The organism is Psychrobacter sp. H25, from assembly GCF_059076335.1.
In genome coordinates, this window is the sequence record NZ_JCACRV010000001.1 from 2710563 (window position 1) to 2768233 (window position 57671).

Sequence of the window (57671 nt, forward strand, 5' to 3'; positions counted from 1 at the left end):
TTATTCGGCGCTGAGCGAAATTCAGCTCAATCCATCATCGTTTTTTAGTCGATTTGGTCGTGAACCTGCCAGCCAGACCAATCAATATCTGTATTTATACGCAATCGGCCGAGTCGCTGACAAATCTTATCGCGAGGCGGCGATCCAGTTAGAGTTTGATATTAGACAAGACAATCAGCGCTCAGTCAGACTATTAAACGACGAAACCCGCCGCTATGCGTATCGTACGCTTGGCGTCAAGCGCATGAACCACAATACAGATGATGGCTTTAATGCTGAAGCAGTGGAGTGGTTTCGCAATAGCTTAGACAATGATTTTAACTTTGAAGAAGCAGAAGACTATGCCATGGCGGCAATTCGTTTCGGTCGCTGGGATGACGTCGTAGAAGCCATCTCAAAAATGGATGGAGAGACTCAGAAAGAAAGCCAATGGCAGTATTGGTTGGCTCGTGCTTATGAGCAATCAAGCGATAGTAGCAAGCGCAATACTGCCAAAAAAATGTATCAAAATATCGCAAAAAGTAATGATTACTATGGCCTAATGGCAAAAGATAGAATCGGTCAACGTTTCGATGCTAGCCGTCTCGGTGGTAGTAACCTGCCTAATGTCAGTACCGCTGACCGCGCTCGTGTCATGCAAGATGGCAACTTTGCTCGAGCTTTTGCCTTGTACAATTCTGATGCTAGCCGAGGGTATGCCAACCGCGAATGGAACTGGGCAGTAAAACAAGCACGTGATAAGCGTGATGACAACTTAATCATTGCTGCTGCCCGTCAGGCCTATGATATGGGCTGGCTCGATCGAGCGATCTATGCGGTGGATAATACCGATAGAGTCGATAGCTTAGCGCTTTCGCATCCAATGCCGCATCAGAGTGCAGTGGTACGTTATAGCGAGTCAGCGGGCATTGATCCAGCGTGGGCTTATGGCATCATGCGCCAAGAGAGTCGTTTTGTGACCTCTGCGCGCTCAAACGTTGGCGCTAGTGGCTTGATGCAGGTTATGCCTGATACCGCAAAATACATCGCTCGTAATCTGGGCGAGACTTATAGTGCGAGCCGTGCCAATAGCGGTGACACCAATATCCGTTATGGTACGTGGTACATGGGTGATATTTTAGGCAAGCTCAACTATCAGCCAGTATTGGCAACGGCAGGTTACAATGCCGGTCCCAACAATGCTAAACGCTGGCAGCCACTCTATGGCTCTATCGCTGCAGATCAGTACGTTGAGTCGATTGCATTTCCTGAAACGCGCAACTACGTCAAACACGTGATGGAAAACGCCACTATCTATAGTAGCCTTTTAGGTCGTAGTCAGCCAATCAGTCAGCGTATGGGTACAGTGCCTGCTTCATTTTAGCCAGTGATGTTATAAACAATAAACCACTAATAATTTTTTGTTAGTGGTTTATTTTTGTACACTATATTGTTTGACCAGTGATGAATGACTTTATAGACCGTTATTTTATATGTAGTCGTTTATCAGTTGTTTCATACATAATCATCTGATAAATACCTGTCTGATCAGTACGCAATTCTTGACGAAGGCGACAACGTTTACGTTTTTGCTATAGATTAAAAAAGACGTTTTGTTAACATTACTTTAGTTAGTGTCCATATTTTTTCAGCCTTACTCTGAAGTTGTGCTATGTTTGATGTTTTGGACACGGTGATTCGAGTAGTATTCTATGTTTTACCACTGCTAATTACCTTCAGTCTTATGATCAAAGATTTTTTCAAACTGTCCGTATCATCGAGAGCTAACTATTCATTACCGACTCAAGCGCAGCCGTTATTACATATGAGAACACAACCAAACGCAAAAGTTAAAACATCCAGTTCCTTAGAGCAGTTTCGTACGAATTTGATAGGCAGGCAACACATGAATAACATTAATACGACTGCGAGCTTCGGTGCCTTATTACTTATACAAGGCCTTATGCTGATGCCGGCACATGCTGCTAGCACGAATAAAACAGGTCAGCGCGTATTGATGATCGAGATGACACCTGCATTATGTAGTATGCAGCCGACCAGAGCTCGCATGCGCCAGTGTCTAGAAGGGTACTCATTGACAGTGTCAGGTTTAGACATGGGATACGGTGAGCGTTGTGGCCGCGGTAGTGAACCGCGATTAACGCCTCTACAATTAAAAGTCGTCAACCGTATCATGCCCGATACGACAGTAAGAAGCCAAACGTGGCAGCGTTACGGCGCGTGTAGTCCACTCAGTGCTAGCAGTTACTTTCGCCAAATCACCAACTATGCAGGCGGGCTAAAGCTACCTAATGAGCTAAATACGGGTAACAGCTATACGGTTTCTAAATCACGGTTTATCAGTCAAATGACACGTCTGAACAGTGGCATGTCATCGAGTAGCGTTGATCTTATCTGCCAAGAAGGCAGTCGGCGTCAGTCAATTTTGACTGATATACATGTCTGTTATGAAGGCAGCCGTTTTGACTCTTGTCAAAATGTTGTAGATAATTGCGGCAGCCAATTTATCATTTCAGGGGGCAGATAGGCTTTTTTTGTCCATTTCTGAGATGCATTTTTTAGTCTCATTCCCATTGCTGCTCGATCATGTTTGGCAATATTAAATGTCTGTTTTTGTCGTCATGTTATCTCATTGAGTAATAATAAAATACGCCTTTTATGGCTACAACCCTTTATATATAAGCGCTCAGCCTATATCAGATTCCTTCTGTATAAAATGTAACAATATAGTCCCTGGCGGGTCTATTACTGTATCTAGACGGTTAATAGGCTGAAGTGCTACACTAGCTCTCGGTTTATACATGCTGTTCTACAGCGAACAAGTCGATATCTAAAACGATAATCATCAATTAGAATCATAAGCTACATAATCATTAATTAGGGAGTATTCAATGTCAATGAAACAGCCTTTACGTGTTGCCGTCACTGGTGCCGCTGGTAACATCAGCTACGCGATGCTATTTCGTATTGCATCTGGCGAGATGCTAGGTAAAGATCAGCCAGTTATTTTGCAATTACTTGAAATCACGCCAGCGCTAGACGCCCTAAAAGGTGTGGTTATGGAGCTAGAAGATTGCGCATTCCCACTATTGGCGGGTATTGTTCAGACTGATGATGCGAATGTTGCATTCAAAGATATCGATTATGCTTTGTTAGTTGGCGCACGTCCTCGTGGTCCAGGTATGGAGCGTAAAGATTTGCTAGAAGCCAACGCTGCGATCTTCTCAGCACAAGGTAAAGCATTGAACGAAGTTGCTAGCCGTGACGTAAAAGTATTGGTAGTAGGTAACCCTGCCAACACTAACGCACTTATCGCTCAGCGCAATGCACCAGATCTTGATCCACGTAACTTTACGGCAATGACTCGTCTAGATCACAACCGTGCTATGGCACAGTTGGCTGGTAAGACTGACAGCACGGTTAATGACGTGAAAAAAATGATCATCTGGGGTAACCACTCATCAACTCAGTATCCAGATCTAACGGCTTGTACTGTAAATGGTAAGCCTGCGCTAGATCTTGTTGATCGTGACTGGTACGAAGGTACTTATATCCCAGAAGTACAGCAGCGCGGTGCAGCAATCATTAAAGCTCGCGGTGCATCATCTGCGGCCTCTGCTGCCAATGCTGCTATCGCACACATGCGTACATGGGCACTAGGCACTGATGAGAACGATTGGGTATCTATGGGTGTTTACTCAAATGGCGAATATGGTATCGCTGAAGGCCTTATCTACTCATTCCCTTGTACTTGTACTAACGGCGATTGGTCTATCGTAGACGGTGTTGATGTATCATCAGATTTCTCTAAAGAGAAAATGGCTGCCACTGAGCAAGAGCTTAGCGAAGAGCGTGATGCAGTAGCACATCTACTACCATAAGATGTAGCCTTTATATTGCTAGCTCAAGCTAGGTGATAAGTAGAAAAAACATAAAAAAGCCCTCTTAGATATGAGGGCTTTTTTTGTGCTTGTAATATTAAGCCAAATGGCAATAGGATAAGTGTGGGCAACCTCGTCTACAATTTCAAATGGCCATGTGCTGATTACCGTTAATACAATTGATAACGTTAGATAAACGTGGATTAACAGCTATTAGAACAAAGCTTGCTACAATAAACGTGTTAATTTGAATAATAACTATGATTTTACACGTACCATTTAAGGAGAAAAGTATGTTAGGTGAACCAGAATATAATATGAATGAGCTATTTGCTCAGTTAGGTTTAGAGAGCTCTGATGAAGCAGTTGATAAGTTTATCGAAGATAATCAATTAGCAAAAGAAGAAAAATTAACAGAATCTGATATTTGGAATGACAACCAACGCATGTTTTTGCAAGAAGAATGGAGCAAAGATGCGGTATGGGTAGAGACAATTGATGAATTAAATGTTCGTCTGCACCCTGATGCTTAATAACGCATAGAACCAATATAAAGAACCCCACGATACGGATAGTATTGTGGGGTTTTTTCGTAGCTAAAGTATCATCAAATACTATGTTTGATGGTTACGCCATTCAAGTAGGTCAGCGACATCTTGGTTAATACCATTTTTCAATGCTTCCAAGCCATCGTAGCGACGCTCACCATGCAAAAAGTGCAAAAAGCGCACTTCTACACGCAGTCCGTATAGATCAGCCTGCAACTGTGGAAAATGTACTTCTAGTCGCCAGTCATCGCCTTTATCAACCGAAGGCCTTTTGCCTATATTGGCCGTGCCAAATAAGCTATGTGGACGTAACCCTGCAATACCCGTATTACCGTCAGTAGCAAGAGTAGTGAGACCATCAGGTATGACGCCACCATTGTCATCCAAGCTCACGACATCCACTGCAAAAATACCATGCAGCGCAGGTTTTAGTCGCTGCAAATCGATATTTGCTGTAGGGAAGTCTATCGTTCGACCGATTTGGTCACCACGAACAATCAACCCCGTGATAGCGTAATCACGCCCAAGCAGTCTGTTGGCAGTATGAATATCGCCTGCTAATAATAAATCACGAACACGCGTAGAGCTGATCCGTACATCATCGTTGCTCGTACTATCAATATCGTTGCTACTAGTGCTGCCATGGTCAGTACTGCTATCAGTGACAGTATGCAAGTTAGTCACATCCAAACCATAACCGCGCAGAAACTGACTATCACCAGTACGATCATGTCCAAAACGAAAGTCATCACCCAGCACCAATGCTTTGACGTTCAAACGCTTGGCCAGTATATCTGCAAATGCCTGCGCTGAGAGTGAGCGAAAATCGGTGTCAAACCCTGCCACAATTAAGGTCTCAACCCCATACTCTGCTAGTAGTGCCTGCTTCTCTGCTAGATTGGTCAGACGTGCAGGGGCTTTGGCCGGCGCAAAAAACTCACGCGGTTGCGGCTCAAATATCATGACTGCTGCGGTAAGATTTTTGGTGCTTGCGATATCACGCGTTTGTGCCAGCATCGCTTGATGACCAAGGTGGACGCCATCAAAATTACCGATACTGAGTACACAAGGCGGCAACTCTACTGAGCTATCGCCAGTAGATGCGGCGCTTGATGAGGCAATCAGTTGCTCAAGAAAATAGGTTTTCATAAGTTTTCAGCTATGATAAGGCCAGATAAAAAACGAAAAAACACATCTATACTCAAAATCGATGTGTCTAAAACTAGCCATTATAAAGTAAAATAGCCGCACTAACATCCTATAGTCTATGGATAATGCAAGTATGGCCTACCTAAAACGCCTGTTTTCTATGAGTCTAAAGGACTGCACCTTTTTGTGTTACCCGTGTGACTGTGATGAGTAATGCCAAAAAATATAAATAAATATGGAGATCTTATGTCTGATGTTGCCTTGAACGCTACCACAACTGATTTATCAATACATCAGCTAACCGATCAGTTTGTTGTGCAGCGTGCGAGTAGAGAAGATCTAGGAGAAGTCTTAGCAATCTATAATCAAAGTATCCCTGATAAACAGGCCACGGCAAACTTAGCATTAGTAACGGTCAATGAGCGTACAGCCTGGTTTGATGAGCATTTACAGAGTTGGACAAGACCGATTTATGTAGTAAGGGCATTGCCTGAACAAAATCATCAGGAAGAGAGTACAAAACCACTCATAGTTGCATGGGGTAGCTTTAGTGATTTGTATGCGCGTACTGCGTATCATATCAGCACTGAAATCAGTATTTATCTGAATAAAGACTACCAGGGCAAAGGGTTGGGTAGTCTATTGACGCACTGGATGTTGACGCAAGCGCCAAGTTTGGGGATTAGCAATATCGTTGCGCTTGTCTTCGCTCATAATAAGCCAAGTTTAGGACTGTTCCGTAAACTTGACTTTGAGCAATGGGGGTATATGCCAGAAGTGTGCGATATGGATGGGTTTATCGCTGATGTTGTGATGCTTGGCAAAAAAGTAACCTTAGATGACAATGCGTAAAAAGCCTGAATCACCTTAACCCAAAATTTTCCATTGGCCTTCTATCTTTTGTAGCTGGTAGGTCAATGGCGCAGGTTCGCTCTGTCCTTTTAGCATTAGCTCACCTGTGATAGTAGCACGAGTTTTGTCGTCACTATATTGAGTGTCCGTGATAGTAACGCCTTCAACAGTTTGTTGAAATGCTGATTGAGTATTGGCAAGCTCTTCTTCAAAATTTGCCATATCGACTTGGTAGTATGATACGGCGTCTTTTACCTCACCATAATACAAACTGTTCAATGCTTTTTTGACCGTGTCCTCTGGCGTGCCCGCTTGAGTCGGATTGGTTACTAGGCTTTTTTGTGTGGTTGAAGCAGTAACTGGATTGATATTGTCATTATCGATCGCTGTTTCGTTTTTAGCATCATCTGATACTACTGCCGTATCGCTAGCACTACCCACTGTATCTTCTTGTTCAGACATGGTCTCGTCTGAAGTAACTGAAGTATCTACGTCGGCAGAGTCATTATTACTACAACCGCTCAGCAGTAGTCCAGCGCTCAGCATGCCAGTGGCCAATAAAAGTGGTAAGCGCTGAATAGGCCGTTTTGTTGTCATATTAAACCTCAAGTTTCGTTTATTCATTCATAACCAATTATGACAACTAACCGTCGCACGCATTGTCATTTCTCATGAGAAGCTTGTTTTGGTTTGGTAAGCCAATTATCAACTTCTCTGGAGTTTGGTTTATATGCACGTTGACCTATCCATGTTTTAGCTGGCGAGGGCGGAAGCCTGTTGCCAACAATACCACGCCATAGACGAGCGCTCCCACGACACACATAATTATGAGGGCAATGATACGTTGCCACTGAGCATCATTGGTGGGGAAGTAGGGCAGCATGAGATAAAGGACGCCAATCATAGAGGCAGTCGCAATGGCAAACTGTGTAAACAGTTTTTTCCAATGAGGTCCAAAACGGAAAATATTGCGTTTGTGTAAGAAATAATACAACAAACCAGCGTTTACGAACGCAGCACCAGTCGTAGCTAGCGCTAAGCCACCATGTAATGGTATCTCTAAAAAGTAAAATATCCCGATAAATATTACACTAAAGACCATATTGGCAACGACAGAGATGATGCCGATTTTTACGGGGGTTTTGGTGTCTTGACGTGCAAAGAAAGCGGGCGCAAAGATTTTGATTAACATGAATCCTAAAATACCGCCTGCCATGCTACGTAGGGCGAGCGAGCTCATCTGCGCATCACGTAAGGTAAACTCACCGCGTAAGAATAACGCCTGCATCAATACGTCTGCGAGTACAAATAGTGCAGCCGAAGCTGGGATACCCACCAAGATGATTAGGCGAGCTGCCCAGTCGATGGTCTTTTTAAAATTGACATCGTCTTTTTGGGCTTCGCTTTTGGATAGACTCGGTAATATAACCGTACCAATTGCTACGCCAATCAATCCCAGTGGTAGCTCGCTCATACGCTCAGCGGCGTAAAGCCAAGAGACCGAACCTCCAATCATCAATGATGCAAAAACCGTATTTAACAATAAGTTAATTTGGGTGACCGACACACCAAAGATGGCAGGAAGCATCAATTTCAAAATACGGCGAACCCCTTCGTGCTGAAAGTCAATCTTGGGCGCGACCAGTAGTTTTTGTTGCCAGAGCTGCGGCAGTTGTATCAAGAATTGTAGTAAACCTGCGATTGCCACGGCATAACCAAGCGCCATAATGGGGGTATCAAACATGGGCGCAAAAATGAGCGCAGCACCGATCATACATAAGTTCAACAGCACAGGGGCAAAGGCAGGAGCCGCGAAACGGCCGTAGCTCTGCAAAATACCACTCGCAAAAGCCGTCATAGAGATGAATAGCAAATAGGGAAAGGTGAGGCGGAGTAATTCAGCGGTGATAGCAAACTTGTCAGGCTGATCCGCAAATCCAGGGGCAAACAATGTGACCACCCAAGGCGCGATCAAGATGACCACCACTGTCAGCATCGACAACACCATCAGTAGTGCGCCTGAAGTGCGACTGACTAAAATCTGTACCTGTTGTAAGCTGTATTTTTCTTTGTACTCAGACAGTACAGGGACAAACGCTTGGCTAAAAGCCCCCTCGGCAAACAGTCGTCGCAAAAAGTTTGGGATTTTGAAGGCGACCAAAAAGGCATCCATCAACCCACCAGCCCCAAAAACGCCTAACAATACAATATCGCGTACCAAACCCAAAATACGAGACAACATGGTCATGCTACTGACCACCATGGTTGAACGAAATAACCGACTTTTTGCCATGAGAACCTATCTTGCCAATGTGTTTATAGGGTTGTGTACGAGGTTGTATACTGATTTGCTACTGCAAAAACTGACGAATTATAGCACTTTCATCACTGAGATAAATGGATTGGGTATGGAAATCATTCTTATCACAGGGGGACACTGCTTTAAGGTGATTCGGCAACCAGCTGCCGCAACCTTACCCATTCAAAATAATCACCAGGATCCGTTTTGCGTCCCGGCGCAATATCACTATGACCTGTCAAATGTCGCTGTGTTTTGGGGTAGGCGTTATAGATAGCCGCGACTACCATTGCAAGCGTCTCATATTGAGTAGAAGTGAAGGGCACAAAATCTGACCCTTCAAGCTCGATGCCAATGCTATAATCATTACATTCAGGTCGACCCAAGTAACTCGACCGTCCAGCATGCCACGCACGTTCGTTAAAATTGACAAACTGGGTGATAGCGCCATTACGCTCGATAAACAGGTGTGCTGATACTTCTGCCCCTTTGATCGTCTGAAAGTAAGGGTGCGCATCCCAGTCTAGTTGATTGGTGAACAACGCTTTTACATAATGTAAGTCATTAGAGTCACAACCCCCAAATTCGTTCGGTGGTAAGCTGATGTTGTGAATGATAATCGCATCGACACTGACATCTTTTGGTCGATTATTGTAGTTCGGTGAAGTCAGCCACGTCGCTGCGGATAATAAACCGTCTGTAATGGTCATTGGCGGCGTAGACAATGTGGCGTTTGATACAGTGGGCATGACGCTCTCTTTTTGTAATAGTACTTATAGTAGTGTAATAGATAGTAGTGTGATAGATGACCTATCAAAGTAGCCGTTAGATATCTTTTTATTAACTTGGCTTCAATGATAGTCGGCTGTATATGTTATCGGCGTACCTGAGCCAGTAAATCTTAGGCACGCTAATAACGTGTGAGGGTTTACCTCATATCCATGAAACTAACGTTCGTGTTTGGAGATTGTAATCTGATGAGACTTAACTTGCGAGCACCATTATCCTTGGCAGTAGCAGCGTTACTACTCTCTGCACCCGCACAGGCATTTTTGCCAACGCCTTTATCTGTCATAGAGGAAGATCTACAGTCATCTGAATTACCCACTACTGACTCAAATGCTACTGTACCTATCCAGATGGCATATCCGGATGAGGCTGTGCAGGGTACGCAAAATGATATTGATTCTGGTTCCAGTATAACGACAGAGCAGCTACTTTCAACATGGCGTAAGCAGGTAAAAACTGACAATTTAGCACAGCATACAACATGGCGACGTATGTTGTACTTCTATGATGACCAAAACCGTATTTTTGCAAAAAAGCAAACGAAGAGTATGGTTGATGATCCAAGATTTTTTTTGAGCATGCGCGGTCAGCAAGATGCAGCGGCAGAGCTAGATGCTACGCTCGTAGCTCTTGCAAAAGAAACGACATCTTCCATCAATAGCAACCAAGCAGATACTGAAACTCCCAATCAAGCGAGTAACAATTCAGTCCTGTGCCGTTTTCCAGCGCGAGTGGCATGGCTAAAAGAAGCGTTAGCTATTGATGATGTGCGTCTATCGGCTGAGTGTCCAGAACTGGATGACTGGATGTCTACACTGGCACCTGAGCAGCTATCTATTGTATTTGCTGAAGAGTATTTGGACAACCCACTCTCTGCTTTTGGTCATACGCTACTGCGTATTGATTCAAAGTCGAGCGTAGCAGACCCCAATCAGATCAGTCAGGCGTATGCACTCAACTATACGGTTGATGGTGATCCAGATGATAGCTTTCCAGTTTATGCGACCAAGTCTATGATAGGTCGTTATGACAGTGTTATAGAGATTGATCCTTATCCAGAAAAGCTGGCAAAGTATCTACAAGACGATGAGCGTGATACGTGGACGTATCAATTGAATCTCACGCCTAGTGAAGTACAACAGATCATGCGCCATGTGTGGGAAACCAAAGAGCTAAAAATGCCGTATTACTTTACTACGGACAACTGTTCCTCTGAGATTTTACGACTTATCGACGTGGTTCGCCCGCAGCAGAGTCTGTTGAATGAAATGGCTTATGTTGTCGTTCCCTCCGATGTGGTTCAACTGTTAGGTAAACAGAACCTTTTGGCAAGTACCATGTACACACCTGCCGATAATACCTTGCGACAAGCGCAGATCAACGAGAAAAACTCAAGCCCTAGGCAATTAGGCTATCAAGATAGTACCAAGCAAACACTTGACCAAATAAAGTCTGCAGAGCTCAATGCTATATCGAGTATGTCAGACGACAATCAGGCATTACTCAAGCGTCAAATTGAGCCGTCAGATAACAATCCAGTAGACAGGCATCCACTACAGCTTGGCACTATCGGTATAGGGCAACGCGGTGATGACGACTATGTTGATATTGGGTTTAGGGCTGGGTTTCATGATACGCTTGATCATGCTTCAGGGTATCCGCAGTTTTTTAATTTAGAAGGTTTGGCGGCGACAGTGCGTCTATATGACACCGATGATAACAAGCCCAATCAACCAGAGCGTGTGGTTCTACAAAACGCCACTTTGATTCGAGGACGCTCTTTTAATCCTGTCAATTCTGCCAAAAAAGGCAAAACTTGGGGCGCAAGTATCGAGGCGACACGAGTGAATGATGGGTCGCAAGATGCGGGCACGGATCATTTGATTGGTAGCGTGGGTTATGAGACAGGTTGGTCTTGGGCGTTTGGCTCACCTAGCACAGGTACGGGTGAGATGCCGCCACAGCTATGCTATACGTTTTTGGCGGGTACCGCGCAAGCAGGGCGAGGTCTCAATAAAGGCTTTCGCGTAGGGGCTGGTGTCAATGCAGGCTGTCGTTATCAGATTAACAATCAGTTACGTGCACAAGCTGAATTACAATTACCATATTGGTATCATGGCAACAGCGCTGAGTCTGACGTTCGAGGTCATTACTGGCAGCCGATATCAAGCCTTGGGCTACAATACGATATCGATAAAAAACAAGCCTTACGTATCAATGCCAACTACGACTGGCAGGAGCGCGTCGATGCTAATGATGATATACAACTGTCGTACAGACGGTACTTTTAAACCTTGGGTTAGTTAAGTATTGATATAAAAAAAGTCGATGCTAAGCGCTGTAGTGGTTATATTGGTAAGGGTTACACTAAAAGGAAAACGCTGCATGAGCACGCACAATTTACTAATTATTGGACAGGGTGATATCGGCCTACCAGTCACTAATGCCCTTGCACGAGAAGGTTTGTCTGTGACGGGACTTGCGCGCAGTGAGCGTCAGCATTATGATTTGGTGGATAGCGCTAATTTTTTGCAAGCGGATGCATTGACTTTAACCGCGGAGCAGTTAGACCCATTTACCCACATTGCTATTATTGTCACCCCCGATGAGTACTCAGCTAGCGGCTATCACGATAGCTATTTGGCGATTAACCAGCATCTGGCAACCTTTGCCTCAAAACTAGTCAACCTTGAGCGTGTGGTATTTATTTCCTCTACTGGTGTCTATGGACAGGATGGTGGTGAGTGGATTGATGAGCATACTGTACCCATCACGCCTGCGCGCGATGCATCAAAGGTTATATTGCAAGCAGAGCAAGCACTGCAGCAGGGCTTTGATAATAAGGCGATTATTATCCGTCCAAGTGGTATCTATGGGCGCGCGCGACTTATGCGTCTACGCAAAGCTCGCGAACCACAAAAAGAGCCAGTAGCCGCCGCGCACTGGAGTAACCGTATTATGGACCGTGATTTGGTCACTATTATCTCCAATGTATTGAAGATAGACGCGCCAAAGCCGCTTTATATTGCGACAGACTATCGGCCTGTGACTACCTTTGAGCTTGGCGTTTGGCTGAGTGAGCAAATCGGCAAAACAGCACCTGCTATTGATGATAAAAAGTCATCAGTGACAGGAAAACGCTTGCACAGCAATATTCCGTTAGCTTGGCTTGAGTACGCTGACTGGCAGATAGGGTATCGTGATATTTTGGATCATCAACAGTAAGTTCTTAAGGACATTTGAATGCTTTCAAATGTAATATAGCCGTTTTGTTCACTCGCTCTTACTTGTTTTATATTTTATAGTCTATGGAGATTTCATGACCCAGCCTTCTACTTCTGATAACCGCTTATCTAATGCTAATAGTGCAGCAGAAGGCGGTAAGCTTGCAGAAGGTCACGTCCAAAAAAAGGCTGAGCAATCGTCTCTGCTAGCTGACTCGCAGCAGCCTGCGATTGTCCATCCTAACTTTGATCCCAAACGATCGCCCCTTGATCCTGCTCGCCCCCTAAGTGATATTCCCGAGCCTGCGCGCCGCCTAGATGGTCAGTTGCGTCGACTTTATGGCAACTCGACGCGTTTTTATCAGCCGACTGAGTCCAGCTTATCGAAGTGGACGCTGATAGCATCAGAAGCATTGGCCGAGCACTTGTCACTACTCAATGCAGCACAGCTCATCGAGCTACCTGATAGTTTTTATCAGAATCACAGTGAGCAGCCATTAGTATCACCCTTATCAGGCATGACATTATTAGATATGTCCGATATTCAGCAGGCCATTCGTGCCTATCCAAAACTGAACCGCTATGGGTTTGCATCTGCTGATAATGCCGCAACGACCGATCCAGATAATAGTAGCAACGCTAATGAGCCTTCAGCCTCTCTACGAGCACTAGTAAAGCGTTACAACCCTGATGAGCTGTTGAATAGTATGTATGCAGATGACTGGCAAGTGATTTTGCAGCCGCAGCAGTTTGAGACAGGTGAGGGCAGCTTGGTCACGGATATTATGGCATGTAGCGTCGCTGTCCATGTGCTCAAGCAATGTACTACTCGTAAAAGTATCAATCATAGTTATAGTGCCGCGCAAATCTGCCAATATGTGCGTAGTTATTTGCTCAGTCAAATCGTTTGTGAGCCTGCGCAGCAACATGCGTATCGCCAGATTCGTCTATTTGCAGGACACATCATTGCTGCTGCATATCACTTGGGTTGGGAGATACAAGTACGCGCAGACGGTCAGAGCTACTTTAACCTCTCGTCGCGTAGTGGTTTATTGACTCGCTATGCCAATATGCAAGACTATGAAATCAACGGTTGGTCAAGCTGACCAATAATGCGTACAATAATGCCAGTTTTTCGCCCCTCTTTTTACTGATAGGAATGTAATAATGCCTCACGCACCATACCAGCAAGATACTATGTTTTCATCTCATCAATTTATTCAGTTGGCTTTAGATAACCATGTGCTAAAGTTTGGTGAGTTTGTCCTCAAATCTGGTCGCATCAGCCCGTACTTTTTTAATGCAGGTCTGCTTGCGACTGGCGAGATGTTGTCGCTGCTAGCACGTGGTTACGCAGACGCGCTAGCAGAGCAAGTGCGTGCAGTAGATGACAAAAACGATGAGCAAGAGTTGGTCATCTTTGGTGCGGCTTATAAAGGTATTCCTTTTGTCGCGGCGACCGCGCAAGCGTTGTGGCTACACCATGGTATCAATGCCAAATGGGGTTACAACCGCAAAGAAGCCAAAACCCATGGTGAAGGTGGTAATTTAGTGGGTGCAGATGTGACTGGCAAAGCGGTATGGGTACTCGATGATGTCATTACAGCAGGCACAGCCATGCGTGAAGTGGTCGAGATCTTGGAGCAGGCAGGAGCGAGTGTTGCTGGTATTATTGTTGCGCTTGATCGCAAAGAAAAAGGTCAAGCTGAACACTCTGCTATCCAAGAGCTTGCGGCGACACTAGAAGTGCCTGTACGTGCATTGGTTGATATCGATGACTTGATCAGTTATTTGGCAAGTGATAAAAGCCAGCATAAAGACGCGACCCAATTAGCTAAAATGCAACATTATCGTGAGCAGTACGGCGTATAGTTGAGCACTGAGTTTATTTCATATCAACAATATAACGTAAGTGAGCCTTACTATGAGTCAAACAATGAGCCAACAAAACCAAAAGAAACCGCTAAAGATCCTCGTTATTATGGATCCTATCGAGCGGGTCAATTATAAAAAAGACACCAGTCTCGCTATGATGTGGGCAGCTCAGGACCGTGGACATCAACTTGGTTACTGTCAGATTCATGACTTGTGGTTGGACCGTGGGCAGTTGATGATCGACACGCAGCCGCTTACCGTGAAGCGCGATCCTACAGATTTTTATACATTGGACGATAAAGCAACAGGTCTGGTCAGTGATTACGATGTGATTTTGATGCGCAAAGATCCACCGTTTGACATGCGCTTTATCTACGCCACTTATATGCTTGATCATGCAAAAGCGGCAGGCGTGCTCGTGGTCAATGATCCGCAAGCCATCCGTGATTGTAATGAGAAGTTATTTGCGACATGGTTTAGTGAATATATGAGCCCAACGATTGTGACCAGCAAGCAGGCGCATATTCGTCAGTTTATCGCTGAACAGCAGGATGTCATCGTCAAGCCATTAGACGGTATGGGCGGTACCGGTATCTTTCGTCTAACTGCCGATAGTCCTAATATTGGCGTAACGATTGAGGTGCTAACGGAGCTTGAGACGTTGCCAATTATGGCGCAGCGTTATCTACCTGAGATCAAAGACGGTGACAAGCGTGTGCTAATCGTTGATGGGGTCGTGGTCGATTATAGCTTGGCACGTATTCCAAGCAAAGGCGAGACGCGAGGCAACCTAGCAGCGGGTGGTAGCGGTGTGGCCATGCCATTGACTGATATCGAGCGCCAAGTGGCAGAAGTTGTGGCACCGATTGTCAAAGAAAAAGGTCTGATGTTTGTTGGTTTAGACTTAATTGGTGGGCGCATCACTGAGATTAACGTCACTAGTCCAACATGTGTACGTGAGATCGACGACCAATGCGGTACAGATATCGCAACCGACTTTATCATGGCGATTGAGAATAAATTTACGGTATAGTTGCCCCCAGTTCAAGACGTATTCTGACGATACAACATCTATGTTTTGGCGTGAAATCAGTCATTGCTTCTTGATGGTTCATCAGTAATATATAGTACTCAGTCGTGCAAGCTCACGACTGAGGTTTTTGTTGTTTTTGCTGCACAAAGTACTGTATACAAGCCAATGATTTCCTCTATACTATGCGGGCTTTTGCCATGTCATTATTTTTGATTAGTGGCATCGTAGCAGCAAGATAAACTCTTCATATAAATAAAGCAAAGATAGGCAGGCGTTCATGAAAACACCGCAGATATTGATGATGGCAGCTGGTACTGGCGGGCATGTTTTTCCAGCGCTTGCAGTAAGTGATGAGTTGACCCGTCGCGGCGCGGTGATTCATTGGTTAGGAACCCCAAATGGCATGGAGAATGGTTTGGTTGAACCGACAGGTTATCCTTTTCATGCCATCAATATGCAGGGACTACGCGGTAAAGGCGTTGGCCGACTATTAAAGCTACCTGTCACTCTGCTATCAGCGACGATGGCTGCTGTAAAAATAATTCGCAGTAATCAAATCGACGTGGTTGTTGGGTTCGGTGGTTATGTGAGTGCGCCGGGTGGTCTGGCTGCACGCCTGACCAATACACCGCTGATTATTCATGAACAAAACGCTATTGCTGGTATGAGCAATCGCTACCTGTCTAAGCTGTCTGCAAAGACACTGCAAGCCTTTGAGAATACCTTTGCCAATAGTGAGCAGGATACCAAGCTTGAAACTGTCGGTAACCCTGTGCGCAATGCCATCACTGGGGTTGCAGAACCGGTAGTACGCTACGATGTGACTGATAATGCACCGCTTAAACTATTAGTTGTGGGCGGCTCACTTGGTGCGCAAGTATTAAATGACACGGTACCAAAAGCGCTGGCTTTACTAGATAAGCCCTTCGAAGTCCTTCATCAATGTGGACGCAACAACGAAGCCGCCACGCAGGCGGCTTATAGCGAACAAGATTTAAGCAAGCATCAATTTACTGTACAGCCTTTTATCAATGATATGGCCGCAGCCTACAACTGGGCAGATGTCATCGTTTGCCGTGCTGGTGCATTGACAGTGACCGAAATCCAAAATGTCGGTATTGCCGCTATCTTTGTACCATTGCCGCATGCCGTTGATGACCATCAAACGGCGAATGCTCGCACGTTGACCTCACACGATGCGGCAATCCTATTACCGCAGTCTGAGCTGACCGCGGCGCGTTTGCATGATGAGCTTGCGGTACTCAATCGCGACAACTGCCTAACAATGGCAAAAAAGGGTCATGCCTTAGCCAATCGTAGCGCAAGTCAGCAAGTCGCTGATATTATTTGGCAAGCGCTATAGTTTACGCCTTGCCACTCGTTATTTTTCATTTACCACCTTCTACTGTTCTTTAATTTTTATTATCCTTTAATAAAGAGAAAATTTTATGTCTACCTCTGCCAAAGCCTTACCTAAGCGTTTGATTGAAATACCAGAAATGCGCCGTATTCAGCATTTACATTTTATTGGTATTGGTGGCTCAGGTATGTGCGGTATCGCTGAGGTAATGAACAACCAAGGCTATCAAGTCAGTGGTTCTGATATTGCAGAGAGTCTAGTTACTAAGCGTCTACAGCAGATTGGTATCAAGATATCAATTGGCCATGATTCCAAAAACATCGCCAACGCTGATGTGATTGTCGTGTCATCAGCAATTGATCGCAGTAACCCTGAAGTGAAGGCAGCGCTTGAAGCGCGTCTACCGGTAGTACGCCGCGCCGATATGCTTGGTGAGCTGATGCGTTATCGTCATGGTATTGCTGTTGCAGGCGCTCATGGTAAAACGACAACGACTAGTCTATTGACTACGATGATGGCAGAAGGGCAGTTAGATCCTACTTATGTGATTGGCGGTAAGTTAAATGCGTCTGGTAAGAATGCAGCGTTAGGTAGCAGCCGTTTCTTGGTAGCAGAAGCAGATGAGTCTGATGCGTCATTTTTATCATTGCGCCCGATGGCCGCGATCGTGACTAACATCGACCAAGACCATATGGAAACTTATGAAAACAGCTTTGATAAACTAAAAGCCGCCTATATTCAGTTTTTGCAGAACATGCCATTTTATGGCTTAGCAGTGGTATGTGGTGATGATCCTGAGTTGTATGCAATGATCGATGATATTGGTCGCCCAGTGTTGACCTTTGGACTTGAGCCCTTTAACGACGTACAAGCCATCGATTTGGTAACTGAAGGTACCAAAACACATTTTACTGTATTGCGCCGTGACCGTGAGCCGCTGCGTTTGACGCTGAATATTCCTGGTACGCACAACGTCTACAACGCGCTTGCTGCTATCACGATGGCAACCGATGAAGGGGTAGATGATGCAGCGATTGAGCGTGCGCTACAGAAATTTGAAGGGGTAGGGCGTCGCTTTGAACAGCATGCTTCTGTGGATATCGATGATGGCAATGTCTTATTGATTGATGATTATGGTCATCACCCAAAAGAAGTCGACGCCACTATCAAAGCCGCGCGCCAAAGCTTCCCTGATCGTCGTTTGGTTATGCTGTTCCAGCCACATCGTTATAGCCGTACTCGCGATTGCTACGATGATTTTGTTGATGTGTTATCAAGTGTAGACGAGCTACTACTATTGGATGTTTATTCAGCAGGTGAGAGTCCGATCACAGGCGCTGATACCAAATCATTAGCACGCAGTATTCGTCTGCGCGGTGAAGTTGAGCCAACGATTATTGACAAAGACAATCTAGCTCCTGTTATGCAGCGTTTATTAAAAGCCAATGATATGCTCATCACGCAAGGTGCAGGTAACGTGGGACAGATTGCTGTCGACTTGGCTGCCAATAACCTTTATATCAAGTAAGCTAAAATTTAGGAGCTGTCCTCATGACGACTAATAATAAAGACAATACAAGCAATCAGAACCAAGCCATTACCAATCCAGAGATGGCAATGGCCGCAGCTGCACAAGTAAAACAAGATAACGTTGATACTACGTCAAACAAAACAGACAACGTAACCTCTGTCAGTACGATAACCAGTCATGTAAAAGACGCGAAGCAGTTCGGAAAGGTTGCCGTCGTTTATGGTGGCAGTAGCAATGAGCGTAGTGTGTCTTTGGATAGTGGCGCTGCTGTCTTGCAAGCACTTCAAAATCAAGGCGTCGATGCAACTCACTTTGATCCAAAGCATCAAGATATCACAGAATTACGTGAGTACGATCGCGTGTTCAACGTCTTACATGGTCGCGGCGGTGAAGACGGTTTATTACAAGGTGTACTGCAGTGGTTTGACATACCGCAGACCGGCTCAGGTATTTTGGCATCAGCATTGGGCATGGATAAAGTCCGTACCAAGCAGCTATGGCAAGGTTGCGGTTTATCGACAGCCCCTTTTTCATTATTGACGGCCGATACGGATTGGCAGCAAGTGGTTAACATGCTGGGTCTACCACTTATCATCAAACCCGTTCATGAAGGCTCAAGTATTGGTATGACAAAGGTCAACCATTTAGATGAGTTGCCTGCTGCTTATGCTACCGCAGTACAGTGCGGTGATGCTGTAATGGCTGAACGCTGGATTACAGGTCGTGAATTTACGATTGTGATTATTGATGACGAAGCTTATCCTGTCATCCGCCTTGAGCCTGCCGACATTACCAACTTCTATGATTTTGAAGCAAAGTACAATCGCAATGATACCAGCTACTATATTCCTTGCGGATTGACTGCTGCCGACGAAAAGCATCTACAAGATTTAAGTCTTGCTGCATTTCGTGCAGTGGATGCAAAAGGTTGGGGGCGTATTGATGCCATGCAAGATGAAGCAGGCAATTTCTGGCTACTAGAGATTAACACAGTGCCTGGTATGACTAGCCATAGCTTGGTCCCGATGGCAGCCAAAGCACGCGGCATGGACTTTGATACATTGTGCTGGCACATACTATCGCAGACAGTATAGTTATTCGCTGTTTAATTCATTTGCGGTTCTATAGTTAGTTGTAGTTATATAGTCGTGTTTTTATCCCATACTACTAACCGTTATTAGCGTGTTCAACGTGTTGCTAAAGCTGCTATATCATAGCTTCATGTAAACTTGTGTAAATTCAAGGCTGCTAACGAGTGTTAGGCTATTGTTTGACTATGAAATACGTTAATATTGCAAGAATGGGTTTAGTTTAATAATATTTATCTCTGTGATAGAGATAACTCATAAGTTATTCATAACCTAAGAAAAATGTTACGTTTAAATAAGAATAATTGCAGTGTACGAGTCGTTTTATTGACAGACTTTGATAATATATCGAATGAATAGGCTTCTGCAAAGTGTATGCAGATTTATATCAATAATGAGCATGATCAGTTTTATGCAAATATAGGGACAAAGGTCGTTATGGCTCAAACTGTCAACGAGGTAACTGACTTGATGAGTGATAAAGCCGGTCGCCCAGTATCTAAAATCCAGATACCGAATTCGGTCAAATATCTTTTTATGATATTGGTAATAGGATTGCTAGTACTGATATTGATAATGGGTGGCAAAGCACTGCGTGATGCACCGCCAGCTGAGATTCATGTCAGTAACCAAGGATTGTCTAGCGCCCAATATAACTCGTTGCAAACGGTGATGGATCAGCAAAAGGTCAGTAGTTTTTTTACTTCCGATCTACAAGCGTTGCGAGATATCACGACGGGTTTGGCCTGGGTTGATCAAGTGAGTATCTCTCGTGACTGGCAACGCGGTATTGTTGTTACCGCTTTACCGAAGCAAGCGGTCGCCAACTTTGGTACAGAACGTCTGGTCGATGCAAAGGGCGCTGTTTTTGTTCCCGCTGATAGTAACGATTTGACTCAGGAACGTTTTGCTACCTTACAAGGTGAGATGACTCAAGCACCAGTTATTATGCAACAAATGCAGCAGGTCAACGATTGGTATACACCACTTGATATGCAAGTTGCCGATATTATCTTATCACCAAGAATGACGTGGTTGATTCGTTTTGATAATGGCTTACGCGTTATTGTTGATAATGAAAACACGGCGCAGAAGTTACTGAATCTAAGCCAGCTACTTGGCAATCAGTTAAGCGGACGCCGTGATGAGATACAGTCTGTAGATTTACGTTATAAAAACGGCTTTACCATAGCTTGGGATATGTCAGCATCACCTGTTGAGGAATTAGAACAGCCACAGTAGCACTAAGCAAAGCAGCATAGTCAATGAGTGGTCATGACCTGATTTGAAACTATTTGGCTTAAACGAATAATATATGTACAACATCATAGCGTGTTAATAACGCTTTTTTTAACGATTCAACAGGAGGACATTGTATGTGCTCCTGTCTAGCGATAATTTGTCTGGTACCATGAAAAATAATGAAAATCTGGTTGTTGTCCATTTAAGTGCCACGGCAGTATATGTCGTTATTGGCAATGTTGTCTCTGCAAAAGACATTCGTATTTTGGGCGTGGGGAAAGTTAAGAACAGCGATTTTTATCAAGGGCAAATAAAGCATCGTGAACGTCTACAAGGTGCTATCAAGCAAGCTATCCAAGAAGCTGAAGATACTGCTAACTGCCGCGTGCATAGTGTGTGGTTAACCCTAGCGACTCCCGAACTGTCTAGTAAAAACAGCGCAGGGGAAGTTAGGGTAGAAGATGAAGTCGTGCGAGCCAATGATATGGTACAGGCATTGTCTAATGCCAAATCACGCGATCTACCATCTGATTACTACCTTATGCATTGTTGCCAGCAAGGTATCTACGTCGACGATCAAGATTTTATGGTCGATGACGTCATTGAGATGATGGCACACAACATTACTGTGATGTATCACATGATGATGATGCCAGTCGCTAGCCGCCAAAATATCCAAAAATTATTGCAAAGTTGCGACGTCGGTATCGATCATATTGTGTTCGACGCGGTGACCAGTGCCGAATATAGTTTGATGAGTGAAGAGCGTCAGCAAGGCGTGTGCTTGGTGGATATTGGTGCCAGCACGACCAGTATCTGCGTTTATAAAGAAAATAAATTAATCTTTACCCATTGTATTGCTACTGGCAGTCACGAAGTAACGATGGATATCTCAGCTGATTTTGGCATATCGATGATCGAAGCTGAGCGGTTGAAAAAATCTCACGGAACTGCTGACGCTACCAGCGTTGACCCCAGCGCTTTCTTCTTGTTTAAGCCGCAAGGGTCTAGTGATGAAATCAATATCGGTATCTATAATCTAGCACGCATTATCGAAGCACGTTATGTGCAGATATTTACAGAAGTGGCCCGTCAGTTACATGAAGCGGGTTTGATAGGCTATATAGATAAGGGCATCGTACTAACGGGTGGCGGTAGTACAATCAAAGGCATGATACCTTTTGCCAAAAGACTGCTAAAAATGCCAGTCGTATTGACCAATACTCATCCTGCTATCAGTGCCTATAACCATTTTGATAATGATGAATCATTCAAGCAGCTTAATAGTCAGGTGAACGACCGTGCTTATCAAACGGCTTTTGGTACACTACTATATAGTCAAAGCGAGCAGTTTCGCCGCAGTGAAAAAAGCGAGCCTGATACGATCCAAAAAAATCGAGTCACAGGTGTCTTTCAAAGCGCAGGGCAACGCTTCGCTAACGTGTTGAAAAAAATACTATAGTAGTGTGCTTTGCAGTCCTGTTTTTATGAGTTATTTAATGTCTAAGCAGCCCACAAGACACTAATGAGTAATTTGAGAAAAATTGAAATAATATTGATAACAATACGCTAAGCAAGAAAAGTAATACCTTTAGGTAATGACATATTATTGTCTATGCTGAACTATTTGATCTATAGCCCTGTTTTATTTAAATACATTTATATATAGTATGTCGATAGCGCGCCATATGAGTGCGTCAATACGTATCGACCTATACGCTATCTGCAACTGGAGAATCTTTTTTATGTCAAAATACACCATGCCAGATGATAATCAGCTTCAAAACAACGGCCAAGCGAGCTTCACTGTATTCGGTGTTGGCGGCGGCGGCGGTAATGCAGTTGAACATATGGTACAACAAGGAATTAGAGGTGTAACGTTCGTCTGTGCTAATACAGATAAGCAAGCGCTAGATCGTCTAACTGCACCGCACAAGCTACAGCTTGGTGCCAAAACAAACCGTGGTCTAGGTGCAGGGGCAAATCCAGAAGTGGGTCGTGAAGCTGCCGAAAGTGAAGAAGAATCTATCCGCGCATTGCTCGAACATTCAGATATGGTGTTCATCACCGCTGGTATGGGCGGCGGTACAGGTACAGGTGCAGCGCCCGTTGTTGCACGTATTGCAAAAGAAATGGAAGTGTTGACAGTGGCTGTCGTAACCACACCATTTAAGTTTGAAGGCGGTAAGCGCATCAAAGCTGCTAAAGCAGGTATCGAGCAGCTCACTAATTTCGTTGATTCAATTATCACCATTCCAAATGATAAGTTGATGAGTGTGTACGGTAACATCTCTATGCAAGATGCCTTCAAAAAAGCAGATGATGTGTTGTTGCATGCTGTGCAAGGTATTGCAGAGACGATTGCTAGCGAAGGTATGATTAATATTGACTTTAACGACATTCGCACAGCAATGACTGCTAAAGGTCATGCAATGATGGGTATCGGCCGCGCTAGCGGTGATGATCGTGCCCGTCAAGCCACTGAAAAAGCCATTAGATCACCATTACTTGACGATTTACGTCTAGAAAATGCCAAAGGCCTACTGGTTAACGTCATTTCTTCTGAATCGTTATCATTGGATGAGATGAGCAAAATTAGTATCATCGTTGAAGAAATTACTGACATTGATGACGCTCATATTTTCTATGGTTCTGTGATTGATGAAAAAATGGGTGATGACTTGCATGTCACAGTCATTGCAACAGGTTTGACTCTGGATGAAAATGCAGGTCAAGAGCCAGAAGTGGTTGAGCAGCCGGTACCTTCTGTAAATAGCACACAGCCTGTCGATCCTAATGTGCATACCAGTGCATTGAACAGCCAGAAGCATTCGCAAGCTCAGATGCATCAGGACACTGCTCCGCGTCCAAGTACGCCTCAAGAGCAAACAAAGACAAAGACCAATAGTATCCAAGACTATCTGAAGCGCCAACAAAACAAATAGCCCTAACCCCATACAAAGAAGCCAGCATCTAAATGCTGGCTTTTTTATGTCTATAGATCAGGACTCGTATATAAGGGAACGATAATAAAGGTTGTACTACGATGAAATGTTTCAAACTATAAAAGTATGTCCAAAAACTACTGTCTAAATCCTTAAATTGCACATAAAAGTTATAGGAATAGAGCCACAACAAGGATAGTAATAGGGACGATAAGTGTTATCAATCAAGGAGATAAGGAAATTAACGCTTTTTATTTGTAGCGAATTAGGCGTAGGTAATGGTACACTATGTCAATTGTAACAAAATATGTGAGAAAACAGCCATGAACCAAAGAACCATAAAAACAGCGATAGCCGTTACAGGTACTGGTCTACATAGTGGTCAGCCTGTTGACTTAGAGTTCCATCCACAGCCGGTTGATACTGGTATTGTTTTCGAGCGCTCCGATATTGTAGGTAGCGAGCCTATCCCAGCAAATGCATTTTTGGTACACGATACTATGATGTCCTCGAATCTAGTATTCGGTGGGACGCGAGTAGGTACCGTCGAGCACTTGCTTAGCGCGATTGCTGGACTTGGGGTAGATAATTTACTCGTTCGTGTTTCTGCCTCTGAGATACCTATCATGGATGGCAGTGCAGCGCCTTTTGTTGCTTTATTACTTGATGCAGGGTTTTGTGAGCAAGAAGCTTCAAAGAAGTTTATCAAAATCATCCGTCCAGTCCGCGTAAAAGTAGATGATAAGTGGGCAGAGCTGCGCCCTTATGACGGGTTTGAATTGAATTTTGAGATTGACTTTGATCATCCTGCTATCGATAAAAACTTTCAACACGCACAGCTACAGTTTTCTACACAGAACTTCATTGAGCAATTGAGTGAAGCCCGTACTTTTGGATTTTTGCGTGATATAGAAGCCATGCGCCAAAACAATCTGGCTCTAGGTGGCAGTATGGACAATGCTATCGTCATTGATGACATGAATATTCTTAACGAAGAGGGTCTACGTTTTAACGACGAGTTTGTTCGTCACAAGATTTTAGATGCATTAGGGGACTTATATTTGATTGGTTATCCGATTATAGGACGTTTTAGTGCCTATAAGTCTGGTCATGCATTAAACAATTTGCTAGTACGTGAGATATTATCTGATGAAGATAACTTTGAAATTGTAACTTTTGATGACAATGTAACATGCCCAATAGAGTATTTACCGCTGAATGGTTTAGCGGTTGAAGGATAAATACAGGAATATACACGAAGTATCGAAACATTTACGTAATATTACATAGTGACGTTATGATTACATTAATATAATATGTCATATTTTGAATATATAGTCTAGGTAATTTTTTAGTTTTCTGTCTAAGGCACTGTATACAAAAGCTGTAGGCAAATAAAGAATCATCTGTTGGTTCCATTTTAGATATAAGTGGAACTGGCAGATGATTTTTTTTGTGTAATAGATTACAAAAACCCAGCGTTATCCATGCCATTATGCATTTTTGTTTACATAACTTTACATTGCAATATTTATATTTTTACTCATTTATCAAACGCAAAAGCGCTTTTTTGAGGTTTTTATCAGTGGTGACATGCTCCGCAGCCTGTGATATAGTCCTTCTTGTGTTTTGGCTAAGAGCCTGATTTTCATTGGCTTTACAAGGTTTTGATAAGGTTGCTGATAACACTGATGATTGTTTAGATGAACTATTATCAGTAGATATTTTAGCTACTACAACGCGGATTTGCTTGAGTTGTTTAAATGTAATTGACTGCTCTGTTAACACTTGCAAATAAGCGTTTTGTAAATAGCGAATATGATTGGCCGCTGTCATTGAGCCTACACTGAGTATTAATTGCTCAGAGGTTAAGCCTACGACCCAACAGGTATTGAGGATTTCCTCAGGTAGACAGTCTACCAGCAGCTCTTTTACCTCATTGGTCGCCTCTATATACAGCCGCATGTTATCAGCAAGAGTTTGAGGTAGTGCGCTACCAGCGAAAGCTTGATGATCTATAAGCTGGGCAAGCCGATTAGGCTGTTTTTTTGACATCGTAATGACTCATCTATTAGGTGACAAATTCGATATTCAGAACAGACATGCTAGAAGCAGTATATAGCATAGGGTTTATGAGACAGTTGACTAAGCAAGGTACTGGTATTAGTCACTATAAAAGAACGAGCTGTTGTGATCAGGATTTTATCACGTTTATCTGATAATTATATCCTCTAAATTAATCGATGCTTTGTCACGGATGACGAGCAGACTTGTATTAACAATAGGTAGTAAATTTATGAAACAAGCTTTATTAATTTTGTCAGTATTGGGAATGGGCATAGCACAGACGAGTGGTGCTGCCGAAACAACCTTTCAACCAAATAATACCTTGAGTCATACCATCACAAATATCTCTACTTCTGCGAACTACGGTTCTAGTCGCAACATCTATAGCACTAATAGCGGTGCTCATGTATATAGCAACGATGAGATCAGTCAAGCCATTGACAACCTAAGTGCTCATGCTAAACAGAAAGAATATCAGCTTGCCTCATTGACGAGTCGTTTGTCTTACGAGCAGCGTCAGCAGCAAGCGAGTCGCGTTCCTGATCGCAACTCTGCTCCTGCTATCGCAGCGGCAAATGCTTCACGAGTAGCCCTATCTAGAAGCTCTGGCTATTGTGCTCGCTATGTACGTAAAGCATTACAGTCAGCAGGCTATGAGTTTACGCCGAATCCTTCAGCATATCAGTATGCCTCTCGTGGCACGCTAGCCCAAGCAGGATTTACCAAAATCAGTAATGATATGGCACCTCAAGTTGGCGATGTGGTTGTCTACAACCGTACGTCAAGTCGTCCGCATGGTCATATTCAGATTTTTGATGGTAACGACTGGGTATCTGATTTCCGTCAAAACAGCATCAGCCCATACAGCGGTAATTATAGCTACACGACATGGCGTGATTCGCAGTATGTCGATGACGCATCTAACCGTGGTATCTACCTTGCGATGGCTGATAAATAAATATCGGTTAAACAGATCTAAAGTTTTCTCCAAACTCAGTAATGCTCTTTATGACATTGCTGAGTTTTTTTGTGCTTTAAACAAAGATATTAAGAATAAGGGTATTTGAGTGAGTACAACCCATAGCATCACGTTAAAGCTCAAATGTTGACCAATAGTCATGGTTATGAAAATCAGGTGGAGAGGCGTGCTGAGAGGCAAAATATAAACTGCGCTCACCAAACTGCAAAATAACACAAGGATGTATCTGCTCAACGGTTATATTGGCAACGCTGTATTTATGGTTAGGTAATTCAGTTATAGGAATAGAAAAGCGACGTTCATATTGATAAGACGAATTTACTAGTGATAGCTCGCTCTTTATAGATGTTTCTGGCTGACTGACACTATCAGACCAGTTGATAGCTACGCGTGTGAGTCCGTCAGTATCGTATAGCGGTGTTGGTGGTAAGGTAGCAGGGTTACGATAGCCTTTAAACTTATAGAGTGCATAGCGACCATCAGGACTGGCATTGACTTCAATATAAGGCGCTGTTTGCTGACGTATCGTTGACTCTTTACCACTGATGGTGCGGCCAGTGATAAAACACTCAAGGCAGGTCTCTTCCCATAGATAATCAGTAAATTTTACTCGGGATTGCTGCCAAACTGGCCACGCCAATTGACTCGCTAATACGTGACTTGCTAATACGTGACTGGGTAAGGTGATTTGATAGGTTAACCGTAATTGTAATGCGGGCTGCTTGATAATATCAGCGATTACTTTGATATCGATACGCTGCAGATCATCAGTAGTTACGCCTAGCAGCTGTGCATCTTGCTCTAATGACTCTGTCGCTATACAGAGAGTAAAAGATTGATTCATTGTCTATAAAACTCGATAGTAATTATAAAAGAGTAATGAAAATGACGGCTACTAAGCATTAGTATCAGGTGCCAATTAAGTCTTCAGCTACCAGGCAATATAAAAGCCGCGAGCAAGATGCATCGCGGCTTTTATATTTGCTGTCATTATTTAGAGCGTATTTTGATATTTTCAAAATGAGAACACACCCTAGTTATCAGCTCATCATCTTATTGCGCATGACGTGCTAGGTTAGACAGTTTTGGGTTTGCGTTTGGGTTTTGACGTAGCAGCAGTGCCATACGGCCAATAGAGTGAACCAAAGACGCATTGGCCGCTTTGGCGAGCTGAGCACCAACGACGTCACGTTCTTCTTTGGTACCAGCAGGCAGTTTTACTTTGATAAGTTCATGATCTGATAAAGCGCGATCAATCTCTTCAGTAATGGTCGGTGTGATACCTTTGTTGCCAATCATAACGATAGGCTTTAGCTCGTGACCGATGCCTTTTAAGCGTTTGATAGTAGCGTTATCGAGTTGCATAGAATTCCTAGGTGTTGGTAAAAATAAAAAGGGTACAGTCAGAAACAGTTATTGATCATTATAGATAATCTGAGACCGTCTTGCATGAGATCCGCAGGATTTTGCACGATTTTACGTGACGGAAATGTTAAACTGAATGTTTTGTTATATTATAAACGCTACTGCCCTATAAAACAGTGTTTTAACCAATAGAATTTAGTCAGTTTGTGACCAATCATGAATAAATGGCTTAATCGATGATACATTTAAAATAATCAACGTCTTATTGAGTTTAGATTGCTAGTCATAGCGTAATTGAAAAGAGTATATTTAAGTTTGCCAAGTCATAGGAGCAGGTATTTTGGCCACGCGTATCGAAAACAAAAAACTGTCAAAGAGCAGCAGTGCTTGGATGAAAGAACATATCGACGATCATTATGTACAGAAAGCGCAAAAAGATGGCTACCGTGCCCGTGCAGCTTATAAGTTGTTAGAGATTAATGAAAAAACGAGTTTGATTAAAAAAGGCATGACGGTCGTAGATTTGGGAAGTGCTCCTGGTAGTTGGTCTCAAGTAGCTGGTCAACTGGTCGGAGACAATGGCATTTTGATTGCGTCTGACATTTTACCGATGGATACTTTACCTGATGTCACCTTTATTCAGGGTGATTTCCGTGAAGCTGAAGTATTTGATGCCATTATGGCAGAAGTAGGTGACAGGCAAGTCGATGTGGTGCTGTCTGATATGGCACCCAATACGGCTGGGAACAGTGCTATTGATCAGCCACGTATGATGTATCTGTGCGAGCTGGCAGTTGACTTTGCTTTATCAACCTTACCAGAAGGTGGCGCACTTATTATGAAAGTGTTTCAGGGTCAAGGTACCCAAGAATTACGCAAGCAGATGCAGCAGGATTTTAGTAAGATTCGTAGTATAAAGCCAGGGGCTTCGCGACCGCGATCAAAAGAGATGTTTTGGATAGCGATTAAATAGTTTTAACATCAATAAGTTGCAGATCTTGTAAGCAAGATAATAAGGCACCATAAAGTAGTGCTATCGCAATATTAAAACTGTGACAATCGTTCAACGAATAATCGCAAAACCTGCTTGAATTATGCGGGTTAGCACCATATATCATGGTATATTACCTTTGTTTTTAGCATACGTTTTAGGCAAAGTCGTCTGATGACAAGCGTTTTATAAGCTCATTAACGATATATCTATGTTTTTCTATACTGATTGCTTGCCAAAAAAGCCTTTCTGCTATTTTTGGATCACGCTATTTTGAGCAAGTGTTTTTAGTATTGAAATATTTATCAAAAATGAGTAACACGTTTATAGACGTCACGTGTTTAGTAAACACACCAATAAGTAAGGGATGGGAATAACTAGTGAGCGACATGGTAAAAAATACCTTATTGTGGCTGGTGGTAATCGGCGTTTTGGTACTGGTGTTTAGCGGCTTTGATCAGTCTTCTGAGCCGGATAACCTTAACTACTCTGAGTTTGTGACCGCTGTGTCAGAAAACCAAGTAGCCAGTGTTGAGATCGATGGCGAACAGATCACCGGCGAAAAGAAAAATGGTTCATCTTTTGAGACCATTAGACCAGCTGTGTCAGATGACCAGCTAATGCCAATGCTACGTGAGAACCAAGTCGAAGTTCAAGGAACGGCACCAAAGCGCCAAAGCGTACTGATGCAGCTACTGATAGCCAGTTTCCCAATTTTACTGATTATTGGTCTGTTCTTATTCTTTATGCGTAATATGCAAGGCGGCGCTGGTGGTAAAGGCGGCGGTCCGATGAGCTTTGGTAAGTCAAAAGCGAAAATGCTGACTGAAGATCAAATCAACGTGAACTTCGAAGACGTGGCTGGTTGTGAAGAGGCCAAAGAAGAAGTCGTTGAAGTGGTCGATTTCTTACGCGATCCAGATAAATTTACTAAACTTGGTGCGACGATTCCCCGTGGTATCTTGATGGTAGGTCCGCCGGGTACTGGTAAGACATTGCTAGCTCGCGCCATTGCTGGTGAAGCTAAAGTACCGTTCTTTTCAATCTCAGGGTCTGACTTTGTAGAGATGTTCGTAGGTGTTGGTGCATCACGTGTACGTGACATGTTCGAACAAGCAAAGAAAAGCGCACCTTGTATCATCTTTATCGATGAGATTGATGCAGTTGGTCGTCATCGTGGCTCTGGCATGGGCGGTGGTAACGACGAGCGTGAGCAGACATTGAACCAGCTATTGGTTGAGATGGATGGTTTTGAAGGTAATGAAGGCGTTATCGTTATTGCTGCAACTAACCGTGCTGACGTACTTGATAAAGCGTTATTGCGTCCAGGTCGTTTTGACCGTCAGGTACAAGTAGGCTTGCCAGACATCAAAGGTCGTGAGCAAATCCTAAAAGTACATTTGAAGAAACTACCGAACACTATCAGTGTAGACGCCAGTTCTCTTGCTCGTGGTACACCGGGATTCAGTGGTGCACAGCTTGCCAACCTTGTAAACGAGGCGGCCTTGTTTGCCGCACGTCGTAACAAGACCAGCGTCGACATGAATGACTTTGAAGATGCAAAAGATAAGCTATACATGGGCCCTGAACGCAAATCTATGGTGATACGCGAAGAAGAGCGCCGTGCCACGGCTTATCATGAAGCGGGTCATGCTTTGGTTGCGGAGCTATTGCCAGGTACAGATCCTGTGCATAAAGTTACTATTATGCCGCGTGGTTTTGCCCTTGGTGTGACTTGGCAGCTGCCTGAACATGACCAAACCAGCATGTATAAATCAAAAATGCTAAGTGACATTGCTATTTTATTTGGTGGTCGTATCGCCGAGGAAGTCTTTATCAACCAGATGTCAACGGGCGCTTCAAATGACTTTGAACGTGCAACCAAAATGGCGCGTGCAATGGTAACGAAGTACGGTATGTCTGACGCACTTGGTATCATGGTTTATGAAGATGATGACAATTCACAAGGATACTTTGGTGGCGGTGGCCGTACGATCTCAGAAGCCACGCAGCAAAAGGTTGATGACGAAGTACGCCGTATGCTAGAAGAGCAATATGACATTGCTCGTGAATTGATTGAAGGTAACCAAGATAAAATGCATGCGATGGTTGATGCATTGATGAACTGGGAAACTATTGATCGTGATCAACTGCAGGACATTTTAGCAGGTGAAGATCCACGTCCACCTAGAGTGTATCAGCATAACGAAGTGAACTTGTCGAAGAACGATATCAAAACTACTGGGACTACGCCGCCACCACTACCAGCGATGTAAATGTAAGCTACTCTGTATTTGACAAAAAAGCCCTTTATGATAAAGGGCTTTTTTATTGTCATCATTTTATACAGGTTTTAGGACAGCATAAGATTTACTGGTATCATAAGCATAGACGAAAGCAGCTAAAAAAGATTATTAATTAGAGATCGGTCATGTCATTATTCCAGCCTTTGCCCAGCTATAAAATCACCAGTCGCGACAAAACACTGAATTTGTCGCAGCCTCATATCATGGGTATCCTCAACGTCACACCAGACTCATTTTCAGATGGTGGGCAATTTAACGGTGTAGATAAGGCTGTTGCGCATTGTCAGCAGATGATAGAAGAGGGCGCGACTATTATTGATATCGGCGGTGAGTCTACTCGTCCCCATGCAGACACTGTCGCGACTACTGAGGAGCTACAGCGAGTCGTGCCAGTGGTTCACGCAATTCGGCAGCACTGCGGTGATAGTATCTGGCTATCTATAGATACCAGTAATCCAAAGGTCATGCAGGCAGCCTTTGATGCTGGTGCTGATATTTGGAATGACGTCAGAGCACTAAAACGTACTGGTGCAGCAGAGTTGGCAGCGACTCTTGATATACCTGTTATGCTAATGCATATGCGCGGTGAGCCAACCACGATGAATAATCTGGCACAGTATGACGATGTGATAGGTGAGGTGAGTACAGAATTGACTGCTCGCATTCACGAAGTGATAAGCTCTGGTGTCAACAAAGATAAAATTATTATAGACCCAGGCTTTGGTTTTGCTAAAAATTACGAGCACCACTGTGCATTATTGAGTCAATTAAGCAAACTACAGGCGTTACAGTTACCCATGATGTTTGGCATTTCACGTAAACGCTTCTTAGCAGAAGTGTTGACTAACAGTAGCGCTCAAGCAATGCAAAGTACACAAGCCATAGAGCGAGATGCAATCGGTACGGCTGCTGGGATATTTGCGTTACAACAGGGAGCAAGTATCATCCGTACGCATAATGTAGGAATGATGCAGCAAGCAGTGGCATTGTGGAGTCAACTATCAGAATATCCTCACTAGCGTCACTTGATAAGCCGAGACGATGGATAAGGTGTGCTACTGTGAGAAATATTTATATGCTATATCTAAAATCTATCTCTTACTGACTATTGAACCGATTATTAAAAACCACTTAAAAAATGAGAGTATCTGTATGACCAATATTATCCAACCAGAACCAACCAATGAGCAGCGCCGTATTATCTACCAGGCTCGCCGCGGTTTAAAAGAATTAGATTTTTATATTGATCCTTATGTTAAAGAGCTGTACCTAACAGCAGACGCTACTGAGCAAGAGACCTTCGCTCAGATGCTCACGCATGAAGATCCTGACTTGCTCGATTATTTTACCAATCAGAATCGACCAGAAGAGGATGATATCTGGGCGTTAGTGAATAAAATAAAAACTTGGCGCCATACCAAAGATTTGGTGTAGAAGTAGCGCAACTGATGACTCCAATATTTGACGTTTTACATAGCATACTCATATGACGCTGGTAACCTCACTACGCATTGATACCGCTATTCAAACTGCCAGCCGTTTACGGTGGTTACTTTATGCCAGCCTAATCGTCTTAATGATGGTATTGGCATGGCTGGCATCTTTGGTATTGTGGCAGTATGTACTTATTTTGGTAGTCTCAGTAGCCGTTGCTAGTTATCTCATTATGTTCCGTCCGACACCGTTACGCATCAGCCAGCCGCCGCTAAGGCAACGTCTTGATAAACAGTGGCAGCTGTTGGTTCGCACGGGTCGAGGTGATGAGTTGTGGCATGCTCAATTACTCACTGTACATCGTTACCCATGGGTAATTATTATTAATTTTAAAATAACAGAGCCTTATCAAAAGCCTTTATCGATAACAGTCTTACGTGACCAAGTAAATAGTGAGGACTGGAGGGCGCTCAATGTTCTAGCCAATACCGTTATGGAGTAAACTTCATAGGGCTTTATCAAATTTTTATGTCAACTTGACCCTCATATCCATGAACTTACGAACACCTACATGTCATAACAAAACACCTATCTTGCTGTTCCAAGAGATTTGCTATATTAATAAACAAGCATAAAGCATATAAACCAACCATTCGATGTCGCAGATTTTATACATGTGAAAAGCACGTATCTGTCGGCTTAGGTGGTGGTTTTTTATTATAATTAATATGATAAAGAGGAATAGAAAATGAGTTTATTAGGGAATTTAGTGAGTCAAGTTGCCCGTAGCGCGATGAACCCAGATGACGCTCAGCGTAATCCGGTAAACCAGCGTGTCGAACCACGTCGTACAGGTGGCTTAGGTGATATATTAGGCAGTGTGCTTGGCGGTAGTAGCCAGGCTGGTGGTTATAATCCGCAGCAATATGACCGCAAGCCAGATAATGGTTTTGGTTTAGATGACATTATAGGTGGTTTGGCAGGTGGCAATCAACGTGGTAGTGTGAGCTCAGGCGCTGGTGGGTTAGGCGACATCTTGGGTAGTGTATTAGGTGGTCAACGTAGTAGCAGCGGTTTTGGTGGTAAAGGAATGCTTATCGCTGTTCTTATGCCGATGGTACTAAGCTGGATCAAGCGTAATGGCGGCATCGGCGGTGCACTATCAAAAATCACTGGTATGGGACACGGCGCTCAAGCACGCTCTTGGATGAGTACGAACGAGGCCAATGACAATCTAGACCCAAATGAAATCAATCGCTTGTTTGACGAAAGCGAAATCCAGAAAGTGGCCGCTCATACAGGTGCCAATGAAACAGAAGTACGTCAAGGACTTGCCGAATTATTACCTGAAGTCATGAACCAGCTAACCCCTAATGGCAACCTGGACAATGAAGCGGAAGCAAATGAAGAAATCGATCAAATCATTGGTCAACTGTCTAACCGTCTTGGTACGTTAAAATAATCAATTTGAGTTAAAGTTGTCTACGCTATGAATTTCTAAAGCGGTGGCACTCTTAAATCATGACTATGGGGCACATCTCACGATGTGCTCTTTTTTTGTCTCGTTTAAAGCATATCATTAATATGATAATTGACGATATATTATAAAGAACGAATCAAAAGCGGTTAGCCAAAGTATCCGTTGTGTAGTTGAGCGCTGCGAAACAGACATCGGTATTGAACCCTCTATATTGCAAAAATCGCAGTTGTTTTGCTTTTTCCTTTTGCTCAGTAGGGACGTTGTTACCGTATTTTTTGGTACGTGCGATGACAGCCAGTTTGAGCCAATCTACGCCATCGACTATATTGTCTTCACTGTCCTCTACAAACTCGCTAAACTCATCCGATTCTGCATTTGCCATATCGATCAGCTCATCGATATTACCTGGCATAGCGATTTTCTTGCGGTAGAATTCTTGCTTGATGCGTCCGCGCCCTCGACCTTTGCGGATATTTTCACGTATGAGCATAAGGGTGGTGCGATAATCACTCTGATAGCCTTTTTCTTCAAACTCATCGATGAGTACATCGACCTTTTCTGGATCTTGCTCCTTATCGATTAGTTTTTGCTTGAGTTCAGCTTTGCCATATTCACGGCGCGACAAATAATAAAATGCTAGCCAACGCAATCGGCTTTCGGCTTTGATCGCATCGATTTCGGCTTGTTTTTGTTCAGGTGTACGTAAATAGGCCTTAAGCGCAGCTGGTATATTATCGTTTTGACTGTCCGTTTCGCTGTTGTGGGAAGGGTATAGTTCGTTCTTATCCTCTAAAACGTTTGAGGATAGCTCAACATTACTATCCATAGCAGAATGGTTGCAGGTTTCATCACTATGAACGCTATGTTTAACTTCTGCTAGCATCTCCTTAATCGTTTGCGCTTCAGGCGGTTGATAAGTGGAGGCATCACTTGGCTCAGCAGTAAAATTAGCTGCTGGATGGAAACGCTTTTTACGTTTTTTAGATTTAGAGACTTTGGTTGTACTAGAGGAGGGCGCTTCGAAAAAAGTGCTGTCGATGGTAGAGTCATCGAGAGATGAGCTGTCTATCTTGGAATAGGTAGAGCGCTTGGAATAGGTAGAGCGCTTGCTAGATTTGCTTGGCTTTTTAGGTAAGTTTTTGGCAGTATACTTAATTGGTTTTTTTCGCTTGCTCTCGGTAGAGCCAACTGAGTCGGAGTCCGACTCAGCTAGAATATCAGCCAATGTTTTAATTTTCATAATCAATCATAACTATTTATAGCGGCTACTGATAATGGTTAGAGTATTATTGTACCGGTTCAGGAGCTGGCTCTGCATCCTTTGCTTCACTGCCTTTTTTCTTACCGAGTTTTTCATCACGAATCTTATCTTCGATTTCTTCGGCGATAGCAGGGTTTTCTTTCAAGAACAGTACAGAATTGGCTTTACCTTGACCGATTTTTTCATCGCCGTAGCTATACCATGAGCCTGCTTTGCCAACAGCACCAATCTCGACACCCAAATCAATGACTTCAGCCAAATGATTAGTACCTTCGCCATAAGTAATCTCAAATTCTGCTTGGCGGAACGGCGGTGCCATTTTGTTTTTGATAACTTTGACACGGGTTTGGTTACCGATAATTTCGTCACCGTTTTTGACCGCACCAATACGGCGAATGTCCATACGGACAGAAGCGTAGAACTTAAGGGCATTACCACCAGTCGTGGTTTCTGGACTACCAAACATAACACCAATTTTCATACGAATCTGGTTAATAAATACTACCATGCAATTAGAGCGTTTAGCATTACCCGTAATTTTGCGCAGTGCTTGGCTCATCAGACGCGCTTGTAGACCCATATGTGAGTCGCCCATCTCGCCTTCAATCTCTGCGCGCGGAGTCAAAGCAGCTACTGAGTCAATAACGATCATATCGATCGCCCCTGAACGTACCAGCATATCAGTGATTTCAAGCGCTTGCTCACCATTATCAGGTTGCGATAATAGTAGGTCATCAGTATTTACCCCAAGCTTACGTGCATAGACAGGGTCAAGCGCATGCTCAGCATCGATAAAAGCACAAGTGCCACCTTGTTTTTGACACTCTGCAATAGCCTGTAGGGTCATCGTGGTCTTACCTGAGCTTTCAGGACCATAAATTTCAACGATACGACCTTTTGGTAATCCACCTATACCAAGCGCGATATCTAAACCAAGAGAACCTGTCGATACCACATCAGCATCAAGAATGGCTGATTCATCACCCAGATGCATGATGGTGTTTTTACCAAATTGCTTTTCAATTTGACCTAATGCCGCTTTGAGGGCTTTGGCTTTATTGTCGTCCATATTGGATTCCTTGTTTTCGATAATTGATTTGACGCTATAGATAAAACACTTATAGAGCTGAGCACTATAATCAGTGTGCATTCTATGTCACTAATGATGGGCATACACAGTCATCAGTGTTTTGGTATCTAGCAAAATAAATAGGTTGTCACACGCATGGTATGAGTAGTAATATCGAAGATATCGCTCTACTATACAGTAAAATTAAATAACGAGAGAAGTAAAAATAAGTTTGTAATTACGAGCGCTACAGTAATTTTTAAGCTGTATCTTAGCTATTAGCCATTGTAGAGGACGCTGTAGTGCTGCTGATTTGATAGAGTAATTATAACAAAATTTAAGCAGTATATTGAGGCGTGAGCGATGCTATACGACACTATATGTCGTGTGAGTAGAGATACAGGTTTATAAAAACAGTTCCTGATGTAAAATGATTTTGAACCTGATAAAAGCCATACTTGTCAATAGAACAACGAGTTGTCCACAACAAATAATGCGCTTATTTTTATTAATTGTGAAACATTATAAATAACTAAAATTTTTTTAAAAATATTCAAAATAATTTTTTATGTCTTTATATTTAATTTAAGTTTTTGATTTTAAACAATTTTAAAATTGTACAAAAAGTGAACGATTTTATCTTATCCTTTAAGTTATCTGGCTATAAACTTGTCAAGTGGTGACTTATACACAGGGTTATCCACAGCTTATGGGGAGAACTCTCCAAGCCCTTATAGTATCTATGCTTGCGTGAATAGACAATATTTTAAAAGCGCTCAATCGTGTCTATTAAGAATCAACAAAGACTGTTTTTCAGTAGTAACCTATGTCTTAAGTGATATGTTTCACATAATAATAATTTATCTTTTTTCACGTACTATCATACTATAGGTCTTTAAAGTCAGCGGTGTGACTCGGTAAAGCCGATTAATAAACTATTAAGTATACTTATAGGTATGATGGCAAGCTTATAAACAGACATAAAAAAGCGGCTAAATAACGTAGCCGCTTTTTTGGACATCACTAGATCAGACGATTTGTATTAGTCTTTGATATAGATCAAATCCCAAACACCATGACCGCGCTCGAGACCACGTCGCTCGAATTTGGTCATTGGGCGAAAGTCAGGACGGTCGGTGAAATTACCAACGCCTGCTTTATTGGTTAACCCTGAAAAACCATCTAGCACCTCAACCATCCAAAAGGCATAATGCTCCCAATCAGTTGCCGTATGGAACCAACCGCCTTGCTTTAGACTGCGTGTCAGAATAGTCATGCGCTCAGGACTGACAAAACGGCGTTTGTAATGGCGTTTCTTTTGCCATGGATCTGGGAAGTAAAGCTGAATACGATCAATATGGTTTTCTGGCAGTTGTTTGAGCAGTTGAATAGCATCGCCATTGATGATTTTGACATTGCTCAAGTTTTGTGTGCCTGCCATGTAGGCACATTTACCAATACCAGGCTCATGCACTTCGATACCGACAAAATTGCGAGTAGGTTCTGCTGCCGCCATTTCAATAAATGAATCACCCAAGCCAAAACCAATTTCTAAAGTAAGCGGTGCGTCAGTACCGTTTGGGCTATCAGCGAACAGCGCTCGCAAGTCATCAATACCGGTAAGGTCGCCATCACCAAAACTGTTATTGACCAGATATTTAGAAAATTCTGGTGCAGTCAGAGCCAGCTCGGCATTTTTATTCATGTGCGTGCGACGCTTCATAAATGTATTGACGATACGGATATGTTTGTCAGAAGTAGGCTCTGCCTCTTGGTGAGCACTTGTATCAGTATTGATAGAATCGCTGGTGCTATTTAGAGTGTGCTCATCAGTAGTATCGGTACTATTGATGGTGTCGTTGATATCAGAATGTTGACTCATAGGGTTACTAGGGCTTAATTAGGTGGGTAGTGTCTGCTTATTATAAGTTAAATCTATACAACTGTGAATGTGCAATGCGACTTTAGCGCGTTCACTGTTTGGTTATCCAGTTTTTCTATCTTGTACGTGGGTTTTGGCGTTATTATAGAGCTATCGTTGATAAATAATTTTTTAGAATAAGTAGAGCGTATCATTATGCTATTTATTGAGACGGATTCACCGCCACCGTTTTACCAAGATTCACTGACACCTGCTAAACGTAAGCAGCTAGATAAATGGTACATCGGTAGTCGCACTCAGCGTTATTATCTCAAACGTTTTGAGCAGTTCGATCAGCAAGGATACCTATCACCAAAATGGCATTGGGCTGCGTTCTTTATCACTTTTCCTTGGTTGTTATACCGTAAGCGCTATATGGATGCCATTGTCTATAGCGTGGCAGGGTGGTCGTTCATTCAGCTCAATGTGGCTATTGTGCTCGTCGCATTCGAATTTGTAGCGATGTCTTATGTACCAGATGCTTATCAAATGGTTACCCGAATTGGCATTGCAGCCGTTATCTGGCTGTTCTGGTCTGCAATGGTGGCGCGCTGGACAGATGCATATTATTACCGAATGGCACGGCGTGAGATCGCTGATGCGATTAATGACCATCCGCGAGACGACGATGCACAAAAAGCGCATCTAAAAAAAGAGGGCGGGGTTAGTTTATTTGGCTTAGCATTGGGGTTCGGTTTTTTCGCCTTTGCATTGCTGGTGATAAAAGTACAGTTTTTGCCTATCATTGCCAAACCAAAAGAGAACGAGGTGCTATTTGATGCTTATGATATTGCCAAAACTGCTCAAAACCGCGTGGCACTGATTTATCAGCAGACAGGGCAATGTCCAATAGGTTTGCCGCTAAGTACTGAAGATCAACAAGTGCGCATGAGTGTCGATAATCGGGCTGCTGGTGTGCTGGATACCGACTGTGCAGTGACGGCGACGATTCAAAACGTTAGGTTTCCCATACGTTACCTGAACGAACAGACATTGGTCTTTTATCATATCCCAGACAGCGATAATTGGGGCTGCACCAGTTCACTGAACAAGAAACAAGCCCCCAAAAGCTGTATGTCTGACTAGGAATTGAACATCCTTACTATTTAGAATCAGTTGCGATATCGTCTGATTTATCAACTGGTGTCGCTTGACTCTTTAATGCCTCATAAAAATCTGTCAGATCCATTTTACGCGCCTTGCCAATATCTTCATCAAACAAGCTCTCAAGTTCTGCCATCGCCGATTGTGCTGACTCAATCATACTGGCTTCGTCATCATAGATCGCTTGCTGACGCTCAATCAAGTCATCATCATAATCACGGAACGTTCTTACAGTTTCTCGTGCTTTTTCGGGAGAGATGCCGAGCAGCTGCAGTGATTCACGTGACATGTCAAGAGATGACAGATAAGTCTCACGCCAAATGTGACGCACACCCACTTCGCGTAAGCGGTAGTAGTGCTGACGATCGCGCGCTCTTGCCAATATAATCAACTCAGGGTAGTTCTTGCGTAAATATTGAGCGGTGGTGATAGAGCGCTCCAGATCATCAATCGCCAAAATAAACACACGCGCTTTTTGAATACCTGCGGCTCGTAAAATCTCAGGGTTTTTTGGATCACCATAATAGACCTGGTTACCGAATTTTCGTACAAAATCGACTCGGTTTGCAGAGCGTTCAATGGCGGTAAACTCAATATTGTGCATACGAAGTACGCGACCAATGATCTGACCGACTCGGCCAAAGCCTGCAATAATCACCTGATGCTCATGATCAGGGATGGTGTCGTATTCGCGGCTAGGTTTACTTTTAGCAAATAATGGCTCACCTATTTTTTCTAATAATAAAAACGCCAATGGAGTGAGTGCCATCGAGATGGTTACTACAAGATTTAAGGTATTGGCCAGCTCAGGACGCAAGACATTTTGGGCCGTGGCAACGCTGAATAGCACAAAAGCAAATTCACCGCCTTGGGCGAGAGTCACACCCAGTCTGATACTGGTGGGCCAGCGGTTGCCTGATATTTTTGCGATAGCTGCAATTACGGCAAATTTGATAAACATCAAGGCAAGCGCACAGCCAATGATAAATATGGGCTTGGCCAAAATAAGTTTGACGTCAGTCAACATACCGACCGACATGAAAAATAGACCCAATAGTAGACCTTTGAAAGGCTCGATACTGGCTTCTAACTCGTGACGATATTCAGAGTCAGCCAGCAATACACCTGTCAAAAATGCACCTAATGCCATTGATAGACCAATCTGCCCCATCAAGATAGACACACCCATGACAATAAATAATGCGACCGCGGTGAGTAATTCTGTTGCACCACTTGACGCTACAAATTTAAAGAAAGGTCGAACGACATAGCGACTGGCAAAAATAAGACCCGCAAACACCGCAAATACTTTGCCAAAATAAAGTAAATCGTAGCTCTGCTCACGCACCCCTGATAAAAATGGAATCACTGCCAATAATGGGATAACGGCGATATCTTGGAACAATAGAATAGTAAAGGCTTCTCGACCATGCGTGCTTGATAGCTGCTGTTTTTCGGTCAATATTTGCAGTACAAATGCAGTAGAAGAGAGCGCCAAACCAAAACCAACGATAAAGGCAGTATCTAGCTGTAATGAGAAAAAGTGATGCAACAGTCCCATCAACAACGTACCAGTCAGTCCAACCTGTAGACCACCAAGGACAAATATAGAGCGGCGTAGTGCCCAAAGCCGTGAAGGTTGCAGCTCGAGTCCGATAATGAACAACAGCATGACCACGCCAAACTCTGAAAAATGCAACAAGCTCTCAGCATCACCCGCTACATCCAATCCACTGGGACCCAATATGAGTCCTGTGATGAGGTAACCTAAGACCGTTGCTATACCAAAGCGTTTACCAAGGGGGACAAAGAGCAGCGCTGCTCCTAGGAAGATAGTGGCTTGTAACATTAAGTTTGGTGAGCCGGCGGCGGCAGCGAACATCTGGAATCCTCAGAAATTAGGACAAAATAAGCAATTTAAAACGGGCGTAGTTGGCAATAAGTCGAGAAACACTATCGACACTATTATTTTTTACGGTAAATTTTCCACACACCATTGTCTGCAAGCGGGTTGTTATAAGCATCATTGCGACGTTTACGCGGTGTTTGCCTACTATCGACAATCTTAAAATCAGGCAGAGCATGGACGATAAGACCAGTACGATAAAAACGTACGCGTTCAGGCTCTAACATCTCACCTTTACTGTCGCGGCAAAAAACATAAGCACGCAGATCGATAAATTCACGATGAGCGACTAAACGTGCTTCATCGTCGTTATCTAGCACCGCTGTCATGCGGGCAACTTCATCATCAGTATAGGATCCACACTTATCTGTAAGTGCACCGACTGAGCCAAAGCTTTTGGACTCTTTGGCACGCGTTTTGGTTAAATGAAGGCGCTGAACATGATAAATAAACTGCGGTATCTCAAGGCTGGCTGGTAGCGGTAGATAATCAGGTGGCATATTGGCTGCGGGATAAAAATCCTGGGCGCGTTCAAGTAGGTTTTGCCAGCGCTGCTGATAAGCCTGTACCTCGGCTAAATTACCTTCATAGATAGGCATGTCACGAATCTGCCGCAAAATATCAGGCGGAAACTGCTCATGACGAAAGTTGGCAATGTCTTCTTGCAGCGTCGATAACAAAACTTTGGCGTGTTTTTTGCCGTCTTTTGACGTGGGATCATCGATATAGTCTGGGGCGACAAAGGGTGCTGAGCGTCTAGACATAGTGTTGTATCATCAATTGATCGTGAATAAGGTTTTCAGTCTTAAGTATACAGAATTTATATCAAAAATATGGTTGCAAGACAGAGTTTTTCATCGCTTTTAACATGCCATTACAATCATAGAGTCAAATTTTATAGAAACACCAGCTTAATAGAAGCGTAGGCTGGTTGGAAATTTAAGTGAGATATAATTTTTATTGCTTCATATGTTTTTATTTTTAATATCTTACAAAACGATAAATATTACTACCTAATCAAGCAAATTATCGCGACTGATGTTTATGCGTAAGTACCTAGCAGGCTCGGATATGTCTCCTAAGCGGCGTAATCCATTACATACTATTAGCAAAATATCCATCAGCATCTTTTGCATGGGATTAATACTTTCAGTTAGGTTTTGGTTGCTGATGATGTCAAATATGGGGTCAGGTTATCTACCCAATATCTGTAATGGTTGTCTAGATATTTGGATTAGGATGACGTTGCTAATAGTGGGTATCAGTCTTTGGCTAGTGACAGTGGCAGTATCAGGGACTTGGTTGACTTTACACCTGCAACGCTTTTGTTGTCGCTGGATCAGACGAAACCAGTAGCATAGAGACTAGTAGATTAGAGACCAGACCTAACTTAGTGAATTAGATCTGAATGAAAGTGAATAAGTTATGCTGTTAGTGATTATGACCAATATGACTGTTACCAGTAGGTGATCGTCCCGATATATCGCAGACGAGTGCTTCACTATGTGAGCTGTTTTGTGGATGTGACGAGCTCTCTACTTGAATGGTCGCATGATGAATACCAAGTGTCGACAAGCTTGTCTCAAGACTAGCAATCAAGATGCTCGACTCGTGAATGCTCATTTCTCCATCGACCACGACATGGCAAGATAAAGCATTTAAGCCACTAGTAATGCTCCAGACGTGTAGATCATGTACTTTTTGTACTTGAGGATGTGCGAGTAGTTTTTGTTCGACATCGACTAGTGAGATATTGGCAGGAGTGCCCTCCATCAATATATGTACAGAGTCACGTACGACGCGGTAACCACTAACTAATATAAGGAGAGCGACGATTATGGATGCTGCGGCATCTGCCCACACCCATCCAAAACCCATCATTAGTAGCGCTGCAATAATGGCAGCGACAGAACCTAATAAATCGCTCAATACATGCAGATACGCACTTTGCATATTGAGATTGACTGGTTTTTTATGATCAGCTGGTTTTGCCTTGGTATCTGTAATTTTGGTATCTGTGGCATCTGTAATATTGGCATCATTGCTCTTGTGGCTGTGCCCATGTGACGCTTCACCATGGCTACCGCGATGCATCAGCCATGCAACTAAAATATTAATCAACATCCCTATGGTAGCTATGATCAGCATGCCTTGGGTTGCAATTTCTGGCGGTGAGTTAAAGCGTTTGATTGCCTCGTAAAAAATCATCAAGGCAATAACAACTAGGGTGGCGCCATTAAAGGTAGCGACCAATATCTCAAAACGTTTATAGCCAAAAGTTTTTTGATGGGTGGCTGCTTTTTCACCGATTTTGAATGCTATAAGAGTCGCGCCAAGTGCTATCGCGTCACTCAGCATATGACCTGCATCAGATAGTAGCGCCAAGCTCCCAGTGAGCCAGCCACCAATAGCTTCGATGAACATATAGCCAGTAATGATAACAAAGCTAAACAGTAAGGTGCGTTGATAGCCCTTGGTATCTCGCGGTGTTGGTTTTTGCTCTAAGCGGGCATCATGGTCGTGACGGTGTTGATGGTTGTCATTATTGTCGTGATTTTCATCGTCATTGTGATTATGCACTTCAGGACTATTCTGACTCATAGCAACACTCAAATTAACTAGTATTTAGGTTAAATGAACAGTATCAACTGTAGATCAAGCAGGTGTGGGGTTTCTATCGCAGACCGTCTAATAACTATCATAAATTTAACATAGCTATGTATTGGAATCTGTTACGACGACGTAAACACAGTGGAAAAGGCAGAAAAACAATGTAGATAGAGGGAGGCTCCACGATGCTGCCTGATAGACCGACAACATCCTAATACTTGGGATTACCAGCCGACAGGATCGATATCCAACGTTAATTTAAGGTATTTCACACTCGGTAGCGTCAGTACAGGCTGCCACCACTGGTTCAATACGTGATGCAGCTGCTGTCGGTCCTTGGCCAAGAGCAATAGCTGTGCATGATAGCGACTGTTTTTTTTACTCATTGGCGCATCAATGGGACCAAGAACAACAAGATTATGTGCACTGGGCAGATGCGCAATGGCATCTTTGAGGGCTTGAGTAGTAGCTGCCAGAGTTTTGCCTTCACAGCGTATCAGTGCGGCATGACTGTGAGGAGGTAGCCCCATCATTCTGCGCTCTTGCAATAGCTCACGAGCGAATGATAGATAACCATCTTTTACCAGCTTTAACAAAAGCTCATTGTCAGGTTGCAAGGTCTGAATCAAGACGCGACCAGCTTTGTCACCACGACCAGCACGCCCTGCCACTTGTATCATGAGCTGTGCGGTATGCTCAGGCGAGCGAAAGTCTGCTGATAGAAATCCGCGATCAGCATTCGGTAAGCAAACTAGGGTGACATTGGGAAAATGATGACCTTTGGCGACCATTTGTGTCCCTACCAATATAGCAGGGTTACCTTGGTTTATTTGCTCGTAGATATTCTCCCAGCTGTCTTTGCGCCTTGTGGTATCACGGTCGATTTGGATAATCGGATAGAGCTCTTTACTGGTTTGAGGATTGGCAAAGATGGCATGTAGGTTTTCGCTCAGCCTTGTCGTACCCATACCTTTAGCATCTAGGTTTTGACTGCCGCAATCAGGGCATGTCGTTGGAATATAAGCTTGCCAATCACAGTGGTGGCACTTTAGATAAGAGCTAGCTGCATAGCTACTGTGCTGAGACTGACTATTATAATGGACGGTTAGGTGCGCATCGCAGCGAGGGCAGTCTGCCTGCCAACCACAAGCCTCACATAACAACACAGGAGCATAGCCGCGGCGATTCAAAAATATCAGTACCTGATCGCCCGCTTCTAGCGTTTGCTTGATAGCACCAATCATGGCGTCTGTCAGTCCTGTATCATAGCGCGCACCATCATCTTGGGCTTGCTGATGCGTGCTTTGTAGGCGTGCATCGATCAGTTGCATGGTTGCAGGCTTGGCACTACCAGGACGAGTGAGTAATTGATACTCTGTCAGCTTACCATCATCAACTAATTTCAGATGCTCAAGAGAGGGCGTCGCTGTACCGAGTATGACTGGAATTCTGTTTTGTAGGCCGCGATAGAGGGCAACATCAGCAGCATGATAGCGTAAAGTGTCTTGCTGCTTGTACGAGCCATCATGTGCTTCATCAACAACAATAAGCCCCAGCGCTGCAAATGGATATAGCACCGCTGATCGCGTACCGATAATGATTTGTGCATGACCTGTGCGGCAATCTTGCCAACCTTGGAGACGATGCGTATTGGTCATACCTGAATGTAATAAAACAATATGAGCGGCAAAGCGACTGGCAAACCGTGCACGTGTCTGCGGTGTGAGTCCAATCTCAGGCACCAAAATAAGTACTTGCTTCCCTGCTTCTAATACCGCTTGCATCGCTTGTAGGTAGACTTCAGTTTTGCCGCTACCGGTAATACCGTTCAACAAAAACCCAGTATAAGTCTCAGACTTATGGGCCACAGTAATGGCATCGACGGCAAGTTTTTGCTCGTCATTGAGATCAAGTGGCATCTTGGCTAACTTGACAGGAGAGGGGGGCTTTTTTGGTTGAATATAGCGCTCGATAAGTCCCTTGTCTTCTAGCGTCTTTAAAAATGCCCGCTGCATACCTTCCAATAGCAATACGTCTTCACTTGCCCCATGCTGACCATGTAGCTTGAGCATATCAAACTGCTGTTTTTGTTTTTTTGCATTGGCATGGAAATCATCATTAGTGATATGCGGCAAAATTCGCCAATGGGTAATCAGCAAATCTAGCGGCTTACCTTGACGCACGAGACTTGGCAAAATGACGGCTAAGACGTCACCAAGCGGATAGTGATAGTAGCGTGCAAGCCAATAGGCCAGCTTGAGCATACTAGGATCTAAAATAGACTCCGTATCCAAACACTTATTGATAGCCTTGATTTTGCTAACCGGTACACTGCTTTTGTCCTCAGAGACATGGGCAATGACGATGCCAATCAAGGTCTGACGACCAAATGATACTTCAACGCGGCTACCGATTTGCGGTATCAAACCGTCTGGTGACGCAAGCATATCTGCTGGTAGGCTGTAGTCAAACACCCGATAAAGGGGTACGGGTAGAGCAACTTGGACCAACATAAATGGCTTCGCAATATCGTCAGGTTAATGGGGGATAAAAGGCAGAGACTAATAAGCTTAGCATGATGCTAAGCTTATTATGGAGCGATTTATAGCGTGCTAATTAAATAGAGTCTATATCAGCACTGTTTAATATTGAGTACTGTTTGATATCCAGTATTAGTCAATATATAGGATAGACTCGATTTCGACCACACCACCTTTTGGTAGGGCAGCGACCTGTACAGCAGCGCGGGCAGGGTAAGGCTCGCTTAAGTTGGCAACAAATACGTCATTCAAAACCGCAAAATCACTTAAGTCAGTCAAAGAGACGTTGAATTTAACCACGTCATTTAAACTACCGCCAGCCGCTTCACAGATCGCTTTGATGTTCTCAAATACTTGCTCCGCCTGTGCCTTAAAGCCTTCTCTCAATTCCATAGTTTCAGGGTCAAAACCAAGCTGACCTGAGATATAAACGGTGTTACCGACTTTGACCGCTTGTGAATAAGTACCTACCGCTGCAGGTGCGTTGTCTGTTTGGATGGTTTGACGAGTCATATGATGTCCTTTGAATATTTTATGGGTTCGCTGCTAAAAGCTCAGTAGCATTACGTATGATTATTTTAGAAAATGCTAAAGTCTCAATGTTAGGTTTTTACATCTATCTAAAGAGTATCTAATAAATGGTATCGATAGATAGACATGACTATTATAATTGATATAGGCGCATGATGTTAGGGAAGCCGAGCAATGAGCGCAACTCGCGAATGCCTTGAGCCAAGTGGTTGCGACTGCGTACAATGATATGGACAATGGTATCGCTATTACGTACGTCAACGGTTTCAACACCCATATTCAATTGACGTAAATGATAAATGACTTCACTGATTTGCTCATCACTAAGCGCGATAGAGAGTTTTAGGTAAGCAGGAAAACGGATTTTGCCGCTATTTTGTATATCGTTATCATCCGTATCACCCTGCGTTATAGTGGTGTCATTGCGCCACCGTAGCTGGATAACCTGATAGGGGTTGTCTTTACGAATGTCATCAAGTGAAAAGCACTTGTGTCTATGAACCACCAAACCGTGGCGTGATAAATGCCCAACGATCGGGTCACCATAAATCGGATGGCAGCAGTTAGCAAAATCAAGTTCAACCCCAGATGCATTGGCAATCAACTGCTGTGGCTGAGTCATATCATCGTTGTGCGCTTGAGCTTGCAGGCTGCTCACTTCGTCGCTAAACAGACGAGTAACGACCAGTTGCGGCAGTAGTGTGCCAGAGCTGATTTGTTCAAATAGAGCGTTCTTTTCGGCTAGTCCGCGCCATTCCGTCAAATCTTTCCAGTCATTGTCTGTCAAATCATCGAGTGTTTTTTGATAGGTCTTGAGGGCACGATCTAACGCTTGACGACCGTGGTGCTGTTTGTCAGCGGCAGACAAGTCCTTGAACCAACGTAAAATCTCTTCGCGTGCTTTATTGGTGACCACAAACCCTAGCCACTCTGCTTTTGGTTCAGAATGGCTGTTGACTTCGATTTCAACCGCTTGTCCGTTTTTTACCACCGTACCGAGTTTTGCAGGTTTACCGTCGATGTTTGCACCAACAGCGACGTTACCGATCATAGGCCCGACGGCATAAGCAAAATCAAGTGCGGTTGCACCTTGTGATAGCTCGTAAGCTCGGCCTTTTGGACTATAACAAATGATCTTACTAGAATGTAGATAGTCCATTAAGTCATTGATAGTGGAGACTGCTGCTGAGAAATTGGGACTGTTTTCGTTCAAGCTGTCTTCATCGACCAAGTCTTTCATATTACGTAAAGAAGCTTGGATAACTGACTGGCTGACGTCGGAGGCGTGCTCTGCACCAATAACACCAAGCCTTGCTGCGCTTTGCATTTGCTTGGTCAAGATAGTGACTTTGACGACATCGTTATCGCGCTCATAGATAAGCGTAAGCGATTGATTACCACCCGGTAGCGGCCTACGAATATTATCAGCAATGTGCGTATCATCGATTTGATACTTTTTAATCAAATAATAAGCCAGCTTGTCACAGGCTTCGATATTGTCGAGGACAATCTCAAACGCATAGTGACGCAGTAGGGTATTGATCTCACCGCGGTTGCGGAAAAACTGACGATATATCACCACACGATTGTCCAAAACTTTGACCAGCCCGTTAAGGTCTAAGTTGTTGAGGACGATACTTAAATAGCGGTGAATGGCTTCTCTTTGAAAATTGCGTCCAAGTCCATGCTGTAAGAGCTTATCAGACAGTTTGTTATACATACCAGAATCAAGGTTACGGTAGCACAGCACCTCGATATAGTCGGCAATATCATTAAGACCCATCAATCGTGCAAATGGGACATAAAAGTCCAAGGTTTCTTGTGCGGTTGTGCGCTGCTTTTCAGGGCGTACCGCATCAAGTGTAGACATATTATGTAAGCGATCAGCAAGCTTGATAATCAGTACACGTGGGTCAGCAAGCGTCGCGGTCAAGATTTTGTGAAAAGTGGCCGCTTTATTTTGTTGCTTGTTGTGAGAGGATGATTTGAGCTTGGTCACGCCATCGACCAGTCTCGCTACTATCTTGCCGTAGCGCTGCTCGATCTGCTCATCACTCACGTCAGTATCTTCGACCGTGTCATGCAAGATCGCGGCGATGATGGTATCTCTGTCTAAGCGAAAGCCTGCTAATATCTCAGCCACTGCGATGGGGTGAGTGATATAAGGTTCCCCTGATTTACGCTTGTCTTTGATATGCGCAATATCACCGAACTCACAGGCATCAATAATGTCACGGCGCTCAGCGGCAGTGAGATAACCTACTGAACGTAGCAGGTTATATTGAGCATCATCAACGAGATGATGACTGAGTTTGGGTAGGGTTTGACTCATAAAATAACAATCCTATTTTCCATTACCTACTTATTTGACCATTTCTCGAAGCAAATGATGATGAAATATCGACCTACCGTATGAATCGTAAATAAGAGTAGGTCATTCTTTAATTAATCGCAAATTGCATTCAATGTCAACTGATAAGCGAGTAGGCAAGATAAAAATCCAAAAATTTTTCACTTAGTGGTCTATTTTAGAAGATAAATGGTTACCAAAATCGCGAATACAATAGAGTCACAACCAAAAAACCACAGCCTATGCTGTGGTCTCTATTGCTGATCAAGATATATAGCTGTCTTATTTAGAAGCTACAATCCTAAAAGCTATGATCGCCTGACAACGCTAAATCTAATGAGCTAGTAGCAAAGTTATGCTCTGGCTGATTTAGAATATCACGGGTGATTTTGCCAGCGGCAATTTCACGTAGCGCCAGTACGGTAGGCTTGTCATTGTCAACATCTACCAATGGCTCAGAAATGCCCTTTGCCAATTGACGGGCACGCTTGCTTGCGACCAAAATTAGCTCAAAGCGATTATCAACATTATCCAAACAATCTTCAATCGTTACTCGTGCCATAAATAGCTACCTCGGTTGTTTTTATTAGTCACGGACTTTGACCGCCACTCAATAAAAATAATATCAAATACATAAAGGGGGATAGCTACATATTATAGCATTTTTTGCTAAGCTGCGTAGTTGCTTTTTATATCATCTTATTGGACAAGCAGCTTTAGTCGCTGATGCTAAGTTTACTCCGCTGCGGGCTTGTTTAGCAAGTTGCTAATCGTACGATGATAACGCTGCTGCTGACGAGCAAGCGTTTGTCTATCAGCGATAATAAGCGCTTTTAATTCAGCCAAAGCCACTTCAAAGTTATCATTAATAATCACAAAGTCAGAATTAACGTATTGTGCCATTTCATGAACAGCACCAGCCAGACGTCGTTCTATAACTTCGCTGGTATCCTGTGCGCGAGTTGATAGGCGCTGACGCAAGGTATCAATACTAGGCGGCAAGATAAAAACGGTCGTTGCATCAGGAAATATTTTTTTGACCTGAGTGGCGCCTTGCCAGTCAATCTCCAAAACCACATCGATACCTGCCGCAAGCTGGGAGCGTACGCTCTGCTCTGAGGTGCCATAGTAGTTTCCGAATACTTCTGCATGCTCTAAAAATTTGTTTTCGCCAATAGCTTGTACGAAGCTATCCACATCTGTGAAATGATAGTGATGTCCATCAATCTCACCTGGGCGCGGGCTGCGAGTCGTGTGAGAGATGCTGACGGTTAAGTCGTTAGTGGTCGCCAGTAGTTGTTTCACCAGTGAGGTTTTGCCTGTACCCGAAGCGGCAGTAATAATAAATAATGAACCTGTCATACAATTTGTCCCAATAAAATATGTGTTAACAAATGGAATGTGTTAATAAAATAAAAAAGTGTGCTAATCACAGACTAAAAATATTCCAGTCAGTAGAAAAGGCTGGAAAAAAGAAAAACCGCCATCATGTATGGCGATATAAATCATAATAGTTGTCCCATTATAAACGGCTTTTGTGTGAGTGAAAGCGAGTTTTGCAATATGCAATCAGTATGTCGATATTTATAACTAAAATATTGCAATGAGTGTACTGCTATTTTTGAGGGCAATAAAAGCAAATTATGCTAAAGTAGAGCATTGAAATTGCCCCAACTTTTGAATGAAAGCTTTGATGCATAAGCTTTACATATAAATTATCCAATGATAGGCCTTCTTATGCAAATTTATCTTGCCAATCCTCGTGGGTTTTGTGCTGGTGTAGACCGTGCGATCGCGATTGTTAACGAAGCGTTGACCCGTTTTGAGCCGCCCATCTATGTCCGTCATGAAGTCGTACATAATAAATTTGTCGTATCAGATTTAGCCAATCGGGGCGCAGTATTCGTCGAAGAGCTTCACGAAGTGCCAGATGGTTCGGTGGTTATTTTCTCTGCACATGGGGTCTCTAAAGCGGTGGAAGATGAAGCAGGTCGCCGTGATATCACTGTATTTGACGCGACTTGTCCTTTGGTGACAAAGGTACATATTGAAGTGGCCAAGTTTGCCCAAGATGGCATGGACGCGGTTTTGATAGGACACGCTGGACACCCAGAAGTAGAAGGCACTATGGGTAGGTTTAATGCGAAAAACGGTGGGCAGATTCATCTTGTCGAAGATGAAAGCGACGTTGCGGCTTTAACCGTACAAGATGCCAAACGCTTGGCATTTGTAACTCAAACGACGCTATCGATGGATGACACTGCTCGCGTTATTGATGCGCTGCGTGACAAGTTCCCGAGTATCCAAGGACCCCGAAAAGACGATATATGTTATGCCACTCAAAACCGCCAAGATGCGGTAAAAGATCTTGCCAGTCGCTGCGAAGTGGTCTTGGTTGTGGGTTCGCCAAACTCTTCAAATTCCAATCGTTTACGTGAGCTGGCTGAGCGTATGAATTGCCGTGCTTATTTAATCGATAATGCCAGCGAGATGAATCGCAGTTGGTTAGATGGTGTGCAGAGTATCGGTGTTACTGCTGGTGCGTCAGCGCCAGAGGTGCTCATTCAAGAAGTGCTGCAGCAGCTGCAAGACTGGGGTGGCGATCTTCCTAGTGAGCTATCCGGTATCGAGGAAAACGTAACGTTTAGTTTGCCAAAAGCCTTGCGCATTCCTGTTACCCAAGTTGGTAAATAGTCAGTCGTTAAACAACAAGTATTTGCGTGAAATATTATTGATATGGATAAGGCCGCATGAAAGAACCCAAAGGCAAATTTGTATTGGCAGAAGCCACGCTCGCTGACGTCAATAAGCAATTAAAGCTCAACATGCTCGTGACGGTCGCGGTGGTGTTTGTACTATTCATGAATATTATAAAATTCATGGCAGAAAAGAGCTTTTTTTATGCGGCACTCGCAGTCGTTATGATCTGTTTATTGTTCTTTATACAAAAAGCTCGCGGTATTCTTGTGTTAAGAAAACAAGAGCTTACCCATAAATAAAAGTTTTACAAGAAAGTGTTAAATATAGGATAGCTATGACTGCTTATTACAAATTTATCAAACGTGAACAACAAGAAAATGGTACCAGTGTAGCGCACTATCAGCCAACCGAGCATGCACAAGGTGCCTGGAATGAGCATGAGCAGCACATGGCGCCAGCGACAGGTCTCCTGACTGCTGAGCTTAAAGGTTTTGCACCGCAGCCCAATACTCGCATAGCTCGCGTAAGTCTGGATATATTGGGCTTGATACCGCTTGATGACTTTACCATTACCACTCGCTGTATTCGACCAGGCAAAACCATTGAGCTGATAGAGGCGGTAATGAGCAGTCGTGGTCGTGATGCTATCATCGCACGAGCATGGCGACTCCTGACTCAAGACACCAGTGAGATAGCAGGACTAGAGGATCAAGCTTCAGTGCATCAGCCTGAAGATTTGCCCGTTTGGGACGAGATGAAAGGCTGGCCAGGAGGCTTTATCGAAAGCGTACGCCTAGTAACCACAGAAGATCGTCGTCCCGGACGCGGTATGGTATGGATCACCAATGACGTGCAGATGGTAGAAGATACGCCAACCGATGATGTGGTCCATCTATTGGGTATGGTGGATACTGCGAATGGTGTTGTCCCTAGATTGGGACTGGGGCTGTCCAAACTAGAATGGATGTTCCCCAATACTGACTTGCAAATACACATGCATCGCGAACCCAAAGGACGCTGGTTGGGTATCGAAGCAGTACAGCAGTACGGTGATGATGGTATTGGTCTTACCAGTGCAGTATTACACGACGTGTATGGGCCTTTTGGTCGCAGTGAGCAAATACTCACTATCCGTCCGATACCGCGCTAACCGTTAGATAGTTTTTTAGATAACTGTGTAGTCGGTCTATAAATAAAAACACCAGTACAAGCTCAGCTTTTGTCAAAGATATGGATTATATAATTTGTAAAATGAAACGATAATATACAATCAATTAATTATACAAATAATTGAAAACCCGTTTTAATAGTATCCAAGAAAACGATATTAATCGACAAGGAGGGTGCTATGAACACGCATATTCAGTTTTCAAAAAAACTAACGACGATTTGGGACTTATTGATAGAAGCTTATTCAGAATAGTGACTTGTATCTACACGACCTGTGTCTACATATGGGCACTTGTGTGAGCAGATAGTTCTTAGAAAGCGTTTTGATAAATAAGCAGAACACCGCCTTGATAGATATGGGCGGTGTTTTTTATTGAATAAGACTGTTACGCTTGAATTTTTTTTTGCTGCCCTTATTAGTATAGACAGTCTAACGGTAATGCACACGGTAAGCTGTGAGCATTGTTAGAACAGCTATAGTCAGTTATTTGATAATAGGTCTTTCATAGAATTTAAAGGAGTTTTTATGAGTGAAGCAACCCAAGCTGAAGGTCTGAATCCAGAATTAAAAAAACATACGTTTGAAGCAGAAGTGGCGCAACTACTGCACTTGGTAACGCATTCATTATATTCTAATGCAGATATTTTTGTCCGTGAGCTCGTCTCTAACGCATCGGACGCTTGTGATAAATTGCGTTTTGAAGCGACCAATGATGACAGCCTTTATGAAGATGATGGCGAGCTAAAAATCCGCATTGCTGTTGACGAAGCCGCGAAAACCATTACCTTTACCGATAATGGTATTGGTATGAACGAAACGGATGCTATTGAAAATTTAGGTACGATTGCCAAATCAGGCACCAAGGCATTTTTGGACAAATTGTCTGAATCGCAAAAACAAGACGGTCAACTGATTGGTCAGTTCGGTGTCGGTTTTTATTCAGGGTTTATCGTCGCTGACACTATCAGTGTCGAATCACGCAAAGCAGGCGAGCCTGCGGATAAAGGCGTACGCTGGGTATCTGACGGTACCGGTAGCTTCACTGTTGAGCCTATTACTAAAGATACGCGCGGTACAGCGATTACCTTGCACCTAAAAGAAGAATATAGCGAGGGCGAAGACAACTACCTAGACCGCAGCAAGATTAAGCGTTTGGTCAACAAGTACTCTGACCATATCAGTCTACCGATTCAGATGCGTAAAGAAATCTGGCAAGAAGACGTAAAAGAAGACGAAAACGACAGCTCTGATGATCAGGTACCTGCCGGCGGCGAGATGGTACTTACTGACGAGTGGGAAACCATCAACAAGGCCAGCGCATTATGGACGCGCTCAAGCTCTGAGATCGAAGACGATGAGTATGTCGACTTCTATAAGAACATCTCTTATGACATGACTGATCCACTTGCTTGGACGCATAACCGTGTAGAGGGCCGAGTACAGTATACGCAGCTACTGTATATCCCTGAAAAAGCGCCAGCAGATTTATATACTCGTGAGCAGCAGCATGGTCTCAAGCTCTATGTGAAGCGTGTCTTTATCATGGATGAAGCTGAGCAACTGCTACCAATGTACTTGCGTTTTGTGAAGGGGGTTATCGATTCAGCAGACCTGCCTTTAAATGTGAGCCGTGAGCTACTTCAAGAGTCACGTGATGTGAAATCTATCCGTGATGGTAACGCACGTCGTATCTTGACCTTGCTCGCAAGCCTTGCCAATAGCGAAGACAGTGATAAGCAAGAGAAATTTGCTAAGTTCTATGCAGAGTTCGGTGATGTCATCAAAGAAGGTTTGGGTGAGGACGCAGGTAACCAAGAACGTATCGCCAAGCTATTGCGTTATGCAACCAGCACGCAAGATGGACTCGAGACCAGTTTTGAAGATTACAAAGCTCGCATGAAAGATGGGCAAAAAGCCATCTACTACCTCACCGCTGATAATTTAGCAGCAGCAAAAAACAGCCCGCAACTTGAGCTGTTTAAGAAAAAAGGCATCGAAGTTATCTTGATGACCGGCCGTGTCGACGAATGGGCGATGAACTTCTTGACGTCATTTGACGAGACACCGCTACAAAACATCGCCAAAGGTGCAGTAGATTTGGGTGACTTGCAGGACGAAGCCGAAAAAGCTGAAGCAGAGAAAGCAGAAGAAACGTTAAAGCCTGTTGTTGATAAGCTTAAAACTGCGCTAGGTGAGCGTGCTAAAGACGTCAAAGTATCAACGCGTTTGGTTGATAGCCCAGCATGCTTAGTCGTTGGAGAAGGTGAGCTGTCACCACAAATGATTCAGATGCTACAGCAAATGGGTCAAGACGTACCAGCGAGCAAGCCAACCCTTGAGGTCAACCCCGATCATCCGCTCATTAAGAAGTTAGAGGGCAGCGAGCAGTTTGATGATTTGGCGCAAGTGATCTTTGATCAAGCCTTGTTAGCAGATGGGGGTCAGTTAGAAGATCCAGCTGCTTATCTAAAGCGCGTCAACGAGCTGTTGATGAGATAGTATCTGGTCGTTAATATGAAGGGAGGCCTTGTTAGCAAGGCCTCCTTTTTTTATTAGTATTCATGGTAATGTTTCGGTGATGTCTAAATTTAGGCGAGTTTTACAAATCATGCTTATCGTCTTGACCGACAATCCGTTACAATCGCGATAGATTAGCGAGCTAGACTATTAGGAAGTGCTAGTCGTCTTCTATAAATATTCCATCGTGAATTCAATATAAATCGATGTCTAGAGCCGTAACAGAATCGTAATACGATTGCGTAAGACGGCAGCTACACTAGAATAGTTATCATTGGGTCATTTTATTTTTCTCGGCTGGCTAGAGGTCTACGTCTTTGTCACTTACGTCGTTAAAAACCGTATCGCTCCAGCGTTTTTCGCTCAACTTTGCTGCCAATATTATTGCAACCTTGTGGATGCTAGTGGGCTCGACACGAGCATTTTCTTGGGTCAAGCCTACGTTTATACAGTTTGCTGTATTCGCTATATTGGCACTCAGCAGTAATGTTTTGTTTTCGTGGTTGGCTGCTGAAAGTGGTAGCCTATTTAATGAGCAAGGATTGGTCAGTTATTTGATTTGGCCAATGATTATTTTGCTCAGCGGTATTATTTTAGCAAGGCGCGCGAGCAACCAATCGCTGGTATTTGTACCAGTCGTACTATGGTTGGTTGCTGATACGCTATCCGCTTTATTACAAAGCTTAGTACAGTTTTCTGGTAGCTATGGTTGGTTGCCTGAGTGGAGTTATTCATTTTTACCTGTACTATTTTTGGTATTATTCCTATGGCAGACACTTGCTTTATTATGGATTTTTTCCCGCCGTTTGCGCATACCGTGGTGGGAGCGCATTATCATACTGGTAGGTGCGGTAGCGTTACTGACTATCTGGCAACGTAATGTCGCTGACCAGCCCATTTTTAAGCAGATTCCAGTAGAGCCTGTATTAGAAGAGGCGGCGTTATATGAGCAGCCGCGTCTATTGCAGCAGGCGCTAAACAGTATCGACCCGAGTATCGATGGCAAAACGGACTGGTACTTTATGGGTGTGGCTGGGTTCTCTGGTCAGAACGTCTTTCGTTCTGAAATTAATAAAGTGCGTGAGCTGTTCGATGTGCGTTTTGGTACCAGTGGGCACTCACTGGCCTTGATTAACAATACTTACAGTTGGCTGGACGAGCCAATTGCTACCAGAACCAGTATTGCACGTGGATTAAAGAAAATTGGTCAGCAAATGAACGCTGATGAAGATGTGTTGTTCTTGACACTGTCGTCACATGGCAACGAAGATATTGTTCAATTAGAAAATCCGCCACTCGCGATGGACAATTTAGATGCCACATGGTTACGCGAGACACTGGATGCATCAGGTATTCGCTGGCGAGTGATTGTGATATCTGCGTGCTATTCGGGGTCGTTCATTGACGAGTTGGCATCGCCGACTACCGTAGTGATTACGGCCTCAGCCACTGACAAGGCATCGTTTGGCTGTACCAATACAGCTGAAATGACTTATTTTGGTCAAGCTTTTTTTGCTGAGAGTCTACGTGAAAACAGCAGCTTTGAATCTGCT

The 57671-nt window shown here is 43.6% G+C and carries 48 protein-coding genes (2 of these 48 cut by a window edge); 30 read left to right on the plus strand and 18 right to left on the minus strand.

What is annotated here, in order from left to right; genetic code table 11:
• From AC5JPO_RS11095 to AC5JPO_RS11110, 4 genes are all read left to right on the plus strand, one after another.
• Positions 1-1363, plus strand: the 3' portion of a protein-coding gene (locus AC5JPO_RS11095; RefSeq protein ID WP_443525720.1) for a lytic transglycosylase domain-containing protein. Its footprint begins 770 nt before the window's first position; only the last 1363 of its 2133 coding nucleotides appear in the window; the start codon falls outside the window, past its left edge; its stop codon occupies positions 1361-1363.
• Positions 1364-1885: 522 nt separating this feature from the next.
• Positions 1886-2527 (plus strand): T2 family ribonuclease, encoded by a 642-nt coding sequence (locus AC5JPO_RS11100; RefSeq protein ID WP_319051396.1) that lies wholly within the window; start codon positions 1886-1888, stop codon positions 2525-2527.
• Positions 2528-2891: 364 nt separating this feature from the next.
• Positions 2892-3881: a malate dehydrogenase gene (locus tag AC5JPO_RS11105; RefSeq protein WP_443525722.1), complete on the plus strand. Its 990-nt coding sequence runs from the start codon at positions 2892-2894 to the stop codon at positions 3879-3881.
• Positions 3882-4174: 293 nt separating this feature from the next.
• The gene (locus AC5JPO_RS11110; protein ID WP_443525723.1) at positions 4175-4414 is read left to right on the plus strand and encodes a DUF2789 family protein; all 240 of its coding nucleotides are present in this window, start codon (positions 4175-4177) and stop codon (positions 4412-4414) included.
• An 81-nt stretch (positions 4415-4495) separates the two neighbouring features.
• On the opposite strand, the gene ribF is transcribed toward AC5JPO_RS11110, so the two are convergent.
• Positions 4496-5578, minus strand: coding sequence for a riboflavin biosynthesis protein RibF (gene ribF / locus AC5JPO_RS11115; RefSeq protein ID WP_443525724.1), 1083 nt, complete (start codon positions 5576-5578; stop codon positions 4496-4498).
• Positions 5579-5824: 246 nt separating this feature from the next.
• Between ribF and AC5JPO_RS11120 the strand changes: the two genes are divergently transcribed.
• Positions 5825-6430: a GNAT family N-acetyltransferase gene (locus AC5JPO_RS11120; protein ID WP_443525726.1), complete on the plus strand. Its 606-nt coding sequence runs from the start codon at positions 5825-5827 to the stop codon at positions 6428-6430.
• A 15-nt stretch (positions 6431-6445) separates the two neighbouring features.
• On the opposite strand, the gene AC5JPO_RS11125 is transcribed toward AC5JPO_RS11120, so the two are convergent.
• The 3 genes from AC5JPO_RS11125 to ampD form a co-directional block, all read right to left on the minus strand.
• A complete protein-coding gene (locus AC5JPO_RS11125; RefSeq protein WP_443525728.1) occupies positions 6446-7027 on the minus strand; it encodes a hypothetical protein in 582 nt (193 codons plus the stop codon).
• A gap of 145 nt (positions 7028-7172) precedes the next feature.
• Entirely contained in the window at positions 7173-8723 is a 1551-nt protein-coding gene (gene murJ, locus AC5JPO_RS11130; RefSeq protein ID WP_443525730.1) for a murein biosynthesis integral membrane protein MurJ, read from the minus strand.
• Between the two features lie 149 nt (positions 8724-8872).
• Positions 8873-9478 carry a 1,6-anhydro-N-acetylmuramyl-L-alanine amidase AmpD gene (ampD, locus tag AC5JPO_RS11135; protein WP_493853933.1) on the minus strand — a complete coding sequence of 202 codons (606 nt, stop codon included), beginning with the start codon at positions 9476-9478 and terminating at the stop codon, positions 8873-8875.
• Positions 9479-9706: 228 nt separating this feature from the next.
• On the opposite strand from ampD, the gene AC5JPO_RS11140 reads away from it, so the two are divergent.
• From AC5JPO_RS11140 to lpxC, 12 genes are all read left to right on the plus strand, one after another.
• Positions 9707-11809 (plus strand): Lnb N-terminal periplasmic domain-containing protein, encoded by a 2103-nt coding sequence (locus AC5JPO_RS11140; protein ID WP_443525733.1) that lies wholly within the window; start codon positions 9707-9709, stop codon positions 11807-11809.
• Between the two features lie 94 nt (positions 11810-11903).
• Positions 11904-12743, plus strand: coding sequence for an SDR family oxidoreductase (locus AC5JPO_RS11145; RefSeq protein ID WP_443525735.1), 840 nt, complete (start codon positions 11904-11906; stop codon positions 12741-12743).
• Positions 12744-12837: 94 nt separating this feature from the next.
• A complete protein-coding gene (locus AC5JPO_RS11150; protein ID WP_443525736.1) occupies positions 12838-13848 on the plus strand; it encodes a hypothetical protein in 1011 nt (336 codons plus the stop codon).
• A 61-nt stretch (positions 13849-13909) separates the two neighbouring features.
• Positions 13910-14614 carry an orotate phosphoribosyltransferase gene (gene pyrE, locus AC5JPO_RS11155; RefSeq protein ID WP_443525737.1) on the plus strand — a complete coding sequence of 235 codons (705 nt, stop codon included), beginning with the start codon at positions 13910-13912 and terminating at the stop codon, positions 14612-14614.
• 64 nt (positions 14615-14678) lie between these two features.
• The gene (gshB, locus tag AC5JPO_RS11160) at positions 14679-15650 is read left to right on the plus strand and encodes a glutathione synthase (RefSeq protein WP_443525738.1); all 972 of its coding nucleotides are present in this window, start codon (positions 14679-14681) and stop codon (positions 15648-15650) included.
• Between the two features lie 277 nt (positions 15651-15927).
• Positions 15928-17013: an undecaprenyldiphospho-muramoylpentapeptide beta-N-acetylglucosaminyltransferase gene (gene murG, locus AC5JPO_RS11165; protein WP_443525740.1), complete on the plus strand. Its 1086-nt coding sequence runs from the start codon at positions 15928-15930 to the stop codon at positions 17011-17013.
• Positions 17014-17098: 85 nt separating this feature from the next.
• Positions 17099-18538, plus strand: coding sequence for a UDP-N-acetylmuramate--L-alanine ligase (gene murC / locus AC5JPO_RS11170; RefSeq protein WP_443525741.1), 1440 nt, complete (start codon positions 17099-17101; stop codon positions 18536-18538).
• Positions 18539-18561: 23 nt separating this feature from the next.
• Entirely contained in the window at positions 18562-19635 is a 1074-nt protein-coding gene (locus AC5JPO_RS11175; protein ID WP_443525742.1) for a D-alanine--D-alanine ligase, read from the plus strand.
• Between the two features lie 432 nt (positions 19636-20067).
• Positions 20068-20871: a cell division protein FtsQ/DivIB gene (locus AC5JPO_RS11180; protein WP_443525744.1), complete on the plus strand. Its 804-nt coding sequence runs from the start codon at positions 20068-20070 to the stop codon at positions 20869-20871.
• A gap of 136 nt (positions 20872-21007) precedes the next feature.
• Positions 21008-22333: a cell division protein FtsA gene (gene ftsA, locus AC5JPO_RS11185; protein WP_443525745.1), complete on the plus strand. Its 1326-nt coding sequence runs from the start codon at positions 21008-21010 to the stop codon at positions 22331-22333.
• Between the two features lie 283 nt (positions 22334-22616).
• Positions 22617-23816 carry a cell division protein FtsZ gene (gene ftsZ / locus AC5JPO_RS11190; protein WP_443525746.1) on the plus strand — a complete coding sequence of 400 codons (1200 nt, stop codon included), beginning with the start codon at positions 22617-22619 and terminating at the stop codon, positions 23814-23816.
• A 323-nt stretch (positions 23817-24139) separates the two neighbouring features.
• A complete protein-coding gene (gene lpxC, locus AC5JPO_RS11195) occupies positions 24140-25057 on the plus strand; it encodes a UDP-3-O-acyl-N-acetylglucosamine deacetylase (protein ID WP_443525747.1) in 918 nt (305 codons plus the stop codon).
• 298 nt (positions 25058-25355) lie between these two features.
• Here the strand turns inward: lpxC and AC5JPO_RS11200 are convergent, their stop codons facing one another.
• Positions 25356-25871, minus strand: coding sequence for a hypothetical protein (locus AC5JPO_RS11200; protein ID WP_443525749.1), 516 nt, complete (start codon positions 25869-25871; stop codon positions 25356-25358).
• Positions 25872-26112: 241 nt separating this feature from the next.
• Here AC5JPO_RS11200 and AC5JPO_RS11205 point away from each other — a divergent pair, with 241 nt between their 5' ends.
• On the plus strand, positions 26113-26841 hold the full coding sequence (locus AC5JPO_RS11205; protein ID WP_319051416.1) for a CHAP domain-containing protein: 729 nt from the start codon (positions 26113-26115) through the stop codon (positions 26839-26841).
• A gap of 133 nt (positions 26842-26974) precedes the next feature.
• Here the strand turns inward: AC5JPO_RS11205 and AC5JPO_RS11210 are convergent, their stop codons facing one another.
• Both AC5JPO_RS11210 and AC5JPO_RS11215 read right to left on the minus strand, forming a co-directional pair.
• Positions 26975-27706, minus strand: a complete 732-nt coding sequence (locus AC5JPO_RS11210) for a DOMON domain-containing protein (protein WP_443525750.1) — start codon at positions 27704-27706, stop codon at positions 26975-26977.
• A gap of 209 nt (positions 27707-27915) precedes the next feature.
• Complete coding sequence (locus tag AC5JPO_RS11215) at positions 27916-28227, minus strand: YhbY family RNA-binding protein (protein ID WP_319051418.1); 312 nt, start codon at positions 28225-28227, stop codon at positions 27916-27918.
• A gap of 340 nt (positions 28228-28567) precedes the next feature.
• Between AC5JPO_RS11215 and AC5JPO_RS11220 the strand changes: the two genes are divergently transcribed.
• The 6 genes from AC5JPO_RS11220 (at position 28568) to AC5JPO_RS11245 (ending at position 34420) form a co-directional block, all read left to right on the plus strand.
• Positions 28568-29200 (plus strand): RlmE family RNA methyltransferase, encoded by a 633-nt coding sequence (locus AC5JPO_RS11220; protein WP_319051419.1) that lies wholly within the window; start codon positions 28568-28570, stop codon positions 29198-29200.
• A gap of 398 nt (positions 29201-29598) precedes the next feature.
• Positions 29599-31494: an ATP-dependent zinc metalloprotease FtsH gene (gene ftsH / locus AC5JPO_RS11225; protein ID WP_443525752.1), complete on the plus strand. Its 1896-nt coding sequence runs from the start codon at positions 29599-29601 to the stop codon at positions 31492-31494.
• 155 nt (positions 31495-31649) lie between these two features.
• A complete protein-coding gene (gene folP, locus AC5JPO_RS11230) occupies positions 31650-32543 on the plus strand; it encodes a dihydropteroate synthase (protein WP_443525754.1) in 894 nt (297 codons plus the stop codon).
• A 133-nt stretch (positions 32544-32676) separates the two neighbouring features.
• The gene (locus AC5JPO_RS11235) at positions 32677-32958 is read left to right on the plus strand and encodes an FAD assembly factor SdhE (RefSeq protein ID WP_443525756.1); all 282 of its coding nucleotides are present in this window, start codon (positions 32677-32679) and stop codon (positions 32956-32958) included.
• 52 nt (positions 32959-33010) lie between these two features.
• Entirely contained in the window at positions 33011-33460 is a 450-nt protein-coding gene (locus AC5JPO_RS11240; protein ID WP_443525757.1) for a hypothetical protein, read from the plus strand.
• Positions 33461-33706: 246 nt separating this feature from the next.
• Positions 33707-34420, plus strand: coding sequence for a YidB family protein (locus AC5JPO_RS11245; protein ID WP_443525759.1), 714 nt, complete (start codon positions 33707-33709; stop codon positions 34418-34420).
• A gap of 154 nt (positions 34421-34574) precedes the next feature.
• On the opposite strand, the gene AC5JPO_RS11250 is transcribed toward AC5JPO_RS11245, so the two are convergent.
• From AC5JPO_RS11250 to trmB, 3 genes are all read right to left on the minus strand, one after another.
• Positions 34575-35678, minus strand: a complete 1104-nt coding sequence (locus AC5JPO_RS11250) for a regulatory protein RecX (protein WP_443525761.1) — start codon at positions 35676-35678, stop codon at positions 34575-34577.
• A 46-nt stretch (positions 35679-35724) separates the two neighbouring features.
• A complete protein-coding gene (gene recA, locus AC5JPO_RS11255; protein WP_443525762.1) occupies positions 35725-36768 on the minus strand; it encodes a recombinase RecA in 1044 nt (347 codons plus the stop codon).
• A 1042-nt stretch (positions 36769-37810) separates the two neighbouring features.
• A complete protein-coding gene (gene trmB / locus AC5JPO_RS11260) occupies positions 37811-38650 on the minus strand; it encodes a tRNA (guanosine(46)-N7)-methyltransferase TrmB (RefSeq protein ID WP_443525764.1) in 840 nt (279 codons plus the stop codon).
• Between the two features lie 195 nt (positions 38651-38845).
• Between trmB and AC5JPO_RS11265 the strand changes: the two genes are divergently transcribed.
• Complete coding sequence (locus AC5JPO_RS11265; protein WP_443525766.1) at positions 38846-39775, plus strand: DUF2628 domain-containing protein; 930 nt, start codon at positions 38846-38848, stop codon at positions 39773-39775.
• 16 nt (positions 39776-39791) lie between these two features.
• Here AC5JPO_RS11265 and AC5JPO_RS11270 read toward each other — a convergent pair whose 3' ends face one another.
• The 8 genes from AC5JPO_RS11270 to gmk all read right to left on the minus strand — a co-directional run bounded on the left by AC5JPO_RS11270 (position 39792) and on the right by gmk (position 51092).
• On the minus strand, positions 39792-41675 hold the full coding sequence (locus AC5JPO_RS11270) for a monovalent cation:proton antiporter-2 (CPA2) family protein (protein ID WP_443525768.1): 1884 nt from the start codon (positions 41673-41675) through the stop codon (positions 39792-39794).
• Between the two features lie 83 nt (positions 41676-41758).
• On the minus strand, positions 41759-42463 hold the full coding sequence (locus AC5JPO_RS11275) for a hypothetical protein (RefSeq protein WP_443525770.1): 705 nt from the start codon (positions 42461-42463) through the stop codon (positions 41759-41761).
• 667 nt (positions 42464-43130) lie between these two features.
• Positions 43131-44300 carry a cation diffusion facilitator family transporter gene (locus AC5JPO_RS11280; protein WP_443525772.1) on the minus strand — a complete coding sequence of 390 codons (1170 nt, stop codon included), beginning with the start codon at positions 44298-44300 and terminating at the stop codon, positions 43131-43133.
• 233 nt (positions 44301-44533) lie between these two features.
• Positions 44534-46822 (minus strand): primosomal protein N', encoded by a 2289-nt coding sequence (locus AC5JPO_RS11285; protein WP_443525774.1) that lies wholly within the window; start codon positions 46820-46822, stop codon positions 44534-44536.
• Positions 46823-46981: 159 nt separating this feature from the next.
• Entirely contained in the window at positions 46982-47362 is a 381-nt protein-coding gene (locus AC5JPO_RS11290) for a RidA family protein (protein ID WP_319051434.1), read from the minus strand.
• A 151-nt stretch (positions 47363-47513) separates the two neighbouring features.
• Positions 47514-49712: a RelA/SpoT family protein gene (locus AC5JPO_RS11295; protein WP_493853934.1), complete on the minus strand. Its 2199-nt coding sequence runs from the start codon at positions 49710-49712 to the stop codon at positions 47514-47516.
• A 319-nt stretch (positions 49713-50031) separates the two neighbouring features.
• Positions 50032-50292, minus strand: a complete 261-nt coding sequence (rpoZ, locus tag AC5JPO_RS11300) for a DNA-directed RNA polymerase subunit omega (protein WP_319051436.1) — start codon at positions 50290-50292, stop codon at positions 50032-50034.
• 173 nt (positions 50293-50465) lie between these two features.
• The gene (gmk, locus tag AC5JPO_RS11305; protein ID WP_493844375.1) at positions 50466-51092 is read right to left on the minus strand and encodes a guanylate kinase; all 627 of its coding nucleotides are present in this window, start codon (positions 51090-51092) and stop codon (positions 50466-50468) included.
• Between the two features lie 375 nt (positions 51093-51467).
• Between gmk and ispH the strand changes: the two genes are divergently transcribed.
• The 5 genes from ispH to AC5JPO_RS11330 form a co-directional block, all read left to right on the plus strand.
• Positions 51468-52424 carry a 4-hydroxy-3-methylbut-2-enyl diphosphate reductase gene (gene ispH, locus AC5JPO_RS11310; RefSeq protein ID WP_443525780.1) on the plus strand — a complete coding sequence of 319 codons (957 nt, stop codon included), beginning with the start codon at positions 51468-51470 and terminating at the stop codon, positions 52422-52424.
• A 56-nt stretch (positions 52425-52480) separates the two neighbouring features.
• Positions 52481-52729 carry a hypothetical protein gene (locus tag AC5JPO_RS11315; RefSeq protein WP_443525782.1) on the plus strand — a complete coding sequence of 83 codons (249 nt, stop codon included), beginning with the start codon at positions 52481-52483 and terminating at the stop codon, positions 52727-52729.
• Positions 52730-52764: 35 nt separating this feature from the next.
• Positions 52765-53580, plus strand: coding sequence for a thioesterase family protein (locus AC5JPO_RS11320; protein ID WP_319051441.1), 816 nt, complete (start codon positions 52765-52767; stop codon positions 53578-53580).
• A gap of 546 nt (positions 53581-54126) precedes the next feature.
• Complete coding sequence (gene htpG, locus AC5JPO_RS11325) at positions 54127-56100, plus strand: molecular chaperone HtpG (RefSeq protein ID WP_443525783.1); 1974 nt, start codon at positions 54127-54129, stop codon at positions 56098-56100.
• A gap of 335 nt (positions 56101-56435) precedes the next feature.
• Positions 56436-57671: the 5' portion of a C13 family peptidase gene (locus AC5JPO_RS11330; RefSeq protein ID WP_443525785.1), read on the plus strand. The gene runs 219 nt beyond the window's last position; the window shows 1236 of its 1455 coding nt (coding positions 1-1236); the start codon lies at positions 56436-56438; its stop codon lies beyond the right edge, outside the window.

What these genes read in the sequence shown, in the direction of transcription:
- AC5JPO_RS11100 (WP_319051396.1), top strand. Translation starts at nt 1,886, where the DNA reads ATGAATAACATTAATACGACTGCGAGCTTCGGTGCCTTATTACTTATA.
- AC5JPO_RS11105 (WP_443525722.1), top strand. Translation starts at nt 2,892, where the DNA reads ATGTCAATGAAACAGCCTTTACGTGTTGCCGTCACTGGTGCCGCTGGT.
- AC5JPO_RS11110 (WP_443525723.1), top strand. Translation starts at nt 4,175, where the DNA reads ATGTTAGGTGAACCAGAATATAATATGAATGAGCTATTTGCTCAGTTA.
- ribF (WP_443525724.1), bottom strand. Translation starts at nt 5,578, where the DNA reads ATGAAAACCTATTTTCTTGAGCAACTGATTGCCTCATCAAGCGCCGCA.
- AC5JPO_RS11120 (WP_443525726.1), top strand. Translation starts at nt 5,825, where the DNA reads ATGTCTGATGTTGCCTTGAACGCTACCACAACTGATTTATCAATACAT.
- AC5JPO_RS11125 (WP_443525728.1), bottom strand. Translation starts at nt 7,027, where the DNA reads ATGACAACAAAACGGCCTATTCAGCGCTTACCACTTTTATTGGCCACT.
- murJ (WP_443525730.1), bottom strand. Translation starts at nt 8,723, where the DNA reads ATGGCAAAAAGTCGGTTATTTCGTTCAACCATGGTGGTCAGTAGCATG.
- ampD (WP_493853933.1), bottom strand. Translation starts at nt 9,478, where the DNA reads ATGCCCACTGTATCAAACGCCACATTGTCTACGCCGCCAATGACCATT.
- AC5JPO_RS11140 (WP_443525733.1), top strand. Translation starts at nt 9,707, where the DNA reads ATGAGACTTAACTTGCGAGCACCATTATCCTTGGCAGTAGCAGCGTTA.
- AC5JPO_RS11145 (WP_443525735.1), top strand. Translation starts at nt 11,904, where the DNA reads ATGAGCACGCACAATTTACTAATTATTGGACAGGGTGATATCGGCCTA.
- AC5JPO_RS11150 (WP_443525736.1), top strand. Translation starts at nt 12,838, where the DNA reads ATGACCCAGCCTTCTACTTCTGATAACCGCTTATCTAATGCTAATAGT.
- pyrE (WP_443525737.1), top strand. Translation starts at nt 13,910, where the DNA reads ATGCCTCACGCACCATACCAGCAAGATACTATGTTTTCATCTCATCAA.
- gshB (WP_443525738.1), top strand. Translation starts at nt 14,679, where the DNA reads ATGAGCCAACAAAACCAAAAGAAACCGCTAAAGATCCTCGTTATTATG.
- murG (WP_443525740.1), top strand. Translation starts at nt 15,928, where the DNA reads ATGAAAACACCGCAGATATTGATGATGGCAGCTGGTACTGGCGGGCAT.
- murC (WP_443525741.1), top strand. Translation starts at nt 17,099, where the DNA reads ATGTCTACCTCTGCCAAAGCCTTACCTAAGCGTTTGATTGAAATACCA.
- AC5JPO_RS11175 (WP_443525742.1), top strand. Translation starts at nt 18,562, where the DNA reads ATGACGACTAATAATAAAGACAATACAAGCAATCAGAACCAAGCCATT.
- AC5JPO_RS11180 (WP_443525744.1), top strand. Translation starts at nt 20,068, where the DNA reads ATGGCTCAAACTGTCAACGAGGTAACTGACTTGATGAGTGATAAAGCC.
- ftsZ (WP_443525746.1), top strand. Translation starts at nt 22,617, where the DNA reads ATGTCAAAATACACCATGCCAGATGATAATCAGCTTCAAAACAACGGC.
- lpxC (WP_443525747.1), top strand. Translation starts at nt 24,140, where the DNA reads ATGAACCAAAGAACCATAAAAACAGCGATAGCCGTTACAGGTACTGGT.
- AC5JPO_RS11200 (WP_443525749.1), bottom strand. Translation starts at nt 25,871, where the DNA reads ATGTCAAAAAAACAGCCTAATCGGCTTGCCCAGCTTATAGATCATCAA.
- AC5JPO_RS11205 (WP_319051416.1), top strand. Translation starts at nt 26,113, where the DNA reads ATGAAACAAGCTTTATTAATTTTGTCAGTATTGGGAATGGGCATAGCA.
- AC5JPO_RS11210 (WP_443525750.1), bottom strand. Translation starts at nt 27,706, where the DNA reads ATGAATCAATCTTTTACTCTCTGTATAGCGACAGAGTCATTAGAGCAA.
- AC5JPO_RS11215 (WP_319051418.1), bottom strand. Translation starts at nt 28,227, where the DNA reads ATGCAACTCGATAACGCTACTATCAAACGCTTAAAAGGCATCGGTCAC.
- folP (WP_443525754.1), top strand. Translation starts at nt 31,650, where the DNA reads ATGTCATTATTCCAGCCTTTGCCCAGCTATAAAATCACCAGTCGCGAC.
- AC5JPO_RS11235 (WP_443525756.1), top strand. Translation starts at nt 32,677, where the DNA reads ATGACCAATATTATCCAACCAGAACCAACCAATGAGCAGCGCCGTATT.
- AC5JPO_RS11240 (WP_443525757.1), top strand. Translation starts at nt 33,011, where the DNA reads ATGACGCTGGTAACCTCACTACGCATTGATACCGCTATTCAAACTGCC.
- AC5JPO_RS11245 (WP_443525759.1), top strand. Translation starts at nt 33,707, where the DNA reads ATGAGTTTATTAGGGAATTTAGTGAGTCAAGTTGCCCGTAGCGCGATG.
- AC5JPO_RS11250 (WP_443525761.1), bottom strand. Translation starts at nt 35,678, where the DNA reads ATGAAAATTAAAACATTGGCTGATATTCTAGCTGAGTCGGACTCCGAC.
- recA (WP_443525762.1), bottom strand. Translation starts at nt 36,768, where the DNA reads ATGGACGACAATAAAGCCAAAGCCCTCAAAGCGGCATTAGGTCAAATT.
- trmB (WP_443525764.1), bottom strand. Translation starts at nt 38,650, where the DNA reads ATGAGTCAACATTCTGATATCAACGACACCATCAATAGTACCGATACT.
- AC5JPO_RS11265 (WP_443525766.1), top strand. Translation starts at nt 38,846, where the DNA reads ATGCTATTTATTGAGACGGATTCACCGCCACCGTTTTACCAAGATTCA.
- AC5JPO_RS11270 (WP_443525768.1), bottom strand. Translation starts at nt 41,675, where the DNA reads ATGTTCGCTGCCGCCGCCGGCTCACCAAACTTAATGTTACAAGCCACT.
- AC5JPO_RS11275 (WP_443525770.1), bottom strand. Translation starts at nt 42,463, where the DNA reads ATGTCTAGACGCTCAGCACCCTTTGTCGCCCCAGACTATATCGATGAT.
- AC5JPO_RS11280 (WP_443525772.1), bottom strand. Translation starts at nt 44,300, where the DNA reads ATGAGTCAGAATAGTCCTGAAGTGCATAATCACAATGACGATGAAAAT.
- AC5JPO_RS11285 (WP_443525774.1), bottom strand. Translation starts at nt 46,822, where the DNA reads ATGTTGGTCCAAGTTGCTCTACCCGTACCCCTTTATCGGGTGTTTGAC.
- AC5JPO_RS11290 (WP_319051434.1), bottom strand. Translation starts at nt 47,362, where the DNA reads ATGACTCGTCAAACCATCCAAACAGACAACGCACCTGCAGCGGTAGGT.
- AC5JPO_RS11295 (WP_493853934.1), bottom strand. Translation starts at nt 49,712, where the DNA reads ATGAGTCAAACCCTACCCAAACTCAGTCATCATCTCGTTGATGATGCT.
- rpoZ (WP_319051436.1), bottom strand. Translation starts at nt 50,292, where the DNA reads ATGGCACGAGTAACGATTGAAGATTGTTTGGATAATGTTGATAATCGC.
- gmk (WP_493844375.1), bottom strand. Translation starts at nt 51,092, where the DNA reads ATGACAGGTTCATTATTTATTATTACTGCCGCTTCGGGTACAGGCAAA.
- ispH (WP_443525780.1), top strand. Translation starts at nt 51,468, where the DNA reads ATGCAAATTTATCTTGCCAATCCTCGTGGGTTTTGTGCTGGTGTAGAC.
- AC5JPO_RS11315 (WP_443525782.1), top strand. Translation starts at nt 52,481, where the DNA reads ATGAAAGAACCCAAAGGCAAATTTGTATTGGCAGAAGCCACGCTCGCT.
- AC5JPO_RS11320 (WP_319051441.1), top strand. Translation starts at nt 52,765, where the DNA reads ATGACTGCTTATTACAAATTTATCAAACGTGAACAACAAGAAAATGGT.
- htpG (WP_443525783.1), top strand. Translation starts at nt 54,127, where the DNA reads ATGAGTGAAGCAACCCAAGCTGAAGGTCTGAATCCAGAATTAAAAAAA.